Source organism: Empedobacter sp. UBA7620, from assembly GCF_002484185.1.
GTDB classification, from domain to species: domain Bacteria; phylum Bacteroidota; class Bacteroidia; order Flavobacteriales; family Weeksellaceae; genus Empedobacter; species Empedobacter falsenii_C.
On sequence record NZ_DLJI01000053.1, the window covers coordinates 57,672 to 107,650 of the forward strand.

Annotated in this window: 44 protein-coding genes, 1 tRNA gene and 1 pseudogene (1 of these 46 only partly in view); 22 read left to right on the forward strand and 24 right to left on the reverse strand. The window is 31.8% G+C overall.

Features of this window, described 5'->3' with window-relative positions:
• A protein-coding gene (locus B2217_RS13575; RefSeq protein WP_291122861.1) for a GEVED domain-containing protein crosses the window boundary here: on the forward strand, positions 1-545 show its final stretch. The gene continues 2,608 nt to the left of window position 1, outside the view; the window shows 545 of its 3,153 coding nt (coding positions 2,609-3,153); its start codon lies off the left edge, out of view; it ends in the stop codon at positions 543-545.
• The gene (locus B2217_RS13580) at positions 545-778 is read left to right on the forward strand and encodes a hypothetical protein (protein WP_180905381.1); all 234 of its coding nucleotides are present in this window, start codon (positions 545-547) and stop codon (positions 776-778) included. The genes B2217_RS13575 and B2217_RS13580 overlap by 1 nt, the downstream gene beginning before the upstream one ends.
• Before the next feature lie 38 nt (positions 779-816).
• On the opposite strand, the gene B2217_RS13585 is transcribed toward B2217_RS13580, so the two are convergent.
• The 3 genes from B2217_RS13585 to B2217_RS13595 all read right to left on the reverse strand — a co-directional run bounded on the left by B2217_RS13585 (position 817) and on the right by B2217_RS13595 (position 4,500).
• Entirely contained in the window at positions 817-2,823 is a 2,007-nt protein-coding gene (locus B2217_RS13585; protein WP_280045819.1) for a flavohemoglobin expression-modulating QEGLA motif protein, read from the reverse strand.
• Positions 2,820-3,800 carry a glutathione synthase gene (gene gshB, locus B2217_RS13590; RefSeq protein WP_280061731.1) on the reverse strand — a complete coding sequence of 327 codons (981 nt, stop codon included), beginning with the start codon at positions 3,798-3,800 and terminating at the stop codon, positions 2,820-2,822. Before gshB ends, B2217_RS13585 begins: the two co-directional genes overlap by 4 nt.
• A gap of 184 nt (positions 3,801-3,984) precedes the next feature.
• Complete coding sequence (locus tag B2217_RS13595) at positions 3,985-4,500, reverse strand: TlpA family protein disulfide reductase (RefSeq protein WP_291122863.1); 516 nt, start codon at positions 4,498-4,500, stop codon at positions 3,985-3,987.
• Positions 4,501-4,612: 112 nt separating this feature from the next.
• On the opposite strand from B2217_RS13595, the gene pth reads away from it, so the two are divergent.
• Genes pth through B2217_RS13610 form a run of 3 tightly spaced genes read left to right on the forward strand, consistent with a single transcriptional unit; the run spans position 4,613 to position 5,812 of the window.
• A complete protein-coding gene (pth, locus tag B2217_RS13600; protein ID WP_038336392.1) occupies positions 4,613-5,179 on the forward strand; it encodes an aminoacyl-tRNA hydrolase in 567 nt (188 codons plus the stop codon).
• Positions 5,169-5,582, forward strand: coding sequence for a rhodanese-like domain-containing protein (locus B2217_RS13605; RefSeq protein ID WP_291122864.1), 414 nt, complete (start codon positions 5,169-5,171; stop codon positions 5,580-5,582). Before pth ends, B2217_RS13605 begins: the two co-directional genes overlap by 11 nt.
• Positions 5,582-5,812 carry a DUF3820 family protein gene (locus B2217_RS13610; protein WP_038336390.1) on the forward strand — a complete coding sequence of 77 codons (231 nt, stop codon included), beginning with the start codon at positions 5,582-5,584 and terminating at the stop codon, positions 5,810-5,812. The genes B2217_RS13605 and B2217_RS13610 overlap by 1 nt, the downstream gene beginning before the upstream one ends.
• Here the strand turns inward: B2217_RS13610 and B2217_RS13615 are convergent.
• The 7 genes from B2217_RS13615 to B2217_RS13645 form a co-directional block, all read right to left on the reverse strand.
• On the reverse strand, positions 5,809-6,261 hold the full coding sequence (locus B2217_RS13615; RefSeq protein ID WP_291063597.1) for a GNAT family N-acetyltransferase: 453 nt from the start codon (positions 6,259-6,261) through the stop codon (positions 5,809-5,811). The genes B2217_RS13610 and B2217_RS13615 overlap by 4 nt on opposite strands.
• Positions 6,262-6,268: 7 nt before the next feature.
• A complete protein-coding gene (locus B2217_RS13620; protein WP_291122866.1) occupies positions 6,269-6,712 on the reverse strand; it encodes a GNAT family N-acetyltransferase in 444 nt (147 codons plus the stop codon).
• Positions 6,687-7,184: a hypothetical protein gene (locus B2217_RS13625; protein ID WP_291122868.1), complete on the reverse strand. Its 498-nt coding sequence runs from the start codon at positions 7,182-7,184 to the stop codon at positions 6,687-6,689. Before B2217_RS13625 ends, B2217_RS13620 begins: the two co-directional genes overlap by 26 nt.
• A 17-nt stretch (positions 7,185-7,201) precedes the next feature.
• Positions 7,202-7,768 carry a nicotinate (nicotinamide) nucleotide adenylyltransferase gene (gene nadD / locus B2217_RS13630; protein ID WP_286479261.1) on the reverse strand — a complete coding sequence of 189 codons (567 nt, stop codon included), beginning with the start codon at positions 7,766-7,768 and terminating at the stop codon, positions 7,202-7,204.
• A 75-nt stretch (positions 7,769-7,843) separates the two neighbouring features.
• Positions 7,844-8,428: a Maf family nucleotide pyrophosphatase gene (locus B2217_RS13635; protein ID WP_291122870.1), complete on the reverse strand. Its 585-nt coding sequence runs from the start codon at positions 8,426-8,428 to the stop codon at positions 7,844-7,846.
• An 11-nt stretch (positions 8,429-8,439) separates the two neighbouring features.
• On the reverse strand, positions 8,440-8,964 hold the full coding sequence (locus B2217_RS13640; protein WP_291122872.1) for a KdsC family phosphatase: 525 nt from the start codon (positions 8,962-8,964) through the stop codon (positions 8,440-8,442).
• On the reverse strand, positions 8,961-9,725 hold the full coding sequence (locus tag B2217_RS13645; RefSeq protein WP_291122874.1) for a Rossmann-like and DUF2520 domain-containing protein: 765 nt from the start codon (positions 9,723-9,725) through the stop codon (positions 8,961-8,963). The genes B2217_RS13640 and B2217_RS13645 overlap by 4 nt, the downstream gene beginning before the upstream one ends.
• A 300-nt stretch (positions 9,726-10,025) precedes the next feature.
• Between B2217_RS13645 and B2217_RS13650 the strand changes: the two genes are divergently transcribed.
• Entirely contained in the window at positions 10,026-12,434 is a 2,409-nt protein-coding gene (locus B2217_RS13650) for a TonB-dependent receptor (protein WP_291122876.1), read from the forward strand.
• 100 nt (positions 12,435-12,534) lie between these two features.
• Here B2217_RS13650 and B2217_RS13655 read toward each other — a convergent pair whose 3' ends face one another.
• The 4 genes from B2217_RS13655 to B2217_RS13670 form a co-directional block, all read right to left on the reverse strand.
• Positions 12,535-13,695: a dicarboxylate/amino acid:cation symporter gene (locus B2217_RS13655; protein WP_180905371.1), complete on the reverse strand. Its 1,161-nt coding sequence runs from the start codon at positions 13,693-13,695 to the stop codon at positions 12,535-12,537.
• Between the two features lie 115 nt (positions 13,696-13,810).
• Complete coding sequence (locus B2217_RS13660; protein WP_219033797.1) at positions 13,811-15,658, reverse strand: LysM peptidoglycan-binding domain-containing protein; 1,848 nt, start codon at positions 15,656-15,658, stop codon at positions 13,811-13,813.
• Between the two features lie 42 nt (positions 15,659-15,700).
• Complete coding sequence (gene bshC, locus B2217_RS13665; RefSeq protein WP_291122879.1) at positions 15,701-17,299, reverse strand: bacillithiol biosynthesis cysteine-adding enzyme BshC; 1,599 nt, start codon at positions 17,297-17,299, stop codon at positions 15,701-15,703.
• The gene (locus B2217_RS13670; protein ID WP_291122881.1) at positions 17,300-18,196 is read right to left on the reverse strand and encodes a glycerophosphodiester phosphodiesterase family protein; all 897 of its coding nucleotides are present in this window, start codon (positions 18,194-18,196) and stop codon (positions 17,300-17,302) included.
• 90 nt (positions 18,197-18,286) lie between these two features.
• Between B2217_RS13670 and B2217_RS13675 the strand changes: the two genes are divergently transcribed.
• Positions 18,287-18,721 carry a hypothetical protein gene (locus tag B2217_RS13675; RefSeq protein ID WP_038336372.1) on the forward strand — a complete coding sequence of 145 codons (435 nt, stop codon included), beginning with the start codon at positions 18,287-18,289 and terminating at the stop codon, positions 18,719-18,721.
• Between the two features lie 119 nt (positions 18,722-18,840).
• Positions 18,841-19,815, forward strand: coding sequence for a hypothetical protein (locus B2217_RS13680; protein WP_280035376.1), 975 nt, complete (start codon positions 18,841-18,843; stop codon positions 19,813-19,815).
• A gap of 72 nt (positions 19,816-19,887) precedes the next feature.
• Here B2217_RS13680 and tyrS read toward each other — a convergent pair whose 3' ends face one another.
• The gene (tyrS, locus tag B2217_RS13685; protein ID WP_125350013.1) at positions 19,888-21,183 is read right to left on the reverse strand and encodes a tyrosine--tRNA ligase; all 1,296 of its coding nucleotides are present in this window, start codon (positions 21,181-21,183) and stop codon (positions 19,888-19,890) included.
• A 129-nt stretch (positions 21,184-21,312) separates the two neighbouring features.
• On the opposite strand from tyrS, the gene B2217_RS13690 reads away from it, so the two are divergent.
• The 4 genes from B2217_RS13690 to B2217_RS13705 all read left to right on the forward strand — a co-directional run bounded on the left by B2217_RS13690 (position 21,313) and on the right by B2217_RS13705 (position 26,776).
• Positions 21,313-22,215 (forward strand): CorA family divalent cation transporter, encoded by a 903-nt coding sequence (locus tag B2217_RS13690; RefSeq protein ID WP_280050043.1) that lies wholly within the window; start codon positions 21,313-21,315, stop codon positions 22,213-22,215.
• Between the two features lie 6 nt (positions 22,216-22,221).
• On the forward strand, positions 22,222-23,223 hold the full coding sequence (locus B2217_RS13695; protein WP_291122883.1) for an NAD-dependent epimerase/dehydratase family protein: 1,002 nt from the start codon (positions 22,222-22,224) through the stop codon (positions 23,221-23,223).
• A 14-nt stretch (positions 23,224-23,237) separates the two neighbouring features.
• Entirely contained in the window at positions 23,238-24,305 is a 1,068-nt protein-coding gene (mvaD, locus tag B2217_RS13700) for a diphosphomevalonate decarboxylase (protein WP_291122885.1), read from the forward strand.
• Positions 24,306-24,511: 206 nt separating this feature from the next.
• A complete protein-coding gene (locus tag B2217_RS13705) occupies positions 24,512-26,776 on the forward strand; it encodes a family 20 glycosylhydrolase (RefSeq protein ID WP_180905361.1) in 2,265 nt (754 codons plus the stop codon).
• A gap of 67 nt (positions 26,777-26,843) precedes the next feature.
• On the opposite strand, the gene trpA is transcribed toward B2217_RS13705, so the two are convergent.
• Positions 26,844-27,611 carry a tryptophan synthase subunit alpha gene (trpA, locus tag B2217_RS13710; RefSeq protein WP_180905360.1) on the reverse strand — a complete coding sequence of 256 codons (768 nt, stop codon included), beginning with the start codon at positions 27,609-27,611 and terminating at the stop codon, positions 26,844-26,846.
• Between the two features lie 2 nt (positions 27,612-27,613).
• Positions 27,614-28,819, reverse strand: a complete 1,206-nt coding sequence (locus tag B2217_RS13715) for an endonuclease (protein WP_180905359.1) — start codon at positions 28,817-28,819, stop codon at positions 27,614-27,616.
• A 91-nt stretch (positions 28,820-28,910) separates the two neighbouring features.
• Between B2217_RS13715 and B2217_RS13720 the strand changes: the two genes are divergently transcribed.
• The 7 genes from B2217_RS13720 (at position 28,911) to B2217_RS13750 (ending at position 42,813) form a co-directional block, all read left to right on the forward strand.
• Positions 28,911-31,646 carry a carboxypeptidase regulatory-like domain-containing protein gene (locus B2217_RS13720; protein WP_180905358.1) on the forward strand — a complete coding sequence of 912 codons (2,736 nt, stop codon included), beginning with the start codon at positions 28,911-28,913 and terminating at the stop codon, positions 31,644-31,646.
• A gap of 30 nt (positions 31,647-31,676) precedes the next feature.
• Positions 31,677-33,065: a DUF5689 domain-containing protein gene (locus tag B2217_RS13725; protein WP_280050038.1), complete on the forward strand. Its 1,389-nt coding sequence runs from the start codon at positions 31,677-31,679 to the stop codon at positions 33,063-33,065.
• A gap of 385 nt (positions 33,066-33,450) precedes the next feature.
• Entirely contained in the window at positions 33,451-36,477 is a 3,027-nt protein-coding gene (locus B2217_RS13730) for a SusC/RagA family TonB-linked outer membrane protein (protein WP_291122887.1), read from the forward strand.
• A 14-nt stretch (positions 36,478-36,491) separates the two neighbouring features.
• Positions 36,492-37,982 (forward strand): RagB/SusD family nutrient uptake outer membrane protein, encoded by a 1,491-nt coding sequence (locus B2217_RS13735; RefSeq protein ID WP_291122889.1) that lies wholly within the window; start codon positions 36,492-36,494, stop codon positions 37,980-37,982.
• 309 nt (positions 37,983-38,291) lie between these two features.
• On the forward strand, positions 38,292-38,816 hold the full coding sequence (locus B2217_RS13740; protein WP_291122891.1) for a TonB-dependent receptor plug domain-containing protein: 525 nt from the start codon (positions 38,292-38,294) through the stop codon (positions 38,814-38,816).
• Complete coding sequence (locus B2217_RS13745) at positions 38,807-41,317, forward strand: SusC/RagA family TonB-linked outer membrane protein (RefSeq protein WP_291122893.1); 2,511 nt, start codon at positions 38,807-38,809, stop codon at positions 41,315-41,317. Before B2217_RS13740 ends, B2217_RS13745 begins: the two co-directional genes overlap by 10 nt.
• Before the next feature lie 14 nt (positions 41,318-41,331).
• Positions 41,332-42,813, forward strand: a complete 1,482-nt coding sequence (locus tag B2217_RS13750) for a RagB/SusD family nutrient uptake outer membrane protein (protein WP_291122895.1) — start codon at positions 41,332-41,334, stop codon at positions 42,811-42,813.
• Between the two features lie 59 nt (positions 42,814-42,872).
• On the opposite strand, the gene B2217_RS13755 is transcribed toward B2217_RS13750, so the two are convergent.
• The 3 genes from B2217_RS13755 to recF are packed head-to-tail and all read right to left on the reverse strand — an operon-like array spanning position 42,873 to position 45,205.
• Positions 42,873-43,826 carry a YheT family hydrolase gene (locus B2217_RS13755; RefSeq protein ID WP_291122896.1) on the reverse strand — a complete coding sequence of 318 codons (954 nt, stop codon included), beginning with the start codon at positions 43,824-43,826 and terminating at the stop codon, positions 42,873-42,875.
• Positions 43,827-44,129 (reverse strand): DUF721 domain-containing protein, encoded by a 303-nt coding sequence (locus B2217_RS13760; RefSeq protein ID WP_180905351.1) that lies wholly within the window; start codon positions 44,127-44,129, stop codon positions 43,827-43,829.
• The gene (recF, locus tag B2217_RS13765; protein WP_291122898.1) at positions 44,126-45,205 is read right to left on the reverse strand and encodes a DNA replication/repair protein RecF; all 1,080 of its coding nucleotides are present in this window, start codon (positions 45,203-45,205) and stop codon (positions 44,126-44,128) included. The genes B2217_RS13760 and recF overlap by 4 nt, the downstream gene beginning before the upstream one ends.
• 162 nt (positions 45,206-45,367) lie before the next feature.
• On the opposite strand from recF, the gene hisS reads away from it, so the two are divergent.
• The 3 genes from hisS to B2217_RS13780 all read left to right on the forward strand — a co-directional run bounded on the left by hisS (position 45,368) and on the right by B2217_RS13780 (position 48,258).
• Entirely contained in the window at positions 45,368-46,741 is a 1,374-nt protein-coding gene (gene hisS, locus B2217_RS13770) for a histidine--tRNA ligase (protein ID WP_291059668.1), read from the forward strand.
• Positions 46,742-46,799: 58 nt separating this feature from the next.
• Entirely contained in the window at positions 46,800-47,720 is a 921-nt protein-coding gene (locus B2217_RS13775) for a PfkB family carbohydrate kinase (protein ID WP_291122900.1), read from the forward strand.
• A 94-nt stretch (positions 47,721-47,814) separates the two neighbouring features.
• Positions 47,815-48,258 carry a hypothetical protein gene (locus B2217_RS13780; protein WP_038336496.1) on the forward strand — a complete coding sequence of 148 codons (444 nt, stop codon included), beginning with the start codon at positions 47,815-47,817 and terminating at the stop codon, positions 48,256-48,258.
• A 41-nt stretch (positions 48,259-48,299) separates the two neighbouring features.
• Here B2217_RS13780 and B2217_RS13785 read toward each other — a convergent pair.
• The 4 genes and pseudogenes from B2217_RS13785 to B2217_RS13800 all read right to left on the reverse strand — a co-directional run.
• Positions 48,300-48,373: transfer RNA gene (locus tag B2217_RS13785), tRNA-Arg, on the reverse strand.
• 84 nt (positions 48,374-48,457) lie between these two features.
• A pseudogene (locus tag B2217_RS13790) lies at positions 48,458-49,084 on the reverse strand (LURP-one-related family protein); the annotation flags it as partial.
• 49 nt (positions 49,085-49,133) lie between these two features.
• A complete protein-coding gene (locus B2217_RS13795; RefSeq protein ID WP_038336444.1) occupies positions 49,134-49,586 on the reverse strand; it encodes a lipocalin family protein in 453 nt (150 codons plus the stop codon).
• A gap of 69 nt (positions 49,587-49,655) precedes the next feature.
• Positions 49,656-49,979, reverse strand: a 324-nt coding sequence (locus B2217_RS13800; protein ID WP_291122902.1) for an HAD family hydrolase, incomplete at its 5' end; no start/stop codon positions are given.

Here is a 49,979-nt window from a genome sequence, read left to right on the forward strand (position 1 = left end):
ATTATGATGGTTCTGCTATTTACTCATTGATTAATAATTTGTCTGATCGATTTGTAATTCAAGGTAGAGCTTTACCATTTAATAATGATGATACTGTGAAATTAGGACTTGATGCAAAAGCAAATGCGTCATATACAATTCAATTGAATAATACAGAAAATATTGCAGATGATGTTTCAATCTTTTTGTACGATAAAGTAGATAAACAAATTGTTGATTTAAGAAAACAAGCTTATACATTTAATGTACAAGAAGGTATTAATAATGATCGTTTCGAATTAATGTTTACGAATAAAACATTAGGAATTAGTAATGTGACGAAGCAAGAAACGGTTGTATTTAAGAAAAATAATACAATTGTAATTCAATCTCCAAAAGAAATAAAATCAGTAGAAGTTTATGATATTTCTGGACGAAAAGTTTTATCTAAGTCTACTTCTGGAAAAGAGATCACATTATCTAATTTACCTAAAACGAATCAAGTATTGGTAATTAAAGTAATCAATACAGATCAAACAATTACTAACACTAAAATCTTATTCTAATGAAAAAAATTATCTTAATAACATTATTTTCATTTTCACATTTAGCTTTTGCTAATGAGCAGGAAGAAGTTTCTTTTTTCTCAAGTTCTAAAGCTTCAAATGATATTGGAACTGTAGACGATCCTGATGATCCAAATGCTACACCAATCTCGGATTATGTATATCCATTAATAGTTTTGGCAACTGCTGTTGGATTTTATTATACTAGAAAGAAAATAGTAGTCAAAAATTAAAAACAAAACCCACTCAAATTTGAGTGGGTTTTTTACTTTTAGTCTTTTATTCCATTAAAAATATATTGTAAAATCGGATTGATTTCTGGATTTTCAAGATGTTTTTTGAAAATTTTGGTATGATATTTCGGTTTGTTAATCATTTTACGCTCAACTAATTCATCAATTGTATCAATGTATTCAACTGAAGTTTTTCCAATCAATAAATTATCCAAAGATCGTCCTTGATCAACATAATTCAAAATTGTTTTCAAACCTTTCAAGTAAAGTGCATCTTTTGTAAAACCACCACCACGATAAACGCGAGTTGTCAGATAAAATGCGTCTTCAGGTTGCATTTTATATTCTTCCATCAACGTCATAAATGTTTCATTGAACGATTTTCCATTTGTCAACATATGTACCGCCATAACGCGTAAACCAAGTTCTCTTAATCGGCTATGATTAATAGAATCAGAGTAATATTCGCTTAAAATCGCTAAACCTTCTTGCGTCAACGTATTCACAGGTAAACCAATACTGAAGATTTTTAATGGTTGATCCAATGCATTCATCGTTGTTACCATGTGAACTCCAATTTCGTGCTCGATTAAACCATTTGTAAAACGTTTGTCAAATTTAACGCCACGTTTAATCACAACTTTTCTCTTACTATTGATCACAAGCGCTTTTGAAGCGATATCATCTGAAACTTCGATGTCAAATTTGAAACCATAATCATTTGTAGCATTTCTAAAAAGATCAACCACTTCTTCCTCTGTATAATTGCCTTGTTTATCCATTCTAAACTCAGGACAATAAAGGATAAAGTTCGCATTTTCGATATCTTTTTTAGATGGTTCGCCAAAATAACGCAACGAATTGTACAAAAATTTATCCGTACCAAGATTCGCCAACAAATCTACCTTGTCAAAATAAGCGTTAATCGTGTTAACATACATATTTTGAATACTAATATCATTGATTTTCTCGACTTTAATATTCGATAATTTTCGTTTAAATTCGAATGGATCAATGTTAAGCGGATTGTATTTAAATTGTGGTTCGTATGTATATTTTGAAGCTAAGAATTTCTTCTTTTCAAATTCTAAATTAATCGGATTGATGACACTCAACAACTCAAAATTTTGAACCAATTGATACAATTGTTTATCAATTTTGACCAAATCAGATTCTAATTCATTGTGCAAAATATTCACTTGCTTAGAACCTACTTTGTACGTCGTTTCCGTTTTTACAAACTCGTAAGCGTGGTTAAGAATCGCCGATTTAAAACCTTCTTTTATTTGGTTAATAATCTCTGGAAAAGATTCTCCTGTCAATTCATCGCAATAAATTTTTGAAACTTCTGTCGCTAAAACCAATGTATTTTTGAATCGATTTGTAACAAATTCTAACAAATATCCGCGTCCATAAAATACATCGTTAATCGCTGAATAATTGTGAATATTTTCTAACTCAATATTCGCTAATTCATCGCGCCAACTTTCTACATAATTTCCGTAACGTTCGTTATCAACTCGCTCCGCACCAATGTTGAACACTGGAACCGGACGATCCCAACGTTTCCAATTGTACGAGTGAATATCATAAACCAAACACGACTTAAATTTAGTTTCAAGCTTGTTGATTAAAGCTTCCAAAACCTCATAAAAAGCATGATGTTTTGCAATACTTTTTTGTTTTTGAGAAACCGACAAAGGCTCTTTCCAAACCTGTTTTCCCCAAGCTTCTTCGTACACAGCAGTTTCTGGACCACGATTTAGATCGTATTCAAATCGAGAATCACAACCTTGAATTAAGATTGGAAAAGTTTCTACAAACTCAGCTGTATGCGGATCTTCCTCGTACCAACGTTCATAATTGCTTAATAAACATTTTTCGCGAATATCTTCGCGCATTTGTCCACCATCATGAATGGCAGCACAAACGTAAGGAATGTATTCGTCGATTTTTATTTTGAATGATTCGTCTTCTGCATAAGCTTCAAATACAATTTCGTTCTCAATATTATCTAAAATTTGCTGTATACTTATGGATTTCATGCTTTAAATTCTTTATATTTCTCCAATAACATCGATACGATTTGTTTCTGAATTTCGTTGTTATTGTTTACATTATTGTGAGGAACAATTCCTCCAGGACTTACGACATTTAGCTCAACCATTTTCCCGTTAATCAAATCGATTCCGCAAAAATAAATTCCATCTTCATTTAATTGTTTTCCTATTTTACGGCACAATTCTAACTCATGTTCGCTCATGTCATGTCTAATCGCAGAACCACCAGCCGAAATATTAGAACGGTGATCGCCTTCTGCAGGAACACGCATAATTGCACCAATCGGTTCACCATTAATCACAATGGCGCGAACATCACCTTTTTCTGCACCTTCTATATAATTTTGACAAATAATAGGCTGAGAATTTCCGGTATGATTGATATAAAAATCGCAAATCGAGCTTAAGTTACCAATATTTTTTCGTTCGAAAAGTATAACACCTTTACCTCCCATTCCGTCTAATGGTTTGATGATAAATTTCTCGAAATTATTTTCCTCTACAAACGATTTTATCAAATCGATGTCTTTTGTAATAAGCGTTTGAGGAACAATTGTTTCTTGACCATCATCAAAAGAAGCGGCGTATATTTTGTTATTTGCTTTACGTAATCCCGAAATTTTGTTAACGAAGAAAACTTTTTCTTCAATTAATTCTAACATATTCAACAAAAGCGGATCAATTGGTGGATCGGCTCTCATAAAAATTATGTCAAATTCGGTCAAATCTTTTATACTACTTTCAAATTTCATGGTGTGATAAAATTCAACACAATCATTTGTTTCTGTAGTTATCATCTTTTTGCAGTTTCCTACAACTTTGCCCTTGGCAATAGAGATATCTTTTTTTGTTAAATAGGATACTTCAAATCCACGATCTACGCATTCTTTAATAATTCGCATAGTGGTGTCTTTTCCTGGTTCAACCTTGTCCCAAGGATACATTACGAAGCATATTTTCATATAAATAAAAAGGGTATTAAAATCAATGCAATAATAACTAAAAGTTTGATACAAAAAATGATCTATAAAAAATTATAGAATATTTATTTTTATTCTATGAAAGATATTGATTTCTAGTGATTAATAAAAGAAAATGGTGATTGATTTTTCAATTTCAATCACCATTTGGTTGGTAAACTATAAACTATTTATTTCTTAAACGATCAATTGTTTCTTGAACTTTAGGATCATCAGCTTTTACGCTGTAGTAATCTGCAATTTTTCCATTCTGATCAAGAACCAAATATCTCGGTATCCAATTTAAATCAATCCCTGTGCCAAAATTGCCTTTCCAGTTGTTTCCTAAGTAAAAGTGTTGACCCTCAATTTGATATTTTTCAATACCATTTTTCCAAGCTTCCTCATTCTTGTCCATTGAAAGGTAAACAAAGGTTACGTCAGGATTTTTTTCGTGCAACGATTTCAAAGCAGGCATGTTTTTGATACAATCTCCACACCAAGTTGCCCATAAATCTAATAGAACAATTTTTCCTTTATAATTCGAAAAAACTTTTTCTATGGTTGCCGAATTTCCATCCAAATCAACTACACTATCTTGCAAAGCAGCAGCGGGAAATTCAGTTTTCATTACCGACGGAATATTTTGCGCAAACGCATTCATTCCAATAAATAATATAAAAACGCTAATTATTTTGTTCATGATAAATTTTTATCGATTTCTTGTATTTTCAAAATCTATACCAATTTAGTAGATTTTAAAGCGAAGTTAAATATTTATTTCGAATCATTGCAAAAAGATGTAATTTTGTTTCATGCAAAAATATCTGATTATTGGGCTTGGTAATATTGGTGCTCAATACGAAAATACTCGTCATAATATTGGCTTCAAGGTTGTTGAAGAAGTTGCTAAAAAAGTTGATGCTAAATTTTCGCCATCAAATTTTGGTGAAGTTGCACAATTTAAATATAAAGCACGTCCAGTTACGTTGTTAAAACCAAATACATACATGAATTTGAGTGGAGATGCGGTTCGTTTTTGGATGAAAAAAGAAAATATTTCGTTAGAAAATATTTTTGTCATTACAGATGATTTGAACTTGCCTTTCGGAACAATTCGTATGCGTGGAAAAGGTAGTGATGGTGGACACAATGGTTTGAAGGATATTCAGAATAAAGTTGGCGGACAAAATTATGCGCGATTACGCTTTGGAGTAGGAAACGAGTTTTCAGAAGGAAAACAAGTGGATTATGTATTAGGCGATTGGTCGGCAGAAGAAAATGAAAAAATGAATGAACGATTAAATTTGGCTGCTGATGCAGTTTTGTCGTTTATTTTTCAAGGATTAGGGAATACAATGAATCAATATAATGGTAAATAAAATTTTAGGAATTGCAATGATTGCAGGAACACTTTTTTTAGGTTCTTGTGCAAGCAATTCGTCAAGTTCAGAAGGAAAAGAAGCGAAAATAGAAGAAGTAACTTCGACGTTAGACAATGTAAATGAAATCAATTTCAAGAACAAAAAGAATGTTTTGTTAGACGTTCGTACACCTGAAGAATTTGCTGAAGGTCATGTTCCTGGAGCGGTAAACATTGATGTGAAAAATCCAAATTTCGAAGAAGAAATTCAGAAATTAGATACAAAAAAGAATTATTTTATTTATTGCAAATCTGGTGTTAGAGCAAAATTAGCAACAGAAAAAATGCAAGAAAAAGGTTTCAAAAATGCGAAGAATTTCAAAGATGGAATGTCGACGTACAAAGGAACTGTAGCAAAATAATGGAAGGATTTCGTCCCGAAATATTAAAAGAAATTGTCACAACAAAAATGCCTTTCGGTAAATACGAAGGGCGATTGTTGTGCGATTTACCTGTTTCTTATTTGGAATGGTTTGTTGGTAAAGGTGGTTTTCCTAAAGGAAAATTAGGCATTTTATTATCTACCGTTTACGAAATAAAATTAAATGGTTTAGAAGATATTATCTACGAATTGAAACGTCAATTTGGTTAAACTTCTATTTGATAGATTCTCGATTCTTCTTCCCACGGATGATAGCCTTGTCCAATATATTCAAAACCTAACTTTTCGTAATATCCTACATGATCTGTGCAAAGGTTTAAATAATTGAATCCAAACTTTTTAGTGTCTTCTTTAGCTTTATCAATTAAAAGAGACGCATAATTATTACCTCTTTCTTCTTCATTAATATAAATTGCGCAAATCCATGGATAAAGATCCATTCTACTGATAAAATCGTTTGTAATTAATCCTGCACATCCAATAATTTCATTTTCTTTTAACAATAAATACCACTGCGGCAAAGGATTCTCAGCATGAACAGCATGTGTGATACAATCTTCGTAAATAATTGGAGAAACTTCACTCCAACTTTCTTGTAAAAAAGCAATTGCTTGCTTTAAATAATCTTTTTCCTCTCTTACTGAAATAACTTTTAGCATAATTCTTTTATTTAGTTTCCCATTCATAAAAATTTGCATCATCACGCAATTGAAATCCAGCACTTGGATACAATGAATTTCCAATATCATTTGTAACACTGGTTTCTAACAGCATCGCGCAAGCATCTGTTTTATGACACAAATTTTTTGCTTCTTCTATCAATTCTCTCGAAAAACCTTGTCCGCGAAATTCTGGAGAAACAAATAAATCATTCAAAATCCAGAAACGTTTCATTCGTGTAGATGAAAATGAAGGAAACAATTGTACGAAACCAACTGCTTTTTCATCTTTATTATAGGCTAAAAAGATAACCGATTCATCATTTATAATTCTGGCTTCTAAAAATTTTTCTGCTGCTTTTACATCAGATTTTTTATCATAAAATTGACGATACGCGTCAAATAAAGGAACTAATTCTTCTAAATTATTTATAGTAGCTTGTTTTGTCATGATTTTTTAGTTTACGATAAATTATTAGTGTATATAAGATTAGAGAAGTGGAGAAAACTGTAATTAAGAAATATTTTGTTTGATTAAATTCAGATTTTGATATTAAAATATTTTTGCCTTTTTCTAATTGAATGATAGAAATTGTATTTTGATATTTTTGAGGTTTTTCATAATAAATGTTTACATAATCTCCTTTTTTAATTTTTTGAGTTATAAGGTGTTTTTTGATTGAATACGAATATTTATTTGAATCATTTTCCAATTTTAGAAAAAACACCATCTTTTTATTAGAAAGATTTCGAAGACTTTTTTGTCTATATATACTTTCAGATAAACCAATTTCTGATACTTTTCCTTTAATTAAATTGCTTTCAGAAGTATTTATATCTATGATAGAATTAATTATTAAAAAAATTAATACTATTGGAAGAATAGAAAAGGCTATCCATTTTTTTAAAGCAGAAATACTCAAATTATTAAATTAAAAAATTATCCATATAAATTACTTCCATCCAAATATTCCCAAACTTTTGGAGGTAACATGGGTTTTATATTTTTTCCATCTTTTATAGCATTTCGAATAAATGTAGAAGAAATTTCCATCAAAGGCGCTTCAACCATTTCGACATTATCGAAATTTTCTTCTTGCGAATAACCAGGACGCGGATAAACATACAATTGATAATCACGCATTAAGATCTCTGCATTTTTCCATTTCGAAATTCCATCCAAATTATCAGAACCCATAATCAACGCAAAGTCATGCTCAGGAAATTTTTCGTTTAGATGAATTAACGTATCAATTGTATACGACGGTTTGGGTAACGTAAATTCGATGTTAGATGCACGAAGATTAGGATAATCTTTTATCGCTAATTCTACCATTTCTAATCGATCATATTCATTTGCCAAAGAACTTTTTTTCTTTAACGGATTTTGAGGCGAAACCACAAACCAAACCTGATCCAAATCGGTGAATTGTTGAAAATGATTGGCAATAATTAAATGTCCGACATGAATAGGATTGAATGATCCAAAATATAAACCGACCTTCATAAAATTGATTTTTTAGAAAAACAAAAATACGATAATTGTAGAATAAAAAAATCCAGCCGAAGCTGGATGATATGTTTAGAATTTTACTAATTCTTTATATAGCTTATGCGTAGGAAGTCCCATTACATTGAAATAACTTCCGTTCATATTGTCAACACCAATGTAACCAATCCATTCCTGAACGCCGTAAGCACCGGCTTTATCAAAAGGTTTGTAATTATCGATATAGAAATATATTTCTTCGTCCGTTAAATCTGCGAAAGTAACTTGCGTTTCGTCCGAAAAAGTAACTTCTTTTTCTACAGAACGAATCGTAACCGATGTATAAACAGAATGTGTTTTTCCGCTTAATTTTTTAATCATTTCGTACGCTTCCTCTCTATTCGAAGCTTTTTCTAACGATTCATCATCCACCCAAACAGTTGTATCCGACGTAATAATCAAATCATTTGGTTGAATATCCGTATAAGCTTTTGCTTTTTTAGCGGAAAGATATTCGGTGATTTGTTCTTTCTTGAATTCGTTGCGATCAAATGTTTCGTCAATATCCAATGAAATTGTCGAAAATTGTAATCCTAATCCAGCTAAAAGTTCTTTTCTTCTTGGCGATTGTGATGCCAAAATAATATTGGTATCTTTTAATTTTTCTGTTAATAACATTTAAAATTCTTTTATACAGAAGCAATTTCCTCTACATTATACCATTTGTTTTGAACTTTCAAGATTTGTTCTAATAAATCACGAACACATCCTTTTCCTCCATTTTCTGGTGAAATATATTCCGACGCTTTGCGTACATCCATACACGCATCGTTTGGACAAGCTGACAATCCTACTAAATTCATCACAGCTAAATCTGGATAATCATCGCCCATATACGCAATTTCATCAGGATCTAATCCATAAGAAAAAAGTAAATCTTCAAAAGCTTCTACTTTATCACGTTTGTTCACGTAAATATCTGTTAAGCCTAAATATTTTAAACGATTCACAACAGCTTCATCTCTTCCGCCCGTAATCACCGCAATTCGTATTCCTTGTTTGATGGCTAATTGCATCGCATAACCATCGCGCGTATTCATTGTTCTCACCATTTCGCCAGTTGGTAATAAAATTAAATTTCCATCTGTCAAAACTCCATCTACATCTAAAATAACGGTTTTAATGTTATTTAGTTTTTCTTTATAACTTATCATTTTTCGTAAACTCGTTTGATTGAATCTGTCAATATTTGGTAAATCTGCAATAATCTCGAATCATCTTGTAAGGCCTCTAAATGACGATCAATAATCACTTGATCTCCACGTTTTGCTGGACCAGTTTGTGCATCTTTTGGACTCATTTCAATCACTTTATTTGCTGTTTCCTGTATAAGAGGCAACAAAACATCGAACGGAACATTGTTTTGCTCACAAATATTTCCAGCGATATAATATAAATGATTGACAAAATTATTTGCCCAAACACCTGTCATATGCACTTGCATTCTACTTGCAAAATTAAGTTCGTGAACTTCGTTTGAAATACGATTTCCTAAATCATTCAACGTCTTTAAATCCTCAGGATTTTCGGCTTCGATAAAAAACGGAATATTATCATATCGCATTGTTCTTTCTTTCGAAAAAGTTTGCAATGGATAAAAAACGCCTTTTCGGTAATCGCCTTTCAGAACAGACATTGGAGACGAACCAGAAGTATGAACGACCAAAACATCATCATACGGAATATAATGAGAAAACTCTTCGATTCCAGAATCGGCACTCGCAATAATATAAATGTCTGCTTTCTCTATTTCAGAAATTTTATCGGTATACGAAATTCTATTTGCTTCTCCGATTTCTCTAGCGTGTTCTAATGTTCTATTGAAAATTTGTCGAACATTGCAAGTGTTTTCGATTAATGCACGAGTTAAGTGAAACGCAACATTTCCCGCACCTAATATGACAATTGAACTCAATGTTTTAGCAATTTTTTGATTAATATTAATTGAATGATAAATGTAAGTTTTTCAGTCGAGGAAAAAAATTTTTAAAAAAAATTAAAAATTCTTGTAACATTTTGAAAGTTGTTGCGTCTTATTAGTAAAATCATCCAACGATTAGGTTTACGTATTATGCAAAACATAGTACTTGAAAAATTAAAAAAAGTTTAAATATTTTGTAACAAAACATTTTTTAGATCGTCTAATTAGGAAAAAGTACGGACAACTCTTACTATGTATTATGTAAAACATAGTACTATTAAAAAAATATTAACTATGAGATTAAACAAATTTACTTTAGCTATTCTTTTCTCCGTTTGCTCTATTTACGGATTCTCACAGGAACAACATCCTATGAAAGGAAAGATTGAAAATGCAAAAAATGAGGCGGTTGGTATGGCTGCGATTCAGATTTATAAGGCAGATTCAAAAGAATTATTCGATGAAGTGTATGCAAATGAAGACGGAACATTTGAGATTCCAGATTTGGAAGACGGAAATTATCGTTTGGTGATTACAGAATTTGGTTATCAACAATCTGTAACAACTGCAGAGGTAAAAGGAGGTGAATTAAATTTAGGTAACATCATTTTACAAGTAGAAAAAGCGGAAACCGTAGAACTGAAAGGTGCATTTGTTCGTGCGCAAACTTCACAATATCGTAATGAAATTGATAAACGTATTGTTGAAGTTGGGAACGATTTGGTATCTGCTGGATCTGATGCTGCTTCTGTTCTGAATAATATTCCGTCTGTAAATGTGGATCAACAAACAGGAGCATTGTCATTAAGAGGAAACGAGAATGTAAAAGTTTTTGTAGATGGCAAACCTTCTTCTCAGTCAGCAGCGCAATTGTTAAAGCAAATTCCTTCGAATCAAATTCAACGAATTGAAATTATTACCAATCCTTCAGCAAAATATGAAGCGGATGGAAATTCTGGAATCATCAATATTGTTTTGGTAAAAGGAAAGAAAAAAGGATACAATGTTGCGTTGAGTACAGGTTATGAGCAAGGAAAGAAAAGTCGTTTCAATAATTCGTTAACAGCAAATGTAAATACAGGTTCTTTCAACTTTTTTGGAAATTATAGTTACAATAAGCGTCCGAGTGAATTTCATGGTTCTTTAAATAATTTTGACACAAATTTCAAAAGTGCAATTGATATTTTAAACAACGATGAAAGCCAAGCAGGTAAAATTGGTTTCGACTGGTTTATCAACGACAAGACAGCTTTAACGGTTTATACAAATCAATGGTTTGGAAAAGGAACAGGACTGATTGGATCGGATATGGTGAATACCAAAACGCAAGAGTTTTATCCTAATAATTCAAATTTTGATGGAGATTGGAGAAGTCAAGATTATAGTTTGAATTTCAAACGTGATTTTGACAAAGTAGATCACAACATTGTTTTAGACGCATTTTACTCGAGAGCTAAAAGTGTAGATTTACGAAACATGCATAATTTTTATCCAGAAGAAGTAAAGTATTATGAAGATCGTGATGACAGAACAAATAACATTCGTGTTAATTTAGATTATACAAACCAAATCAAAGATGGTGGAAAAATAGAGGCTGGATTACAATTTAGAAGAGAAGATAATGATAATATTTTATTAACTGACCGAAGAATAATTGTAAAAGGTGAAATATACAATCCAAGTACAGACTTCAACTTCACAAGAGATTTCTTTTCTGCATATGTAAATTATGGTCAGAAATTCGGGAAGTTTGGAATGCAATTAGGTTTACGTGCAGAACAGTTTAAAGATAAAGGTGATTTCGTTGTTAATGTAAATGAAGAAGGAAAAATAGAACAAGATAAATTAGATTTCTTTCCATCAGCTTTTTTAACATATGATGTTACCGAAAAAGGTCAAGTGTCATTAAATTATAGCCGCCGTATTGACCGTCCAGGAATTGGGCAATTATCTCCAGTACCAGAATGGTCTACACCAATGATGTCAAGTATCGGAAATCCTTATTTAAAGCCAGAATATACAGATAATTTCGAAGTAGGGTATTTACAACGAATTGGTAAAAATTCTATTTCTGCGAATGTGTTTTACAGACATGTCAAAGATAATATCTTCAGAAATGTTTTACGAAATGAAGAAGTTTATGGAGCATATATTCAGAATTACCTAAACTACGATAAAGTAGATGCATATGGTTTTGAATTAGCATTTAACCTTGTGCCAACAAAATGGTGGTCATCTAATATCAGTGGAGATTATACGCATAATACAATGGTTGTTCAACAAGAGAAAGAAGAAAATGGAGTTAAAGTTCCTTACTTTGTCGAAATTGATGCAAATCGTTTAACAGCTCGCATGAACAATACATTCAAAGTTTCGAAAGCTATCAGTTTACAACATTTCTTTATGTATCAAGGTAAATACAAATTTATCCAAGGAGAAATGCGCGATATGTGGCGTATGGATTTAGGAGCGCGTTACACATTTATGGGTGGAAAAGCAAGTTTGAGTGCACGTGTAAGTGATATTTTTAGAACATTTTATGGACGTTTAGAAATGTATAATCCAGATAGAGCAACAGGAAAATTCCGTTGGGAAGCACATACAATGAACATCGGATTTACGTATAATTTCGGTGGAAAAGTACGAAATCGTGCAGAAGCTCAACAAAACAAATCTGAGCAATCAGGAGGAGTTGGTTTCTAATAAATAAAGAACATTCTTCATTTATTTAAATATTCTTAAAACTAAAAAGAGTTCCAATATTTTTTGGAACTCTTTTTTATTGGGTTATTTTTTATTGAACTTATTTCTTGAATAATTTATTCAATGTTACAGCAATAGCACCATCTCCAGTCACATTTCCTGCTGTCCCGAAACTATCCATTGCGATATAAAGTGCAATCATCAACGCTTGATTTTCTGCATTAAATCCTAACATCGAAGCAATAATACCAATCGCTGCCATAATCGCTCCACCAGGAACTCCAGGTGCTGCAACCATCGCAATTCCAAGCATCATCATAAATCCTAAAAATTGAACAAAATCAATTTCCATACCTTGTATTAACATCAATGCTAAACAACAACAAACGATTTTTAACATCGAACCAGATAAATGAATTGTTGCACACAACGGCACAGCGAAATTGGCAATTTCATCTCGAACTCCAATTTTCTTTACTTGCGCAATTGTTACAGGAATTGTAGCCGCTGAAGATTGTGTTCCTAATGCTGTGAAATAGGCTGGTAACATCAATTTCATCATGCTAAATGGATTCTTTTTCGCAATAATTCCTGCAATTGTAAATTGAAGCACTAATAAGAAAACATGTAGCACGAAAATTACACCAATTATTTTCAAAAATACATTCATAATTGTTACCACTTGTCCTGAATATGACATGTTCAAGAAGATTCCGAAAATGAAAATTGGTAATAATGGAATGATTAAATTTTGAATTAAATACGTAATAATTTCTTCAAAATCATCTGCAAATTTCCCAAAAGTCGAATCTTTCAATCGTGATAATCCAATTCCGAAAAGAAATGAAAATACCAAAGCTGGCATTACATCAAATAACGGAGGAAATTCTATCGAAAAGTATGGTGTAAATTCTTTTGCTTTTTCGGCTAAATTAATTTGACCAGTTTGATGTTCTAATAATTGTGGAAAGATAGACATACTCGCTGAGTAACCTAATAATCCTGAAAAAATGGTTGATCCGTAAGCAATTAAAACGGTTGCTAATAATAATTTTCCGGCTGTTTGTCCTAATCTTCCAATTGATGGAACAATTAATCCAACAATGATTAATGGAATCAAAAAGTTAAGTAATTCGCTAAAAAAATCATTGAAAGTCATAAAAATACGACCAATAGCTTCTGGTATTATTCCGCCGAGTGAAATTCCGAGTACAATGGCAAGAATAACTTTTACGAGTAAATTGTCTTTAAGTTTGTGCATAGTCAAATTTAGAAAAAATCCGTTCAATACAAGGTTTTAATTCTAAATGTTGATAAAAAGAAAAAAGCGATACTAAAATTTAGCATCGCTTTTTGGTATATAATTTTTGATAAAATTATTTTTTAGGTAAACGTACAATTCGGCTCGCATCGTTCGTATAAGCTTTACTTCCGCTTATTTTTTTGTAAGCAAATTTTGACGCCAAACGTGTGTTTTCTGTCGTAATATTGTTGGTAACATCACCTTTATTATTCATTCTGTCCACAATATCATACGTTACATCGTAACCTAATTGCTCGTAACGCGTCGGAAATTCACAATAAACTTCTTTGAAATCTTTGATCACACTTTGCACTTCCGTATCTCTTGTATTGATTAAACGCGCAGTACTAAACAAAAAACCAAATTCGCGGAATGCATCGATATTTTTTGCATTATCTGCGTTATAAACATCATAAACCGAAACCGATTTTATTCCGTAAGCTTTGATATTGTCTTTGTTAAATGTTTTTAATTTTTCTAAATATTGTTTTCCCAAATTATCATCATCACCAACTAAAACCGTAATAATTGGCGTATAATAATCTTCACCGTTAACTTTATCGTGTGGTTGAACAATTTTTGCAACACTATCTACAATCACAACATTTGCTTTCAACTGTTTTTCTAATTGTTTTTTCGTATAACTTGCTAACTCTTGATCGTCACGATTTGTTAATAAATAAACTTGTTCTCCAGCAAAGTTTTTCCCAATTTCTTCGATGATTTGATCTGCAATTACTTCATCTTTTGGATTAGAAATCAATAAATCATTGAAAGAATTTAACGAATCGTCATTTGCATAAGGCGAAATCACAGCGATACCAGAATTACTGAAGAAGTTGGCAACTTCTGTAATATCAGACGTGTTCAACGGGCCGATAACAGCATCCGTTTTACTAAAATCTGTTGTTGATAAAATATCTTGCAAGTTTCCGTTTTTCGTATCGATCACTTTCACATTTACATTTTTACCTTTTTTCGCCAAATGAGTCAACGCTAATTTAGCTCCAGTAAAAAATTGCATTGCTTGCGAATTTTTTAATTGCGGATTATTTGCAACATCAAAAGGTAGCATAATAGCAACATTAATTTCATTGTCATTAGCACGTTTCAACTTTCCTGCAGTTCCGTATTTGATGATTTTAGCATTTTTTTGCAATGGAATTTTAAGTGTCATTCCAGCTTTTAAACCATTGATTAAATCAGGATTTAAACGCAATAACTCATCTAAATTCGTGTTGTATTTTTCTAAAATTCCGTAAGCCGAATCTCCATTCTGAACAACATAGTTGATCGTGTTTTCTTCGATTACAACAGAACCAGATTTTTTAGGAATCGTTATCACCATTCCTTCTTTTACACCTGTTTGTAAAGCTGGATTTTCTGCATATAAATCGTCAACACTTACATTATACTGTTTTGCTAAAGTGTATAAAGTTTCTCCTTTTTTGATTAAATGCGTTCCTTTTGGAACAGAAAAAACTTTATTTGTCACATCTTTTGGAAGCTTGATTACGTCACCAATTTCTAAACCTCTTTCTTTGATTTGAGGGTTTAATGAGTTCAATGTTTCTTCCGAAATTTTATATTTTTTTGTCAAATTGTAAACCGTTTCTTTCGGCTCAATTGTAATATATTGATAATTATCGTCCGAAATTTTTACGTTTGACGTAGTCGTTTGTGTATTGGTTTCAGTTGGTTTGGTTGTCGTAGTTCCTTTACCTGGAATCACAATCAAATCACCTGGATGAATCCCATTTTTTTCAATTTTAGGATTGGCTTTATACAATTCTTCTTGCGAAACACCATATTGCTTCGAAATTCCGTAAACGGTTTCTTTTGCTTGAACTGTATGCGTTTTTTGTTGAGCATAAAGTGCTGATGCACCAACAAATAACAATAAAGCTAATATTTTTTTCATTTAGATGAATTTTCGTGGTCAAATATACAAATTATGTTTTGTTTAGAGTTCCTCTTTCAATGTATTTATGATGAACTCAAATTCAAAAGGTCGAAGACTATCTTCAATAAAATCAATGAAATACTGAATATTAATGTAATCAAAATCAGCAAAATTTTTCACACGTTCTTGCAAACCATTTTGTTGAGAAAGATCATTTAATAATTGCTCGATTCTCTTCAATAAATCTTCATTTTTTTTCACTTCTGCATGCACCAAACGTTGTTTTATTTTCTCAAAACCTTTCAACTGTTTTGTGCGCTGCGCTTGTATCATATCGGCAAAAGAAGATTCTGTTAACGAACTCAAATGTTCCAAACGTTCAAAAATGCTTTTTAATTCTTCTTCCAATTCAGGAAGTTTTGGAGCAATTTCTGATGAATTTATCGAACGTTTTTTTGTGATTGCTAAACTATTCGAAAATAAATCTTCGTTTGATAGATCTAATTTTTGTTGTTTTTCGTATTGTTTTTCAGTTCGGATTAACAATGAATTTCTCAAAACTAAAAGTGGAAAATCAACTTCAAATTGTTTGAACATTTCTTTCAGTTGTAACCAATAAGCCATTTCGCCACCGCCGCCAACATAGGCAACATTTGGTAAAATTGTTTCTTGGTACAATGGTCTCAAAATCACATTTGGGCTAAATTTATCTGGATTTTGATGTAAATCGGCAATAATTTCTTCTTTCGAAAATTTGATTGAAGTGTTATTGACAAAATACGTTCCATTTTGTTCAACAATACGTTCGCGCGAATTATTTTGATTGATATAAAACAAATTTATCTCACGAGGATTCACTTGAATAGAATACCCCAATTGTTCTAATTTCTCATTGTGAGGTATTACTTTTTTGAACGATATTGACTGAATTAATTCTTCTTCAAAAGTTGGAATCATCAATTTTTTCAATTCTTTATCATCTCCATCAATCATCAACAATCCAAGATCTTTGAATAATAAATGAACCAATTTTCGTGTTGCGTCTGTCAAATTATCATTCGATAAATAAGATGCTTCAATCAAATTTTGCAATTCAGTTTTCTTTTTTCCATTTGGAATTAATGACAAAAATGAATCAAAAACTTTTTGTAAACCGTTTGTTGATAAACGACCAACTGGTCCACCAAATTCTTTTTCCCAATGAATAATTCGATCTCCAAATTTGAAATGATTAATTTCTTCGAAATCGTGATCTTCTGTCGCCATCCAAAACATCGGAACAAAATTGATTTCACTTTGTTCATTATTTAATTCCTCGCATGCTTTGATGACTTGCAAAATTTTATAAAAAAAGAAGATTGGGCCTGTAAATAAATTTAACTGGTGTCCAGTCGTAATTGTTACTGTATTCTTTTCTCTTAATTTTTTTAGATTATTTTGTTGCTTTTCAGATAAATCTAAATGACTCAATTGTTTAGAAATTTGATCAACAAGAATTGCTCTATTTTTATAATGTCCAAGTTTATTTTGTGCTTGTTTTATATAGTTTTCTTTGGTTGGAAATAGGTTGTAGAAGTCTTTCAAATTCTCGTCTTGATTGATATAATTTAGCATCAATTTTGAGAAATAATTTGAATCCTTAAGTGATATTGTTTCCATTTAATTTTTATTAATCGTTTGATGTACATCCATTGCTCTGTCCGTTGCAAAAATGTCGACACCATCTTTTTCTAAATCGCGGTAAAGTTGTCCATTTCTCGCCGAAGCACTTTTGTCTAAGTTTCCTAACGTTCCAAAAATGACCAAAATATCCTTGTCATGAATTTTATTTATAAATGATTCATCATTGCGTCGAGTTCCCGTAAATGCAACCATTTTGTCAGTCGGAATCCCACTGTTTATCATTTCATTAAATTCACGTTCGTTTCGCATCGAAACAGACAATAACATATCTGGCGCAAGTTGATGCAACTTTTTCGCTTGACCAACTGTATACGTCACCAAAACTACCTGTTTTTGCATATTTGCTCGTTCTATTGTTTTCACAATATCACGATAATCAACACCTTTTTTGATGTCAACCATAAAATAAATTGGTTTACTTTTTCCCCAATTTAACGCTTCTGCAAAAGTTGGAATTTTGTATGACGTTTGTTGTCCAAAATCATCTACCAAAAAGTATTCCTTAATGGTTTTTAAGTCAACTTGATTGACATCTTGTCGCCCAGTACTTGTTCGTTGCAACGAATTATCGTGCATCAAAATAAGTTGATTATCCTTTGTTTCGGCAACATCAATCTCAAAAATTTGAATTCCTTTTTGGTAAAGATGTTCAAAAGTTTCGACACAATTTTCAGGAAAACCATGTATTCCACTTCCGCCACGATGTGCGCTGACAAAGTTTTTATTTTTGGTCGAATATTTGAAGGATATTTCTTCGGATGAAGTATTTTGATGTGTTTCGGATTGATTTTTCTTCGGATTACAACTAAAAATAGTAAGTAAACTGAATATTAAAATTCCGAAATAATATCGTTTAAAATAGTTGAAATTCATATTTTTAAATAAAAAATTAAATTAATTCATTCAAACTTATCGAATGAAGCTGTAAATTTAAACTGAAAATAATCAACAAAATAAATTATTATGGGACTTAGAACTTTTTTGAAAAGAATTTTAGGAAAAACTGAAACTGCGATTGATGTTGCGGGAGATAAATTTGACGATGTTTCGGCAACTGTAAAAAAAGCAGGAACATTGATTGCAGATGACGCATCGGATTTTGCGCGTAAAACAATCAATAATATAAAAGATGCTTCGGGTGATTTGAAAGAACAATCGAAAGAAGCCGCTAGAGATTTTAAAGAAAGATCGAAACAAGATTATAACGAAGTAAAAGATATTGCGGAAAAGCAAATGAAAGAAACAAGTGCTTTTGTGAAAGAGAAAGTTTCGGATTTGAAAGAAACTTTTAAAGAAGAAAAAACAGAATTGGAAGAAAAAGCTGATGAGTTAAAAACAAAAGCCGAAAATAAATTAGACGAAGCTTCTGAAGACATTAAAAAAGAGACAAACGATTAAAAAGTCTTTATTTATCAAGTTTTATTACAATTTATAAATGTTAAATTTAACATTAGTTATTGATTATTATAAAATTGGTTTAATTTTTGATTTAATAATTTTTCCTCGAAATAATTAAAATGACTGAATACAAAGATCTCGAGCCCTCTACAAACCCTAAACATAAAAATGAATTCGTAAAGAATATTATTATTGCTGTTTTAGCAGTATCCTTGTTATTAGCTATTGGGTATATTGTATATTCTAAAGAAGCAAATGCAAAATCTTCGATAGAAATGCAAAGTGATATCAATGATTTGGAACGATCAAGAGAAATTCTGAAACAAGAATTACGTATTATTAGATCTGATTTTGATGATGCTAAAACTCGTGTTGTAAAAAAAGATTCTTCTTTAAGTTATCAAGATCGATTGATTTTGGAGAAACAAAAAGAGATTCAATCAATCTTAAATAAAGAAGGAATTACAAGTGGAGAATTGCAGCGTGCTAAACGTTTGATAACCTCTTTACAAGCAGATATTAAAGTTTATAAAGAAGAAATTGTTCGCTTGAAAGACGAAAATAAAAAGCTGACAAATAAGAATACAGAGTTGACTTCGGAAAATTCTCATTTAAATGAGCAGAAAAAAACTGTTGAATCAAATTTGAGTACTGAAAAAGAAAATCATCAGAATTTAATCAAAGAGACAAATTCTACTTTATCGATTTCAAATTATACGATTAAAGGGTTGCGAGTAAAATCAAGCGGAAAAGAAGTGGAAACAACGCGAGCAAGAAGAATTGATAAGGTTAGAGTATCTTTTGATTTGGATAAAAACTTGAATGCGACTTCAGAAACCAAAGAATTGTATGTTTCTATTTACAAACCAAGTGGCGAGATAGGAAAATTTAAAGGTGCTGATGCTGGTGAAACAACTTTACGTTCAGGATCTTCTGTAGAATATTCTGATCGTGTAAAAGTTAATTACAATAATATGTCTGGTTCAAGAGTTAATTTTGACTGGGTTGATTATGACTTTCCAAAAGGTGAATATAAAATCGATATTTACCAAAATGGATACAAAGTTGGTCAAAATGTGATTACACTTCGATAAATATTAAAATTATAAATACATAAAAAATCTCTTCAGTATTATTGAAGAGATTTTTTATTTTAATGAATTTCTTTATTCAACAATTAAGATGAAATAATTCTTTTTACCTTTTTGTAATAAAACGTATTTATCTGCGATTAAGTTTTCTGTTGTTAATACAAATTCTTCCGCTACTTTTTCTTTGTTTACAGAAATTGCGTTTGCTTTTAATTCGCGACGCGCTTCTGAATTTGATTTTAAGAAACCAGATTTTTCAGCCAAAGCAGTTACAATATCCAAACCAGCTTCGATATCAGCTTTTGCAATTGTTGCTTGAGGTACACCTTCGAAAACTGATAAGAAAGTATCTCCATCTAATTCTTTCAAATCTTCTGAAGTTGATTTTCCGAATAAAACTTGAGATGCTTTTTCTGCTTTGCGTAATTCTTCAACACCATGAACTAAAATTGTAATTTCAGTTGCTAATTTACGTTGTAATTCGCGTAAATGTGGCTCTTGACGATGACGCTCGATTAAATCATCAATCGCTTCTTTTTCTAAGAAAGTATAAATTTTGATGTAACGTTCTGCATCCGCATCCGCTTGATTTAACCAAAATTGGTAGAATTTATAAGGAGAAGTACGGTTTTTATCTAACCAAATATTTTCGCCACCTTCTGATTTTCCAAATTTAGTTCCGTCAGCTTTAGTTGTTAATGGACAAGTAAAAGCAAAAGCTTCACCTTGTACTGTACGACGAATTAATTCTGTTCCAGTTGTGATATTTCCCCATTGATCAGAACCTCCCATTTGCAATTTTGCACCTAATTCTTTGTACAAATGTAAATAATCATATCCTTGAATCAATTGATATGTAAATTCTGTGAAAGACATTCCGACATTCGATTCAGAAGAAAGTCTAGATTTTACAGAATCTTTCGCCATCATATAATTTACAGTAATGTGTTTTCCTACATTACGCGCAAAATCGATGAATGAAAAATCTTTCATCCAATCATAGTTATTCACCAATAAAGCTGAATTTCCATTATTTGTATCAAAATCTAAGAAACGAGACAATTGTGCTTTAATTCCAGCAACATATTTATTCAATGTTTCTTCGTCTAATAAACTTCTCTCTGCCGCTTTACCAGTAGGATCACCGATAAAACCAGTTGCACCACCAACCAAGGCGATTGGACGATGTCCGTGACGTTGCAAATGAACCAATAAGAAAATAGGAACCAAACTTCCCACGTGAAGAGAATCTGCTGTAGGATCGAAACCTACATAACCAGAAGTCATTTCTTTATTTAGTTGTTCTTCTGTCCCTGGCATAATATTGTGAACCAGTCCTCTCCAAGTCAATTCTTCAATTAATGGATTCATAGTATTTTAATATATTTTTTATCTAATTTTTACAAGATACAAAGTTATGATTTTTCAGTAGATTATAAATGATCTGTCAAAATAAAACTTATTTGATATATTTATTTAAAATTTGAATAAAAGGAATACATGCAAACACTTTTCGAGAACGAAAAATTCAAATGGATTAATTTACAAAATCCTACAAAAATTGAGTTGAATGAAATTGCTACAAAATATTGTTTTCAGAAATTAACGATTGAAGATAGTTTGGAGCCGGGGCATTTACCTAAATATGAATCAGATGATTCAAAAGTTTCGTTTTTGTTAATTCGTTTTTTTGATAAAGAACACCGTATGTTGAAAAACACTGTTCGAGAATTTAGTCACAAAATCAGTATTTACATCGGAGCAGATTTTATTGTGACTGTTCATCAAAAGGAAACGGATATTTTTGAAAAAATTCAGAAAAAATATTTAGCTAATACTGATCCTTCTAAAATCATTATCAAAGGAATTTTGTATCGTATTATTTCCGAAACCATCAAAACGTATGAAGAACCAGCATATCAAATGGACGAAGAAGTCAATCAACTCGAGCATTTGATTTTTACGGATGATTTTAGAAAAATTAAACTTCCTACCTTATATAAAATCAAACGAGAAGCTACAGCTTGCAAAAAAATATTAGATTATACGCTTGAAGCTCTGAAAGAATATCGCGCGGATAACAAAAAGACAAGTTCATCACAGGATTTGTACGAAGAAAACGTAAAAATGTTACACTTGCATTCACAAATTGTAGATGACGTACAAAGTTTGTTAACAATTTATCTTTCCTTAAATGGACAGAAATCTAACGAAATCATGCAAACGCTTACCGTTTTTTCGGCATTTTTCTTACCCTTAACTTTTATCGCTGGAATTTATGGAATGAATTTCGATTTCATGCCCGAGTTAAATTACAAATTAGGCTATCCAATTTGTTTACTTGTCATGTTATTAGTGGTAATTTTTATTTACTTTTGGTTCAGGAAAAAAAAATATTTATAATTCAGTATGATTTTCGTAACGGGAGGAACAGGTTTGGTTGGCGCGCATTTGTTGGTAGAATTGGCAAAAAAGCAACAACCTATTCGTGCTTTAAAACGAAAAACATCGAACACAGAAACCATCCAAAATTTCTTCGCGGAACAAAATGCTTCGCAATTTTATCAATTTATTCATTGGATTGATGGTGATTTGTTGGATGTAACTGAACTTCCGAATTTATTAGACGGAATCGAGACAATTTATCACGCTGCGGCCTTTGTTTCATTTGATGAACGTCAAGAAGAAGAAATTTTCAATACGAATATTTTAGGAACTGAATCTTTAGTAAATGAAGCGATTGATTCTGGCGTGAAAGAATTTTTCTTCATTAGTTCTATTGCTTCGATGGATGATTTGAATCCAGCAACTAAAATGATTGATGAGCGCTCTGGTTGGAACAATGGCTTGACGCATTCTTCTTATTCTATCTCAAAATTTAGAGCAGAAATGGAAGTTTGGCGTGCTTCACAAGAAGGGATTAAAGTCATTATTATTAATCCTGGCGTAATCATCGGAACTTTAGATACAAAACGTGCAAGCGAAAGTTTATTTCAACAAAATTCGTCAAAAAGCGATTATGCTCCTTCTGGCGGAACTGGTTTTGTTGATGTTCGCGATGTGGTGAAGATTTTTTTAGAATTAATTAATCAACAAGTTTACAATCAAAAATTTGTGGTAATTTCTGAAAATAAAAGTTACCGTGAAGTATTTGATCTTGTTTCGATCAATAGCAAACGTTCAGTTAAAAACGTTTCGAATACAACCTTGAAAATCATTAAAAATCTATCTATTTTTAGTCGAATTTTTGGTGGAAAATATATGACAAAAGCGAATTATTATTCGTTGACAACTTATACCAAATATGACAATTCTAAAGTTAAAAATTTGCTTCAATACGAATTTATTCCAATCAAAGAAGCAATTGATTATCATTATAAACGCTTTCAAAAGCTGAATTCTACAAAATAGTTTACTTTTGTTTTATGGAACAACAATTCATTTCAACACTTTCAATAACTGCTTCGGAATTAAAATCAGGAAGCGTTTCGGCTAAAAGTCCATCAAATATTGCGTTGGTAAAATATTGGGGAAAAAAGAAAAATCAAATTCCTACCAATAGCTCTATCAGCTACACATTAACGAATAGCTACACAGAAACTGAATTAAAATTTTCACCAAAAACGTCGGATACTTTCGAAGTTGAAGTTTATTTGGAAGGTGAATTGAAAGAAAGTTTTGCTCCAAAAATCATTACTTTTTTTGAAAGAATTACAGCATATATTCCATTTTTGAATCAATACAAATTTGAAATTCGCACACACAATTCTTTTCCACATAGTTCTGGAATTGCTTCTTCAGCTTCTGGAATGTCGGCAATGGCTTTGTGTTTAGTTCAAATTGAGAATATTTTAGGAGCTAATTTATCTGAAGAAGATGCCTTAAAAAAAGCTTCTTTCTTGGCACGTTTAGGTTCTGGAAGTGCTTGTCGTTCGGTTTACAAAGGTTTAGTTGAATGGGGAGAAAATGATTTTATCGAAGGAAGCTCAGATTTATTTGGAACAAAATATCCAGATGTCGAAATTCATGATGTTTTCAAAACTTTTCACGACACCATTTTATTGATTCACGAAGGTCAAAAATCGGTTTCTTCTACTGTTGGTCACAATTTGATGAACGGACATCCGTATGCTGAACGTCGTTTTGTGGAAGCAAACGAAAACTTAAAGGCGTTATTGCCAATTTTAAAATCTGGTGATATCAAAGCTTTTGGAGAATTGGTAGAACACGAAGCTTTGACATTACACGCGATGATGATGATGTCGAATCCTGCATTTATTTTGATGAAACCAAATACAGTTGCGGCTTTAGAAAAACTGTGGGAATTCCGTCGTGAGACTGGAAATCATTTGTATTTTACATTAGATGCTGGTGCAAATGTACATTTATTGTATCCTGAGCAAGATGCGGAAGCGATTGAAATCTTCATCGAAAATGAATTAAAACAATTCTGTCAAAACGGAAATTATATAAAAGATAAAGTGAGTTTTTAATCACTTCTAAAACAAAAAAGGTTGTCAATTTATTTGATGACCTTTTTTTATATGATTTAGTTTTAAAATATAAAGATGTTATTTTTAACACTTTAAATAATTGTTTAATAATGGATTATATTGTTTTTGTTTTGAATATTTTTGCTCGTTGCGTCGTTATTATTTGATAAAACAAGTTTATCTTAGTCATTATCAAAAATTAACACATGAAACAACTTTCATTTTTTTCTCTATTAGCCACACTTGCGGTTTCCAATTTTGTTTCTGCTCAAAATAGTTTCATTCCTCAACCTCAACAATTAGAATTGAAGAAAGGAACTTTAGTTTTAGGAAATAAAATTACGATTAATCCAGATCCAAATTTTCCTGAAATAGATTATTTAATGAAACAATTCAAATCAATTACTGGTAAAAATCTAACGAAAACTACTTCTAACAATTTCGATAATACAATTAATATAATTTATTTGGCTGCTCCAGAAAATAGTAACGAAGAATATTATGAATTAGATATTAATCAAAATGGAATTTCGATTGCTGCGCCCACAAATCGAGGGATTTTTCATGGAATACAAACACTTTTACAATTAATAGAAGAACATAAATCGGATCTCAAATTACCATATCTCAAAATAAAAGACGAACCAAAATTTGCGTATCGCGGAATGCATTTAGATGTTTGTCGTCATTTTTTTACGGTAGATGAGGTTAAGAATTATTTGGATTATTTGGCGGCTTACAAATACAATAAATTTCATTGGCATTTGACTGATGATCAAGGTTGGCGAATTGAAATTAAAAAATATCCGAAGTTAACAGAAGTTGGCGCATGGCGAAATGGATCGCAGGTTGGTGCGTATTCGGATATGAAATTTGATGATAAAAAATATGGTGGATTTTACACGCAAGAGCAGATAAAAGAGGTGGTTGCGTATGCGGCGAAATTGCATATAGATGTTATTCCAGAAATCGAAATGCCAGGTCATGCGCAGGCTGCGTTAGCGGCTTATCCTAATTTAGGTTGTACAGATGAGAAGTTAGAAGTATGGAAAACGTGGGGAGTTTCGGAAGATATTTTTTGTCCAAAAGAAGAAACGTTTCAGTTTTTGCAAGATGTCATGGATGAGGTAATTCCGCTTTTTCCGTATGAATATGTACATATTGGAGGTGATGAGGCGCCAAAGAAACGTTGGAAAGAAAGTGCGTTTGTACAAGATTTGATGAAAAAATTGAACATCAAAGATGAGTTGCATATGCAAAGTTATTTCATCACGCGAATGGAGAAATACATCAATAGTAAAGGGAAGCAAATTATTGGTTGGGATGAAATCCTTGAAGGAGGTTTAGCACCAAATGCAACGGTGATGAGTTGGACAGGAATTGAAGGGGGAATTCATGCTGCGAAAACAAAACATAAGGCAATTATGACGCCAACTTCTACCAATTATTTTGATTATTATCAAGGAAATCCCGAAACCGAACCTTTGTCTATTGGTGGAAATTTACGCTTGCAAAAAGTGTATGCCTATAATCCTATTCCGAAAGAATTGACTGAAGAAGAAGCAAAGTATATTTGGGGAACGCAAGGAAATTTATGGACAGAATATATTTTAGATTTTCCGCATGTTCAACATATGATTTTTCCACGTATGATGGCACTTTCAGAAGTTGCTTGGGGAACTTCAAAACCTGATGAATACAAGAATTTTGAGAATCGTGTAATTCGTCATTTTGCGATTTTAGATGAAAAAGGAATCAAACATAGTACGGCGATTTATGAGGTGGATGGAAAAGCTTCTGTTGACCAAAATGGAAAAATAAAATATGAGTTGAGTTCGGCGAATGAACCTTCACGAATTCGTTTTACAACAGATGGTTCAGAGCCAACTATTAATTCGAATGTGTATCAAAAACCGTTAGAAATTACGAAATCTCAAACCGTAAAATCGGCTTATTTTGAAGATGGAAAAAAAGTAAGCGCAACAACTTCTCAGGACTTTGTTATTACGAAATCAACAGCCAAAAAAATCACATTAGAGCATCAACCTGCTGAGGCATATTCGGTTGGTGGAACGTCTACTTTGGTGGATGGAATAAAAGGAAGTCTTAAAAATCATGGTAAATCGTGGTTAGGTTTTTCTGGAAAAGATGTGATTGCAACAATAGATTTCAAAACTAAAATGGAGTTTTCTACTATTCAATTTTCCACCTTAGACCGTAAAGGAAGTTGGATTTATCTTCCGAAATCTGTTAAAGCGCTGATTTCGGATAATGGAAAAGATTTTAAAGAAATTAAAACTATTTCATCTCCTGAAATCGAAAAATCAAATGGAATAATGAAGATTAATTTACAAAAACAACAAGCGAAATATCTTAAGCTTGTGATTGAAAATTTAGGAATAATTCCAAATGGACAAGCTGGTGCAGGAAATAAGGCATGGTTATTTATTGATGAAATTTCGGTTGAATAAACACAAAATAGTCAAAACCAAAAAAGCAAGCTACAAGAGCTTGCTTTTTGTTTTGAAAACTATTTTTTTATTTCAATTGAGATAGAAATTTTTTTATGGCTTCTGAAAGATTTCCGTTCGAATTTTCTAAAACACGTAAAAAAGCACTTCCGACAATTGCTCCATTTGCGTAATTCCATGCTTTTTCTACATCAGCTTTTGTCGAAATTCCAAATCCAATTTGATGTGGTTTTGTCAAACCTAAATTTTTAACATTTGACAAAAAATCTTCGTTATAATTAGATTGTGTTGCGCCAGTTGTAGCTGAACTCGAAACGATATAAACAAATCCAGAAGTTGCATCATTAATCTCTTTAATGCGTTTTTCTGTTGTTAAAGGTGTAATTAGAAAAGTAACTTTTTGATCGTATTTATCAAATAATTCTTTGTGTTGCGCCAAGTAAATTTCGTACGGCATATCAGGTAAAATCAAGCCTGAAACTCCACTTTCTTGACAATTTTGTAAGAATTTTTCTAATCCAAATGTCATCACTTGGTTATAATAACCCATCAAAACAATTGGTGCAGAAATTTCATTTTGAACCGATTTTAATTGCTCAAACAAAATATCCAATGTCATTCCGTTTGCTAACGCTTTTTCGCTTGTAGCCTGTATTGTTGGACCATCAGCCAAAGGATCAGAATATGGGATTCCGACTTCGATAATGTCAACATTATTTTGATCTAATTCTTTTAAAATAACAGGGGTATCCGATAAATTCGGATACCCAGCTGTTGTGTATATTGTAATGAGGTTTTTATTTTTTTGACTAAATAATTGCTCTAATTTGTTCATTTTTATTTTGCTTGTTTTAATAAGATTGTATAGACTGGAAAGTGGTCAGAATAACCGTTTGCACGATAAGTATCGCCGCTCCACATACGGTTAGGGAATCCTTTATATGCACCTTCTGTCGCTTTTAAATAATCTTTGTTGTAAATTTCAGTTTTGAAGATTTTATACGTTGAATAATCTTTATTTTTTGTAACCAATGATGAAGTCGAGATAAATTGATCAAATAGATTCCAAGCATCACGATAAGCTAAAGTACCAACACCTTTTTTATATAAAGGTAACATAGGGTCATAATACCCGCTATCCGAAACTTTAGCAATTTCTCCTGCTGGATCAAATGTATTTTTAATACTTGGAGAAATAGGATCATCATTAAAATCACCCATTGCAATTACTTTTGCATTTGGATTCTTAGATTTTAACTCATCAAAAATTCCTTTCATCACCTTTGCTGCTTCCATACGAGCTGGCATCGAAACTTTTTCTCCTCCACTACGAGAAGGCCAGTGATTTACTAAAAAAGTGATTTCTTCACCGTCTAATAAACCTGTAACTTGTAGAATATCACGCGTATATTTTCGTTTACCTTCAGCATCATAATTGAAAATAGGATGAGGTCTTGCATCAATTACTTTGAAACGAGATTTTTGATACAATAAACCTGTATCAACTCCACGTGCATCAAATGAATTAAAATGAACAACACCATAATCGTATTTTTTCAAAGCAGAGCTTTTTGCTAAATCTTCTAAAGTTTCTCTTGTCTCAATCTCGCAAATACCAACGATTACTGGAGCAGAACCTGTAACATCTGCACCTAATTCGCTAATAACTTTTGAAATATTATTGACTTTCTGGAAATATTTTTCTGTATTCCATCTTTTATTTCCGTTTGGTAAAAATTCTTCTTGAAGAATTAATGGACGGATAATTTTCTTTCCTTTTATATTTTCGTACGTATAACTTTGTTTGAATTCTTCTGTTTCGTACTTCGAAATGTCAGATTCAGCAATCTGAATGTGGTAATTTTTGTCATTAAAAGGTAAAGTTCCATTTACATATCCAACTGATTTTATGGTGTCAAAAAGATTCTCGACATTATAAAAAGCTACAGTTGCACTTGAATATTTGCTTTGAGCTTTAACATTTAACGTTAAGAATAAATTAAAAATTATTAATAAAGTTAAAGATTTATTAATTTTAAACATATGTTATTAATTATGAATTTACTAAATTTGTTGTCCTATTTTTTTCGATGAAGGAAATAAATAGCTAATTTATAAATAAAAATTCGTTTGAATGAACAAATTATTGTTAAGTCTTTCAGTCTTTGCTGCAACTGTCGCTATGGCGCAGGCGCAAACAAAGGTTACTGGGGTAGCAAAAAATGCTGCTACAGGTGAAGAGGTTTATAACCTCACTGTACGTTTGGACGGAGGAGCAGTAAGCGATGCTGCTATCACCGATCGTATAGGATATTTTCAGTTTGTAGATATTCCGGATGGAACGTACAAATTACAAGTTTATGGCGTGGGCTATGACCCATATGAAAAAGAAATCACTGTAGCAGGGCAAAAAGAGCTTGACTTAGGTGATATTAAATTAACATTTAATCCAAATACAGCAGAAGTTGGAATTATTACATTAACAGATGATGAATTATCTGATGATGAAAGTTCGACAGCTTCAAATTCAGGACTTTTACAATCTTCACGTGATGTTTTTGCTCGCGTATCTGCGTACGAATTAGGTTCGTATTGGTTTAAACCAAGAGGTTTAGACAACAAATATAATGATGTATTATTCAATGGAGTTCGTATGAATAAAATGGATAATGGTCGTGCAACTTTTAATAACTGGGGAGGTCTGAATGATGTTACTCGTCGTCCAGATGAGTTAACATACGGAATCGAACCTTCTAATTATGCTTTTGGAGATTTAGGGGGAGTTACAAATTTTGATACTCGTCCTTCAACAATGCGTAAGGGAGTAAGTTTGGCTTATTCTAGTACAAATCGTTCATACAGAAACCGTGTAATGGCTACATATAATACGGGATTGATGGATAATGGTTGGGCGTTTATGGTTTCTGGAAGTAGACGTTGGGCAGAAGAAGGTATTATAGAAGGTACTTTTTATGATGCATACGCTTACTACTTAGGAGTTGAGAAAAAGTTTAATGAAAAACATACCTTAAACTTCACAAGTTTTGGTGCGCCAACTCGTCGTTCTACAGGTTCACCTAATACACAAGAAGTTGTGGATATGATGGGGATTTATTACAATTCTTATTGGGGATGGCAAGATGGTGAAAAACGTAACGAACGTGTAAAGAAAACTTTCGAACCAATTAATATGTTGACGCATCATTGGAATATTAACAATAAATCAAAATTAACAACAACAGTTTCTTATCAATTTGGTAAAGAAAGTAGTTCTCGTTTAGATTGGTTTGCAGGAAATAATCCTTCTCCAGTTTACTATCGTAATTTACCATCTTATTTTGCGTATAGTGGAGCAAGTCAAGGTGCTATAAATAACCAAACTGAATTATGGAGAAGTGGTCAAATTTCTCAAATAGATTGGACAAGTTTATATGAAGCTAATATTAACAATGCTGGGAGATCTGTTTATTGGTTGACTGCTGATGTTAACGAAGATAAAACAGCAACTGCTTATACAAATTTTCAGACAGAGTTAGCACCTAATATAGATTTGACAATTGCAGCGTCTTATCAAAATACGAAATCTCAACTATACCGTGAAATACAAGATTTATTAGGTGGACAATATGTTGAGAATAAAGATAACTTTACTCATGCTAGATTTAATATTTTAGACCCTGATTATCAACCAACAAAAGGACAGCGTCAAGGATATAATTATGAAATTAATCGTGATTATGCAGATTTATTCATGCAATCTAAAATAAAAGGAAAATTTTTAGACGTAACAATTGGTATGAAAGCTGCTTTGACTAAGTTTTATCGTGAAGGTAAATGGATGCACCAATCATATCAGCAGACTTCTTACGGTAAAAGTAAAACGTATGATTTCTTAGATTTTGGGGTGAAATCTAATTTCTTAGTAAAATTAGATGGACGTAATTTTATCCAAGCAAATGTAATGTATCAAACAGAAGCGCCAACTTCTGATGAGATTTTTCCAAATGCTCGTGTAACTAACGTAACGGTAGATGGAGTAGAAAGTGCAAAAATATTCTCAAGTGACTTATCATATATTTTAAGAGCTCCACGTATTAAAGCTCGTGCAACGGCTTTTTACACAAGAACAAAAGACGAAATCGAGAAAGCATTTGGTTATATCGATGGAGCAAATGACCAAGTCTTTGTTTCAGAAGTTATGACAGGTGTTGGAAAAGAATATTTGGGAACAGAATTAGCGGTAGAAGCACAAGTATTACCAGTACTTACAGTTTCTGCAGTAGCTTCTATTGGTCAATATGTTTACAAAGACAACCCTAGTTATAATTTATATTCTGATGATTATGTGAAACCTGGAAACATTGGAGTTCCTTACCAAAACTTCGGAACTGCTTATCTTCATAATTATAAAGTAGGAAGCGGACCACAATCTGGTTTCTCTTTAAGTGCAGAGTACCGTGATCCTAAATTCTGGTGGATTGGTGTATCTGGAAATTTATTAGCAAATAATTACATAGATCCTGCAGCTTTTCGTAGAACTGTAAATTTCTTTACGAATGAATATGGAGAATTATATGATATTAATGATCAAGATTTAAAAGCTGCTTTAAAGCAAGAAAAGTTGAGTAACGAATTCATGTTAAATATTAATATGGGTAAAACATTTCGTATAGGTAAATATTCTGCAGGAATTTCAGGAACAATTAATAATGTGTTGAATAACAAAAATTATGTAACAGGAGGTTTCGAACAATTAAGAGTTGGGAAATATACGAATGCTATCGATCCTAATTATCGTACATTATTTGGGCCAAAAATGTTCTACGGAATGGGTACAACATATTTTGCAAATGTTTATTTCAGATTCTAAATAAAATATTAACAACGAATACAATTAAAAATGAATACAATATCAAAATTAACAATAGCAAGTCTTTTGAGTTTAGGCTTATTTGTAACTCAATCGTGTGTACAGGATGATGATTATGCAACACCTCCAATTGAGTGTGCTGATAAATTAACAGCAAATATTACAATAGCAGATTTAACAACTAAAGTAACTTCTGGGCAATTAAAACTTGACTCAAATGGAGCAGTAGCAGAAGATCTTGTAATGGATGCTTATGTAATTTCAAGTGATGAAACAGGAAATTTTTATAAAACAATTTCTTTACAAGACAAAATTGAAGATCCAACAACAGGTATCCAAATTGAAATTGATGGAGCTAATTTATATGCTAATTATCCTTTAGGTGCTAGAATTCAAATTAGTTTAAAAGGACTTGTTGTAGCAAAGGATAGAGGAATTATGAAAATCGGTTCTGTAGATCCTACTTATGCTGTAGGTCGTATACCATCTGCAAACATGAAAAAATATATTTTTAAAACATGTGATCCAATAAAAACGATCACTCCAAAAGTATACAATAGCTTATCAGATGCTTTGAAAGCAGGAAATTTGAATACCTTAGTTACAATCAAAAATGTTCAGTTTCAAGATCCAGATACAGATAAAACTTATGGAGTAGAAGCTACAACTGTTAATCGTGTACTAGTTGATAAAACAGGTAAAACAGTTGACTTACGTAATTCTGGATATGCTAAATGGTATAATGAAGAATTACCTAAAGGTAGTGGAGAGATTACTGTAGTTGTTAGTATTTACAATTCAACTTATCAAGTTTATATCCGCGATACAAAAGATGTGAAATTCGATCAGCCTCGTTTTGACGTTGGAGGAGGACAAAATCCAGGTGAAGGAAATAATTCTGAAGCTGCAAATTTATTATTCAAAGGTTCTGATTTCAATGTTTGGGCTGACTTTTTATCTTCTATTAACTCTTTTGGCTTAGTGAAAGATACCTATGCAACTAGCGGAGTTGGTGTTGGTAGAGATAACACAAATGCATTACTTTTAAAAGGAACACCAAAAGCAAATGATTACGTATTTACAACTATTGTAAATAATACAATTCCTGCAACTCCAAAGAAAATTACATTTTATGTAAAAGGAACATCTGGGAAATCATTGTCACTAAATGTGTATAAATCTGATAAAAAATACGTAGTATATAATGTAGGAGATTTATCTAATGCAAATGTATCTTTATCTCCAATTGATGCAAATCAATATACAGGTAAAATTGATACAAAAGGTGAATGGGTTCTTGTGACTCTAAATATTGAAGGAGTAGATATTCAAAAAACTGCTGGTGAAAATATTTTTGCACTAAAAGTAGGAAAAGATGAAGCTTATGATTTAGTTATCGATAATATCAAAATTGACTAATTAATCAGTTTCAATACTATAATATCTAAGGCAACCAATTGGTTGCCTTTTTTTTGTTTTTATTAGGTTAATAAATTCCTAAATATTCTTCATTTTTTAACGTGATTTCACATTATGAAATGTATAAAATTCAAATAAAAATTAACTATTAATATATATTGATTTTGTTTAATTCAAAAAAAATTAACATAAAATCAATTTTAATTTTATTAAAAAAAGTTAAAAAAATGTATTAAAAATGTCAATAATGTATTTAAAATTAAAAAAATGATAAAAAAAAGAGTTTAATGTCTTATTTAGATAAAATGTTAATTATATATCATTTTGTTTTTTTCTCTAAAAAATAATGTTCAGATTTGTTACCCTATTTTATAAAAATAAGACTATGAGGAGAAGAATCACATCTTTGAGTTTGTTGGCTTTCTTAGGTTTAGGAACAGCTGCATTTGCTCAAGTAACAGGTGTTGTAAATGACGCAGATAATTTTCCGGAAGCGGATGTAGAAGTATCTGTAAAAGGTACGGACAAAGTTGTCTATACTGACCAAGACGGAAAATTCGACATTGATGCTAAAATTGGAGATATTTTAGTTGTTAATGGAAAAGAATTTAGTGTTACAAGTAACGCTTTAGGTACATTAAAGTACGCTGCTGCTACAAATTCTACGGTTGATTTAGGTGAAGTTGTTGTAAAATCTATTTTCAATGCTCCATCTAAATCAGGTGTAACAACTGTAAAAGCAAAAGATTTAGAACAGATGAATCCATCTGTATCTATTGACCAAATGTTAGGAGGAAAAGTAGCAGGTTTATCATCTCAAGCAATGAGTGGTGCTCCTGGAGCAACAGCTAATGTTACTATTCGTGGAGCAATTGGTTTGAATGGCGGTGTAAAATCTCCATTATATGTTGTTGACGGAACATACATGACTGCTGATGATGTAAATGCAATTAACCCAGCTGACATCGAAGAGGTAAAAGTATTGAAAGATGCTTCTCAATTAGCAATTTTCGGTTCTCGTGGAGCGAATGGTGTTATCATTATGAAAACAAAATCTGCGAAAAAAGGAGAATCTACAATTTCATATTCTGCACGTATCGGAATGAATGAAATGATGAATTTACCAAACATCAATTTGATGAATGCAAATCAATTATTAAACTACCAAAATGGTTTAAGCAAATTGACTGATGCAAATGGTGAAGCTTTAGGTTTAGGTATTGCACGTTCTGCAGAAGAAATTGCAACTTTATCTAAAAATAATCACAAGTGGTCTGACGATTTATACAAAAATGGTCTTACGACATCACATTTTGTTTCTGTAAACAAGAACGATGGTGATACAGCGCATAACTTTTCTATTGGTTATGATAAAAACGAAGGTGCTGTAGAATACTATAATGGAATGGAGAGAATTACTGCTTCATTAAACATTACAAGTAAAGCGAAAGAATGGTTAAGATACGGAATTAATTTAAACGGATCTTACACTACAATTGATGCGCCTCGTGACCGTGTTAATGCACAGTCTCCATTCTACAATACGTTATTGAATCGACCGTATACAACATTCTACAAAATGGATGCGAATGGAGATTATTTGTTAGATGCTGACGGTAATCGTATTTACAATTCAGGTGGAAATACAATGGGTTATGCAGTTGCAGATGAAATGGAAAAAACTGATGCACAAACAAGATATTTACGTATTTATGGTACAGGTTTTGTTGAAGCTGATTTATGGAAAAATGTTTCTGCACGTACAACTTTAGGAGCTACTTACAATAGAATTCAATACGAAAACTATCTAAAACCATCTGCTGCTCTTTCTCAATTATTAGGTGACGGAGGATCTAAAACAGATAGAAGTACAGATCGTTTTGATTACAACTGGCGTAATGAGGTTTCTTACGAAAATACTTTTGGAGGTAAACATCATTTACGTGTAACAGCTGCATCTGAGTATATCAACCAAAGTTTGTACTCAATGACAATGTATGGATCAACATTTCCTAATGACAATTTATCTACACAAGGTTTAGCAGTAAATATTGGTCAAGATTCATTTACGAATCGTTGGAGAGTTACTAAATTTGGTTATTTAGGAGCTGCATCTTATGATTTCGCAAACAAATATTTTGTAGATGCTTACATTCGTCGCGATGGTACTTCATTAGCTGGTTTAAATAGTAAATATGGTACTTTCTGGGGAGCTGCTTTAGGATGGAACATTGCTAAGGAAGGTTTCTTAAGAGATTCTAAAGCTGTTAATAATTTAACACTTAAAGCTTCTTATGGAGAAGTAGGTGATGACTCTGCAATTGCTCGTTACGCTAACTTAACTTTATTACAATTAGATCAAACTTACAACGGACAAGCAACTGCTTTTCCTGATGGAAATTTATCTAATCTTAATACAACTTGGGAAACAAACAGAAAATTAAATATTGGATTGGACTATGGATTCTTCGGAAATCGTTTAACAGGTGCTTTAGCATACTTTAATGACGTTCGTTCTAACTTCATTTTTAATCAATATTTACCAGTTGAAGCGGGTGGATTTACAACATACATTAATGCTGGTAAATTAGCTACAAACGGATTCGAGTTTGATATGAATTATGATGTAATTCGTTCAAAAAACTTTGATTTATCTGTTTATGGAAATATCACAACTTTAAAATATAAAGTAAACAAATTGGCAGATAGTCAAGATATGTTATTGGTTGATAGTTCTTACGAAAATTTAGCTCACGTTGCAGGTGGTAAACCATACCAATTCTATTTAGTACGTTATGCTGGTATTGATTCAGCTACAGGTAAAGACTTGTACTTGGACAAAGATGGTAATGTAACAGATACTTATGATGGTGGTGATGCTGTAGCAACTAACAAAACGCCGCTTCCTACATTAATGGGAGGTTTTGGTTTGAATGCTAAATTGTACGGATTCGATATCAATGCAGACTTTACTTATTCTGCTGGTGGATACATGTACAACAATACATATCAATACTTAACAGATCCAGTTTCTACAAATAATAAAGTAGTTGAAGCTGCAAATTACTGGACTGCTGAAGGAGATAATGCACAATTTTCTCGTCCAACAGTAAACGGTACAGAATATTCTACAAAATATTTAGAAAGTTCAGATTATATCGCTTTCCGTAGTTTATCATTAGGATACAATTTTACAAATTTAGTAAAAGGAACATTTATTAAGAATTTAAGAATGTTTGCTCAAGTTCAAAACTTAGCATTGTGGACAAATTACCACGGGAATCCAATCGCAGGTACAGGTACAAGCGAAAGTAGTACAACAACATCTGCAGGATATGTGTCTAACTCATTTACAGCATTCTCGTACCCATTAGTACGTTCTTATTCTGTAGGATTTAATGTATCATTCTAAATAATTGTAACAAAATGAAAAAAAATATTTTAATCTTATCAATCTTAGCATCTGCATTAAGTTTTACATCTTGTAGTGATGATGATATTGATCAAAGACCATACGATAAAATCGAAATTAGCGATTATTATAAAACTGAATCAGACTTTACAACAGCTATAAATGGTGTTTACAAAGGTTTTGCACAAGTAGGTTACTACTACGGACCAAGTAATGCAAGTGATATTATCTCTATTGGTGATATTATGGCTGATAATGTTGTTTTGAATCAACAAGGTCGTGGAGCGGCTCAACGTGCGCACACTTGGTCTTACAATTCAAACTCTGTTCCTACAGATATTTATTCAACATCTTACAATATTATTTCAAGAGCTAATCTAGTTTTGGCTAACATTGATAATTTACAAGATGGAGATTTCAAAAATAATATTATTGCGCAAGCAAAAGCGGTTCGTGCATTAGCACATTTCGAAGTTGCTCGTACATATGCAGAGATCCCAACGCAGGCTGCAGACGCTAGTTCTACAGTTGGTATTGCTTATGCGGATAAATATGACGCGAAAGCAGAATTGAAACGTGATGCTACAATTGGAGAATCATATGATAAAATTATTGCTGATTTAGAAGCTGCAATTCCATATTTGGATAATTCAGCAGATAATACAGCTAAAATGAATCAGTATTCTGCAAAAGCATTATTAGGAAAAGTATATTTATACAAAGGAGATTACAAAAAAGTAATCGAATATACTAAACCAGTTGTTGATGCAGTTGCTCCAGCAACACAATCACAAATAGCTAATTTATGGACTTCTAGCAATAGCGCGGGTGTTTTATTCGAGATTCCATTTTTGAATAATGATGATCCTACAATTGGAACAAATTATAGCCAAGGTTCTTCTGACGAAGATATTATTATCGAGTATTCAGTAGATAAAGCTTTTTATAAGTTATATGATGCAAATATAGAACCAGAGCGTGTAAAAGCTTATTTCAAAGTATTTAATCCAGATAATGATAAAAACCAAGCAACAATAGCGGTTAACAAATACATTAATGGATCAGTAAAATTAGGATTAAACAACGGACGTTATTTACGTGTTGAAGAAGCAATTCTTAATTTAGCAGAAGCACAATATCTATCAGGCGATCAAGGAGCAGCTTTGATTACGTTAAATAAATTAAGAGATGTACGTTACTCTACTTATGCTGGAAGAGAAACTGGAACTGCAATTTTTGATGCAATCCAATTAGAACGTCGTAAAGAATTAGCTTTTGAAAATGGTGATCGTTGGTTTACATTAAAACGTTTACAAGGAGTTACTGGTATTTCTTCTGTTTACACTAATGGTATTCAACGTAGTGGAAACGGATATTTAGCAGATGGTTCAGGAATCCCATCTTCTGTCCAAGCTTTAAAAGCTGGAGCTAAAGAGTGGCAATTACCAATTCCGCAAACTGTTTTAAATAAAAATAAAAATATGACTCAGACTCCTGGGTACTAATTTTTAGTTATTATAAATAATATTTTATTAGATAGGCTACTGTTTTTACAGTAGCCTATTTTTATTGTAAAATTTTAACTTTTATTTTAAAATTATTAATATGAATAAGCAATATTGTATAGATAGATTTGTAATTATTTTATTAAAATTATAGGTTTTACAAGTGTTAATATTACATTTTAGTACTAAAAATAATAATGTATAGCTATTTCTTTTAAGATGTTGATAAATAAAAAAATATAGATAACTTTTTGGAAATCTTAAAAAAAAAGTTAGAGTTTTGTCCAAAATGTTATAAAAAAATAAACTATGAGGAGAAGATTAACATCTTTGGGCTTACTAGCTTTCCTAGGATTAGGAACAATGGCTTTTGCTCAAGTTACGGGTGTAGTTAACGATGGTAACAATTTCCCAGAGTCAGACGTCGAAGTTACTGTAAAAGGTACAGATAAAGTTGCGTATACTGACGAAAACGGAAATTTTAACATTGATGCTAAAGTTGGAGATACTTTAATTATCAATGGAAAAGAATTTAAAGTAACATCTACTAATTTAGGAGCTTTAAAATATGCAACTGAATCGAAAGATATTTCATTAGGAGAAGTAACAATTCTTGGAGGTATTAAATTAGATGAAGCTCAAAAAATTGGATCTTACGAAACAGTAAAAAAAGAAGCTTTTGAAAATACTCCTGTGGCTTCTGTTGATGAGGTATTAAATGGACGTGTCGCTGGTTTAAACTTTTCTACAGGAGGAGGGCAACCAGGATCAGCTAATATTATTGCTATTCGTGGAGCAGGATCCTTTGTTGGTACAACAATCCTTTGTATGTAATTGATGGAGTTGTTGTTGGAAAAGGAGCAGATAATGCTGGTTTAATGACGTCATTTAATCCATTGTCTTCAATTGATCCTAATCAAATTGAAAATGTAACCGTACTTAAAGATGCTTCAGCAACTGCATTATATGGTGCTCGTGGGGCAAATGGTGTTATTGTAGTAACTACTAAACGTGGTAAGTTTAATCAGGCTACTAAATTTAATATTTCTACCGATTTTGCTGTTCAAGACGAAGCTTATAATGAAAATAAGTACATGAATGCTCAAGAATTTATTCAATGGGGAGGTTTATTAAGATATAATTCTGGATTAGCTACTTCAAGAGAGGCAGGAGAGGAGTACTTTAAAACTTATACTGGATGGGATGGAGTAACTGATACGGATTGGAGAGATGCCGTACAGCGAAATACATCTACGGTTAAAACATATAATTTTTCAGCTCAAGGAGGTGGAGAAAACACTTCATTTAGAGCAGGATTTAGCTACTATGAAAATAACCCTTTAACTCTTTATAGTGGGTTTGATAGATTGAGTACAAGTCTTGCATTTGACCATAAAGCATCAGAAAAATTTAAGTTAGGTGCAAATGTTAATTTTACTACAGTAAAAAATAATACTTATATGGATGGTGGGGCTTTCTCTAACCCTTGGTTAACACAATGGACAGTAAGACCAATTACACCTATTTACAATGCAGATGGTTCATATAACGTTAATCTTGGTGGTGCAGGAGGTCATAACCCTGTAGCAGTACAGAAATATAGTCATATACAAGGTAATATTAATACATTTTTAGCTTCTGTTTACGGAACATATAATTTTACTAAAGATTTAACTTTTGATACGAACTTTGGTGCACAATACCAAACTTTAGCAGAAGAACAATGGTATAACCCTTGGTATGGAGATGGTGTTTCTGTGAACGGACGTCTTTACGAAACAGATTCTAAATATTTTGATTGGAACTGGGTTAATACATTAGGATATAGAAAAGTAATTAATGAGGTTCATGATTTTCAAGCTAATGTTGGTATGGAATACCAAGAGCATAAAATGAAATATGCTTTTGCTCATGGAACAGATTTCTTAATTGCTAAACCTCAAATGAATAATGCAGGGACAATTATGGAGGCTCAATCATTTGACAGAAAATGGATTCAATATTCATACTTTGCAAGATTAAATTATATCTTTAATAATAGATTAACTGTCTCAGGACAAGTTCGTAATGATAATAATTCAACTTTAGGAGAAAATAATAAAGGAGGATGGTTTTGGTCTGCAGGAGCGTCTTATAATTTTGCAAAAGATATTAATTCATCTGCAATCGATGTATTAACTATTAGAGGTAATTATGGTGAATTAGGAAATATACCTTATGCAGATTCATGGGGGTCAGTATATAATGGAGTTTCTTTTATGGGAGTATCTAGTATATATAATGGAGACAAAGGTTTCATTGTATCTAATGTAGGAAACCCTGACTTAAAATGGGAAACAACAAAACAATTAAATATTGGTTTAGAATATGGATTTGGTAATGGATTAATTAGTGGTTCTGTTGATGTTTATAGAAAGTTAACAACTGATGCTATTTTTCCTTCTGAAATTTCTTATGATACTCCATCTCCAGTTAATAGTAGTTTTACTAATATTGGAGAAATTGAAAATAAAGGTATTGAAGCAATTTTGACAGTTCGTCCATTTAATAAAGGAGACTTTAGATGGTCATTAACAGCAAATGCTTCTTATAATAAATCAGAAGTAGGTAAAATGTTAGATCCAGATGCCAGATATTTAGCAGGAGGTATGAAAGCTATACAAGAAGGACGTGAGTTTGGAGAATACTATACTTACGGATGGGCAGGTGTTGATAAAGCAACTGGAGCAGGATTGTACTGGACAGATGAGACAAAAACAGCTACAACAACTAATAGAACAGAAGCTGAACAATTCTTTCAGGGTTCTACTCCTTTTCCTAAATGGATGGCAGGTTTAAGAACAGATATGTCTTGGAAAGGATTAACTTTGAGTGCTTTCTTCTCAGGAGCATTTGATTATCAGGTATTTGATTCTTGGCAAAGTTATGCATTATCAGATGGAGCTTCTGTTACATATAACCAATTATCGAGTGCATTATATGATTCTTGGACTCCAGAAAATACAGATGCTTCAAATCCTATTCAATTATGGGGGAATGGAACAAATTCAAGAGCTGCATCTTCAAGATATTTAAAAGATGGTGATTTTATTCGCCTAAAAGAATTAAAGTTGGCATATAGTTTTGGAGATAAATTAAAAAATGCAGGTATCGATAATTTAACGATTTATTTAAAAGGTCAGAATTTAATCACTTGGGTTTTTGATGATACATTAACATTTGACCCAGAATCTAATTCTAATGCTTACTCTTATGGCTGGCAAGGAAAAGGAGTGTTCGATTATACTTCTCCTATTATGAAAAGTTATTCAATTGGATTATCTATTGACTTCTAAAAAATTATAAAAAAATGAAAAAAAATATATTTGTATTATCATTATTTACTATAACTTTAGGTTTTACATCATGTAGTGAAGATGATTTGAACCAATTTCCTGATTACGGTATTGGTATGCCAAATGGAGGGAATCCTATAACTGATGAGACAACTATGGCAAAAGTATTAACAGGAATGTATCAACAAATGTCAACTGCTGATGCTTTTGCGTCAACAATCCCAGTTGTTGGCAGTCTTGCATCTGATGACTTTTTTGTTAGTACAAACAATAGTGGTTATTATTTAACAACGAGCAATTTATCTTGGACACCATCATCTTCAGATTTTACAGTTGCTTATAATGAGTTGTATGATGTTGTTGCTCAGGCTAATATTGTGCTAAATGCTACTATTGAAGAAACTACTGCAGTTAAAAAATATAAAGCACAAGCATATACTGCAAGAGGAATGGCTCACTTATATTTAGCAATGGGATGGGCAGAGAATCCTACATCTGGAAAAAACCAAGAATATGGTATAGCTATCTATACTGGTAATTTTGATCCAAACTTAAAATCACCTCGATCTACAGTTGAAGAAACATACAATTCTATTATCGAAGATTTGAAAAAAGGGATTGATTCTTCTAATGACACACCTGCAAGTAAAGCATATTTATCAGCTACATCTGCTAGATTATTATTAGCTAAAGCATATTTATGGAAAGGAGATTATGCAAACGCAATATCTATGGCAAATGAAACTATTAATAGCGCTCCTGCTAGTTTTTCTTTACTAAAAAATAGTCAAGTTGTTAATTATTTTTATGGTGTAACAGGTGCTTCTGAGAGTGAGTTTGAAAATCAACCTGAGACAGTTTGGGAAGTAGGTTTAACAGCTTTAAATAACCCAGGTGTTAATACATCTATGGGTGTGTTATTTGATTATTTGGATCCAACAAATACTACTGGTTCAGAGGCAGGTTTAAATGCGAGAAGAGCAATTTTAGCAAGAGAGTCTTTAGTTAATTTATATGATGATGGAGATGTTCGTAAATCATTATTCGTAGAAGATACAAGAACTTTTGATTCTCCAAGTGGTTATTTTATTAATAAATATAGAAAAACTATAGGCGGAGTTAACAATATAGGTAACATCAAGATTTTACGTTTAACAGAAGCTAAATTTATAAAATGGGAAGCCATGGCAAAATCAGGTCAAGGAGCAACAGCTTTAACAGAATTAAATGAATTTGCTTTAGAAAGGGGTGGATCAGCCTATTCTGGAGATGCTTTGACTGCTATATTAGCTGAAAAGAGAAAAGAATTTGCAGGAGAAGGACAACGTTTTTATGATTTGAAACGTAATAATTTGTCAATGGATAAAGTATCTAATGTACCATCAGGTGCAATTTCTACTGTTGCTGCTGGAGATAAATTATTTGTTTTCCCAATCCCGTCTTATTCGATTAATGTTAATACGAATATGACACAATATCCTGGTTGGGTTAATTAATAAAATTGATAATCTCAAAAAAACCTCGAAGTAGACTTCGGGGTTTTTGTTTTTTTATGTTATTTAACAAACTCCCAAGCTCTAATTTCAGCCCAAGAATGTTTATTGTTTTCTAAAGGGAAGCCGCAATGTCCACCGTATTTTGGCATTTCAAATGTGCAGAATTTATGGTTTTTAAAACGTTCGATAGGATAACAATCATTTCCTAAAAAAGGATCATTAGCAGCGTTAACAATCAAACACGATGTTTTGATATAATCTAAAACAGTTGCAGGAGAAGCTTTATGGTAATAATCTTCTTTGGATGAATAACCATGTAAAGCTGCTGTAAAATATTCATCTACTTCGTCAAAAGTTTTGATTTTATCAATCATTTCTTCATTCAAAATACCTGGAAACTGTTTTGCTTTCGTTTTAAATTTTGGAACTAGTGTTCGCTTAAAATTTTTAAAATAAACAGTATTCGGAAATATTTTCAATGTGTCAGCACATGATTTTAGAGAAATTGGTGCAGAAAAAACAACAGCAGATTTTATCTTGTTCGAAACTTCATAACTTCCAAGGTAATTCAAAACCAAAGCACCACCCATCGAATAGCCAATCAAAGAAATTTCTTGATAATTTTCTTTCAACGCTTTTTCTATAACTCTGTGTACATCATCAATAGAACCATGATGATAAAGTCTGCAAGTTTTATTCATTTCGCCTCCACAAGTTCTGTGATTCCAAGCCAAAATATTAAATCCTTTGTTGTAAAAATAATCTGAACAGGAATTAAGATATGTTCGTTTCGAATCACCTTCTAATCCGTGAAAAAGGATAATTAATTTGTCTTTATTATTTTGAACTCGCCAATCCAAATTCAGAAAATCACCATCATCAGTTTCCATTTTTTCTCTTGTGTAATCTGGAACAGGATATTTCTTGAATTTCGCCGGAATAATGGTAGAAAGATGTGCATTTCTATTGATGAAATTAGGTGTAGGGTAAGTAGAATGTTCGATGTAAGGCATTTAAAATATTTTTACGTCAACTAAAAAATCCTTTTTAATTTCTTCATTTATATTAGCTAAAATTTTCGATTTTCCCATCAATAATTCTTGTCTCATTGCAGGAGAATTAATTTTTACATATAAAACTCGTTGTCTTACTTCTACTCGGTCCGTATATTTCTCGAAAAACTTTCCCATCACCGTTTGCCAGGCCTCTTCTGCTTTCACTTCCCAAATCAATTCTTCTTTTCCACTTTGTTTAATAAAATGCTCCAAAGCTTGACCAAGCGTTTGCTGATTACTTCTTTTTTCGTACTTTTTCATAAACGGAAAACTTTACTTTCAGAATTAATTTGTTTAATAATTTGCTCTGTTCTTTCGGGATGTGTATCGGTGATAAAAATTTGACCGAATCGTTCTTCATTCACTAATTTTATCAATTGTGTCACACGATGTTCGTCCAATTTATCAAAAATATCGTCCAATAATAATAATGGAGTGATGTTTAATGAAGATTTGATCACTTCTAATTGTGCTAATTTCAACGCAATTAAATACGATTTTTGTTGACCTTGCGAACCAAATTTTTTGATTGGATAATTGGTAATCGTAAACAATAAATCATCTTTATGGATTCCGGCTGTCGAATATTGGGCCGAACGATCTTTGTACAAAGCCTCTTTCAGAACCGTTTCAAAAGATGCGTCATTAAGCTGAGAAATATATTCGATGTTCACTTTTTCTCGTCCTTCTGAAATTTCATTGTAATATTTTAGGAAAGCTTCCAAAAAAGTTTGAATAAATTCTTTTCGTACTTCATGTATTTTCTTTCCTAAATGAATCAATTCTTCATCATAAATTTCCAAAGAAGTTGAATCAAATGTATTATTTGCAGCAAAATATTTTAGCAACGCATTTCGTTGAACTAAAACCTTGTTGTATCGCATCAAATCAGCTAAATATTGTTTATTCGATTGCGAAATAATATTGTCTAAAAATTTGCGTCGAACTTCACTTCCTTCTTTGATTAAATCACTGTCATAAGGTGAAATCATCACCAAAGGATATTGACCAATGTGATCAGAAATACGATCATACGATTTCGAATTTCGTTTTAATTGTTTGGGCTGACCAGAACGAACCAAGCAAAAAATCACATCATCAGATTCGTTTCGATCAAAAGTACCTTCTAATGTAAAAAAATCACAATCAAACTGAATATTCATCGCATCCGAATGATTCAGATACGATTTACTTAAAGCCAAATAGTGAATAGCATCCAAAATATTGGTTTTGCCTTTTCCATTTTGTCCTACAAATGCATTAATTTTTGGTGAAAATTCGAAATTATTTTCATCAAAATTCTTGAATTGTCGCGCTTTAAGTTCTTTTAAATACATAAAAGCAAAATTACGATATTAATTAAGATTTACGATTGACGAAGTTTGATTTATGATTTTTTATAATGATTTTCAATCCTAAAACAATGATTTTGAAACAAAATGTCGAGTTAAAAATCAAAATGATGTATTTTTGCATCTTTATAAGTAAGATTTAGAAAAATGGCAATTCAAAAACCATCGATTCCCAAAGGGACAAGAGATTTCTCACCTTTAGAAGTGAATCGTCGTCAATATATTATCAACACGATTAAAAAACAATTCGTTTTGTTCGGATTTTCTCCAATCCAAACTCCATCATTCGAAAATTTATCAACTTTAACAGGTAAATACGGAGAAGAAGGAGATCGATTAATTTTCAAGATTTTGAATTCTGGAGATTATTTAGCAAAAGTTGATGAGCAATTGTTGACAGATAAAAATAGTCAAAAAGTAATTTCGCAAATTTCAGAAAAAGCGTTGCGTTACGACTTAACTGTACCTTTTGCGCGTTACGTTGTGCAACATCAGAATGAAATTACTTTCCCATTTAAGCGTTACCAAATTCAACCAGTTTGGCGTGCCGATCGTCCTCAAAAAGGTCGTTTTCGTGAGTTTTTTCAATGTGATGCGGATGTTGTAGGTTCGGATTCGTTGTTACAAGAAGTTGATTTTGTACAATTATATGATTCAGTTTTTACAGAATTAAAAACGCCAGTTGAAATTCATATCAACAATCGTAAAATTTTATCAGGTTTAGCAGAAGTAGCAGATATTTCGGCTCAATTGATTGATTTTACAGTGGCTTTAGATAAGTTGGATAAAATTGGTGAAGAAGCGGTAAAAGAAGAAATGCGTGGAAAAGGAATTTCTGATTCTGCCATCGAAATTTTATCACCTTTATTCTCAATGAACGGTGATTATAAAACTCAATTTGCACAATTAAAAGAAATTTTAAAATCTTCGGAAACTGGATTAAAAGGAATTGAAGAATTAGAATTTGTTTTTGAAAATACAACAAATATTGGTTTACAATCGGCTGAATTAGTTTTGAACTTGACATTAGCACGTGGTTTAGATTATTATACTGGAGCTATTTTCGAAGTGAAAGCGAAAATCGGAGAATTCTCTTCATCTATTGGTGGAGGAGGTCGCTACGATGATTTGACAGGAATTTTTGGATTGAAAGATATTTCTGGAGTAGGAATTTCTTTTGGATTAGATCGTACATATTTAGTTTTAGAAGAAAATAATTTATTCCCAGCTTTAGAAGATTCAACAAATATCCAAGCATTGTTCATTAATTTCGGAACGAAAGAAGCTGCTGAGGCAATGAAATTGGTAAAACAATTACGTCAAAGTGGAATTAATACAGAGGTTTATCCTGATGATGCAAAAATGAAAAAGCAAATGGGATATGCTGATAAAAAAAGAATTAAGAAAGTAATTCTTTTGGGTGAAAAAGAAATTGCAGAGCAAAAAGCGACAGTAAAAGATATGATTTCGGGAGAACAAACCGAAGTTGCTTTTGCTGATTTGGCTAACGCATTGTCTTAATATGTCTTAATTCAAATCTATTCAATATATTTGCAAACTATTTAATCAAGAATATAAAATGAGTTTATTAACAGTTGGTACAGTTGCCTTTGATAAATTAGAATCTCCTTTCGGGAAAACAGATAAAATCTTAGGTGGTGCCGCTACATATATCGGTATGGCGTCTTCTTTATTGGGCGTGGATACTGCAATCGTTTCAGTTGTTGGTGGAGATTTTCCACAAGAATACATCGATTTATTAATTTCAAAAGGAATTAATTTAGATGGAATGGAAATCGTAAAAGAAGGAAAAACATTCTTTTGGGAAGGTAAATACCATAATGATTTGAACACACGTGATACGTTAGCAACAGAATTGAATGTTTTAGAAACGTTTAATCCAATTGTTCCTCAAGATCGCAAATCTCCAGACGTTTTGATGTTAGGAAACTTACATCCATTGGTACAAAAAGGAGTGTTGACACAATTAGATAATCGTCCAGGTTTGGTTGTTTTAGATACAATGAACTTTTGGATGGATTGTGCTTGGAATGAGTTGATGGATGTGATCAAAGATGTTGATGTAATTTCTATTAATGACGAAGAAGCGCGTCAAATGTCAGGTGAATATAGTTTAGTGAAAGCTGCTAAAAAAATCATGACATTCGGACCAAAAACAGTTATCATCAAAAAAGGTGAACATGGAGCTTTATTATTCCAACAAGAACAAGTTTTCTTTGCACCAGCTTTACCATTAGAAGATGTTTTCGATCCAACAGGAGCAGGAGATACATTTGCAGGAGGTTTCTCCGGATACTTAGCAAAAACAAACGATTTTTCTTTCGATAACATGAAACGTGCAATTGTTTACGGATCTGCATTAGCATCTGTAACATGTGAAAAATTTGGTACTGAATCATTAGGAGATTTAACACGTGATGGTTTAGCTGAACGTTTGAAAGCATTCAAAAAATTAATGGATTTCTCAATTAATTTATAAGAGAATTATTCATCAAAATATTTAACCTCGAGAGCTTCTCGAGGTTTTTTTTATGGATTAATTTTTGTGTAAATTGAACTAATAAATTTTAATCATGAAAAACAAAATTATACATCTTCTCATATTGGCATTTTCCTCTTTACTTTCTGGAATAATGATCTCGAAAATGTCATTCATCGGTAAAGTAGGAATCACAATTATTTACAACGAATATACGATCCTGAAATCGTGGTGGAAAACAGCCTTGTTATTATTCGCTATACAAGCTGTTATTTTTATCGTATTATCCATTTGGAATGAGAAAACAACGAAACGTTTTAAACGTTTGTTATTGCCTCTCATTTTCCTTTTTATGGGAATTATTGGATTAATTTATTGCTATTACGATTTTACTGAAACCTCACATCGTTTATTGAAAAAGACGTTCCATTTCGGATTTTATATTTTTTGGTTCACGTGGTTTGGGAATTGTATATTCTTTATGACAAAAAAATCTCAAAAAGTAGAAGAAATTCCGCAAGAAACAGAAGTGTATTAAAATAAAAAAGCTCATCAAATTTTGATGAGCTTTTGCTTTTGTGACCGAGACAGGATTCAAACCTGTAACCTCTTGAGCCGTAATCAAGTGCGCTATTCAGTTGCGCCACTCGGCCATTCCTGATAAGAAACTATTGTTCTTATTTTGGACTGCAAATATAAAGACTATTTTTGAATCTGCAAATATTTTTTAAATAAAATTATCCTCGATCTCTATCGCTTATGAGCATCATCATAAAACTCAAAACAAAAAGTGTATCATTTTCGGATGATTGATATTGATTTAATTTAAATTTTCGTCCAAAGAATGAAGGTTCTTTTGATACTTCCATCATTTCTCTTCCTTGTAAATCAGTTAAAACATATTTTGGATTGAAAATATAACCTGAGAAAAATCCTACAACGGGAATTTCACCAACCATTCCGTCCATCATACGTGTAAAACCACTACGTTCGTTGATTGTAAATAAATGATTATCATTTGCGTCGTAAATATGAAAAGTCGCTTTCCAAAAGGATTTGAAAGTTTTTCGTTTTGCTTTACCAACAACATTTCCGTTCGCATCTGTAATGGTAAAAGTTTGTTGAAAATCGATGATTTTATTCGAACGAAGTTGAAAAAGTTCTTCTTTTTTCGATGAATCACGGTAGATTTTAATTACATCTCGCCACGAAAGAATTTTTTCGCGTACATAAAACACAGGTTGATTATTAGCGTCTGTTACAGAAAAATCATTAGAAAAAGTTGCAATATGAAACTTTATATCAAGCGGAAATTTTAGGTTGTTTAAATTCATAAGTATTGAGTAATTTTTATCAAAAATAGATTTTTTTCGGACATAAAAAAAGGTTCAGAATTTCTGAACCTTTAACTTTTTATCGTTTTAAAACTAAAATATCTATTTCGTTTTTACCATCACCATCAAGATCTTCTCCATAATCAGATTTTAAAATCAATTCGTTTTTTGTTAATTTGGAAATTTCTCCTTCACCAGAACCACCATCCTTGTAAGTTAAACGAACTTTATTTCCTGAAATAGAATAAGTGCCTTCTTCAGTCCAATCAATTTCACAAATATTATTTCTATCGGAATCATATCCTATAGCAGAATATTTATTGTCTTTAGTAAACGTATACGAGTCTTTAGAACTGCATTCATCTGCTAGATATTGATCTTCGATGTGATTGTCTTTAGAGAATTGTGTTTGGTATTTTACAAAACTCCAAGTTCCTACGATACTTTCAGAGTTAATAGAAGAATCATCATCATTGTTACAGCTAAATAACAGTCCAAAAGCAAAAATGCTTGGTAAAATAAACTTTTTCATAAATATTGTTTTTTTAGTTGCGGCGAAAATAAAGAAAACAATATTAGATATTCGGTTATTAAATGATTATTATAAATATTCTTTTACTTCATCTAAATGTGTAATTGTAGGAACATCATCCATCGAAAAATTATCATCTAATCGATCAAAGAAAATAGCCGACATTCCGAAAGCTTTTGCGCCAACAGCATCTGCAATCCAATCGTCACCAATGTAAATTGATTCATCTTTTTTAGCACCAGATTTTTCCATTGCCAAAGAAAAAATACGAGGATCAGGTTTCAAGATTTTGATTTCGTCTGCATAAGTTACCGTATCAAAATAACCATTTAATTCTGACGTTTCAATTTTACGTTTCGAGACTTCGAGAAAACCATTTGTGATAATGTGTAA

Excerpts from the sequence above, each read along its gene's own strand:
- B2217_RS13635 (WP_291122870.1), bottom strand. The coding sequence starts at position 8,428 with ATGTTATTAACAGAAAAATTAAAAGATACCAATATTATTTTGGCATCA.
- bshC (WP_291122879.1), bottom strand. The coding sequence starts at position 17,299 with ATGGAAACAATATCACTTAAGGATTCAAATTATTTCTCAAAATTGATG.
- B2217_RS13780 (WP_038336496.1), top strand. The coding sequence starts at position 47,815 with ATGAAAAACAAAATTATACATCTTCTCATATTGGCATTTTCCTCTTTA.
- B2217_RS13720 (WP_180905358.1), top strand. The coding sequence starts at position 28,911 with ATGAACAAATTATTGTTAAGTCTTTCAGTCTTTGCTGCAACTGTCGCT.
- B2217_RS13610 (WP_038336390.1), top strand. The coding sequence starts at position 5,582 with ATGGAAGGATTTCGTCCCGAAATATTAAAAGAAATTGTCACAACAAAA.
- B2217_RS13735 (WP_291122889.1), top strand. The coding sequence starts at position 36,492 with ATGAAAAAAAATATTTTAATCTTATCAATCTTAGCATCTGCATTAAGT.
- B2217_RS13760 (WP_180905351.1), bottom strand. The coding sequence starts at position 44,129 with ATGAAAAAGTACGAAAAAAGAAGTAATCAGCAAACGCTTGGTCAAGCT.
- B2217_RS13595 (WP_291122863.1), bottom strand. The coding sequence starts at position 4,500 with ATGAACAAAATAATTAGCGTTTTTATATTATTTATTGGAATGAATGCG.
- B2217_RS13585 (WP_280045819.1), bottom strand. The coding sequence starts at position 2,823 with ATGAAATCCATAAGTATACAGCAAATTTTAGATAATATTGAGAACGAA.
- B2217_RS13795 (WP_038336444.1), bottom strand. The coding sequence starts at position 49,586 with ATGAAAAAGTTTATTTTACCAAGCATTTTTGCTTTTGGACTGTTATTT.
- B2217_RS13775 (WP_291122900.1), top strand. The coding sequence starts at position 46,800 with ATGAGTTTATTAACAGTTGGTACAGTTGCCTTTGATAAATTAGAATCT.
- trpA (WP_180905360.1), bottom strand. The coding sequence starts at position 27,611 with ATGAACAAATTAGAGCAATTATTTAGTCAAAAAAATAAAAACCTCATT.
- tyrS (WP_125350013.1), bottom strand. The coding sequence starts at position 21,183 with ATGAATCCATTAATTGAAGAATTGACTTGGAGAGGACTGGTTCACAAT.
- mvaD (WP_291122885.1), top strand. The coding sequence starts at position 23,238 with ATGGAACAACAATTCATTTCAACACTTTCAATAACTGCTTCGGAATTA.
- B2217_RS13615 (WP_291063597.1), bottom strand. The coding sequence starts at position 6,261 with ATGCTAAAAGTTATTTCAGTAAGAGAGGAAAAAGATTATTTAAAGCAA.
- B2217_RS13670 (WP_291122881.1), bottom strand. The coding sequence starts at position 18,196 with ATGAATTTCAACTATTTTAAACGATATTATTTCGGAATTTTAATATTC.
- gshB (WP_280061731.1), bottom strand. The coding sequence starts at position 3,800 with ATGAAAATATGCTTCGTAATGTATCCTTGGGACAAGGTTGAACCAGGA.
- B2217_RS13740 (WP_291122891.1), top strand. The coding sequence starts at position 38,292 with ATGAGGAGAAGATTAACATCTTTGGGCTTACTAGCTTTCCTAGGATTA.
- hisS (WP_291059668.1), top strand. The coding sequence starts at position 45,368 with ATGGCAATTCAAAAACCATCGATTCCCAAAGGGACAAGAGATTTCTCA.
- B2217_RS13695 (WP_291122883.1), top strand. The coding sequence starts at position 22,222 with ATGATTTTCGTAACGGGAGGAACAGGTTTGGTTGGCGCGCATTTGTTG.
- B2217_RS13705 (WP_180905361.1), top strand. The coding sequence starts at position 24,512 with ATGAAACAACTTTCATTTTTTTCTCTATTAGCCACACTTGCGGTTTCC.
- B2217_RS13580 (WP_180905381.1), top strand. The coding sequence starts at position 545 with ATGAAAAAAATTATCTTAATAACATTATTTTCATTTTCACATTTAGCT.
- B2217_RS13640 (WP_291122872.1), bottom strand. The coding sequence starts at position 8,964 with ATGATAAGTTATAAAGAAAAACTAAATAACATTAAAACCGTTATTTTA.
- B2217_RS13730 (WP_291122887.1), top strand. The coding sequence starts at position 33,451 with ATGAGGAGAAGAATCACATCTTTGAGTTTGTTGGCTTTCTTAGGTTTA.
- B2217_RS13725 (WP_280050038.1), top strand. The coding sequence starts at position 31,677 with ATGAATACAATATCAAAATTAACAATAGCAAGTCTTTTGAGTTTAGGC.
- B2217_RS13620 (WP_291122866.1), bottom strand. The coding sequence starts at position 6,712 with ATGACAAAACAAGCTACTATAAATAATTTAGAAGAATTAGTTCCTTTA.
- B2217_RS13755 (WP_291122896.1), bottom strand. The coding sequence starts at position 43,826 with ATGCCTTACATCGAACATTCTACTTACCCTACACCTAATTTCATCAAT.
- B2217_RS13690 (WP_280050043.1), top strand. The coding sequence starts at position 21,313 with ATGCAAACACTTTTCGAGAACGAAAAATTCAAATGGATTAATTTACAA.
- B2217_RS13660 (WP_219033797.1), bottom strand. The coding sequence starts at position 15,658 with ATGAAAAAAATATTAGCTTTATTGTTATTTGTTGGTGCATCAGCACTT.
- recF (WP_291122898.1), bottom strand. The coding sequence starts at position 45,205 with ATGTATTTAAAAGAACTTAAAGCGCGACAATTCAAGAATTTTGATGAA.
- B2217_RS13680 (WP_280035376.1), top strand. The coding sequence starts at position 18,841 with ATGACTGAATACAAAGATCTCGAGCCCTCTACAAACCCTAAACATAAA.
- nadD (WP_286479261.1), bottom strand. The coding sequence starts at position 7,768 with ATGAAGGTCGGTTTATATTTTGGATCATTCAATCCTATTCATGTCGGA.
- B2217_RS13605 (WP_291122864.1), top strand. The coding sequence starts at position 5,169 with ATGGTAAATAAAATTTTAGGAATTGCAATGATTGCAGGAACACTTTTT.
- pth (WP_038336392.1), top strand. The coding sequence starts at position 4,613 with ATGCAAAAATATCTGATTATTGGGCTTGGTAATATTGGTGCTCAATAC.
- B2217_RS13750 (WP_291122895.1), top strand. The coding sequence starts at position 41,332 with ATGAAAAAAAATATATTTGTATTATCATTATTTACTATAACTTTAGGT.
- B2217_RS13715 (WP_180905359.1), bottom strand. The coding sequence starts at position 28,819 with ATGTTTAAAATTAATAAATCTTTAACTTTATTAATAATTTTTAATTTA.
- B2217_RS13650 (WP_291122876.1), top strand. The coding sequence starts at position 10,026 with ATGAGATTAAACAAATTTACTTTAGCTATTCTTTTCTCCGTTTGCTCT.
- B2217_RS13655 (WP_180905371.1), bottom strand. The coding sequence starts at position 13,695 with ATGCACAAACTTAAAGACAATTTACTCGTAAAAGTTATTCTTGCCATT.
- B2217_RS13675 (WP_038336372.1), top strand. The coding sequence starts at position 18,287 with ATGGGACTTAGAACTTTTTTGAAAAGAATTTTAGGAAAAACTGAAACT.